Here is a 47,372-nt window from a genome sequence, read left to right on the forward strand (position 1 = left end):
GCGGATCAGGGATGGATGCGCGCCGAACACACCCCGCGAAGGGGTGGAGAACCAGCGATGTGCGGCTGGTGAGCGCTTGCGGGCCGTTCCCGGCTTGTGACAGTGATTCGGGGCCCCTCGCCGATCGGATTGGAGAGATTTCTGGATTCCCCGGATCGGGTCCCTCGTAGCGTGTGGAGCATGCCCACGTCGCACTCGTCCACCGACCGGATCCGCGCGATCGACGCCTGGTGGCGCGCCGCGAACTACCTGACCGTCGGGCAGATCTACCTGCTCGACGACCCGCTGCTCGAACGGCCGCTGGAACCCTCCGACATCAAGCCGCGGCTCCTCGGGCACTGGGGCACCTCCCCGGCACTCAACCTCGTGTACGCGCACCTCAACGCCGTCATCACCGAGACCGAACGCGACGTGCTCTACATCTGCGGCCCCGGCCACGGCGGGCCCGCGATGAACGCGAACGCCTGGCTGGACGGCACGTGGAACGAGCTCTACCCCGACATCACCCCCGACCCGGCCGGGCTGCAGCGGTTCTTCCGCCAGTTCTCGTTCCCCGGCGGCATCCCCTCGCACGCGGCGCCGGAGACCCCCGGGTCGATCAACGAGGGCGGTGAGCTCGGCTACTCCCTCGCGCACGCGTACGGCGCCGCGCTCGACAACCCCGACCTGGTCGTCGCCTGCGTCGTGGGCGACGGCGAGGCCGAGACCGGCCCGCTCTCGGCCTCCTGGCAGGCGCACACCTTCCTCGACCCGGTGTCGGACGGCGCGGTCCTGCCGATCCTGAACCTCAACGGGTACAAGATCGCCAACCCGACCGTGCTCGCCCGGATCCCCGACGAGGACCTGCAGTCGTACTTCCGCGGCCTCGGCTACGAGCCGATCGTGGTCGACTCCGGCCGGGTGGACCACGACCCGTTCGCCGTGCACGCCCTGTTCGACGGGGCGCTCCGCCGCGCACTCGCGACGATCGACGACATCCAGGCGGCCGCCCGCGCGCAGGCTGCCCGCGCAGCCGCCGGCGAGATGGCCGGTGCCGCCGACCTCCGCCCGCGCTGGCCCATGATCGTGCTCCGGACCCCGAAGGGCTGGACCGGCCCGAAGGTCGTCGACGGCCAGCAGGTCGAGGGCACCTTCCGCGCGCACCAGGTCCCGCTGCCGAACGTCCGCGACGACGAGGGGCACCGCCGGCAGCTCGAGGAGTGGCTGCGCTCCTACCGTCCGGAGGAGCTGTTCGACGCGGACGCGCGGCCCATCGGGATCCTCGAGACGATCCGGCCCACCGGCGAGACGCGGATGAGCGCGACCCCGCACGCGAACGGCGGTCGGATCCGTACCGCGCTCGACCGCCCGGGCCTGGCGGAGTTCGCCGTCCCGGTCGGCGAGGACGCGTCGGCCACCGGCACCCTCGGGCCGTGGCTCGCCGCCCTCATGCAGCGGAACCCGAACTCCTTCCGGTTGTTCGGACCCGACGAGACGATCTCGAACAAGCTCGACGCGGTCTTCGACGTCACGAGCCGCGTCTGGCGAGCCCGACGGGAAGCCGGCGACGAGCACATGGCCACCCGCGGTCGTGTCATCGAGGTGCTGTCCGAACACCTGCTCGAGGGGATGCTCGAGGGCTACGTGTTGAGCGGCCGTCACGGGGTGTTCAACACGTACGAGGCGTTCGCCCACATCGTGGACTCGATGGTCGGCCAGTACGCCAAGTGGCTCGAGTCCTCGACCGACATCGACTGGCGTGCTCCGGTGTCGAACCTGACGATCCTGCTGTCGTCGCACGTGTGGCGGCAGGACCACAACGGGTTCTCGCACCAGGACCCCGGCTTCCTCGACGTCGTGGCGTCGAAGCAGCAGGACCTGGTCCGCATCAAGCTGCCCGCCGACGCGAACACCCTGCTCGCCGTCGCCACGCACGCGTTCGAGACGACGGACCGCATCGAGGTGATCGTCGCCGGCAAGCACCCGGAGCCGGTGTTCCTGTCCCTCGAGGACGCCGTCGAACACGCCGCGGCCGGCTTCGGTGTCTGGGACTGGGCCGGCACGGAGCAGACCGTGGGCCGTGCCGACGTCGTGCTCGTCAGCGCCGGCGACGTCCCCACCGTCGAGACGATCGCGGCGGCCGACATCATCCGGAAGCACGCTCCCGACGTCGGCGTCCGCGTCGTCAACGTCGTCGACCTGCTCTCGATCGGCGACCCGCGCAAGCACGAGCACCCGGCGTCGGACGAACGCTACGACGAGGTCTTCCTGCCCGGCACACCGGCGGTCTTCGCCTTCCACGGGTACCCCTCGCTCGTGCACAACCTGACGTACCGCCGGCACGGTCACGACGACCTGCACGTGCACGGCTTCCTCGAGCAGGGCACCACCACCTCGCCGTTCGACATGCTCATGCGTAACGAGATGGACCGCTACGCCCTCGCGCACGACGCCCTCACCCGCGTGGCCGACGGCTCCGACCGGTTCGCCGACCTGCTCACGGCCCTCACGGACGCCCGCACCGCGGCGCGGGAGTTCGCCTACACGAACGGCGAGGACCACGAGGCCGTCTCCGGGTGGGAGTTCACCGGCTGGCCGCAGGACGAGCCGTCCGACGGCGGGACCGGTGGCGACCCGGGGCAGGGCGAGACCGAGGGAGCGGCTCCTGGACGCTGAGAGGACTGCCGGTCCGGAAGGCGTGCCCGTCAGCGGGCGCCCTGCCGGGCCGGTCTAGGGTTGGCCGGTGCAGTCGTTCTCCGTCCGGTCGCTCGTGGAGCACCCCGCGCTCCGGTTCCTGGTCGTCGGCGGCCTCGGCTTCGTCATCACGATGGGCATCAACTACGGGCTCAAGTTCTTCGTCATCCCGCAGCACCCGGTGACGGCGTTGGCGATCGGCATCATCGTCGCGACCGTCGTCTCGTACTTCCTCAACAAGAAGTGGTCGTTCGGGGACCGCGGTGAACTGCGCACCGGGCACGAGGTCCTGCTGTTCGTCGTCGTCAGCGTGATCGGCGTCGGACTCAACTCCGCGCCGCTCTGGATCTCCCGCTACGTCTTCGGCCTGGCGGTGCCGAACGTGTCCCTCGCGGGGCAGGAACTCGCCGACTTCATCAGCGGACCGGTCATCGGCACGCTCATCGCGATGGGCTTCCGCTACTGGGCGATGAACCGCTTCGTGTTCCCGGTCCGGCCTGCCACGCTGGACGCGTGACCGACCTCGTCGTGCCCGCCCCGGGCCTCCCGACCGTCCCGACCGGCACCGGCGGCCGGTTCCCGGTCCGCCGGGTGTACTGCGTCGGGCGCAACTACGCGGCCCATGCGCGTGAGATGGGCCACGACCCGGACCGTGAGCCGCCGTTCTTCTTCGGGAAGCCGGCCGACGCACTCGTCACCGACGGCGCGGACACCCCGTACCCGCCCGTCACGGCGCGCCTCGAGCACGAGGTCGAGCTCGTCGTCGCACTCGGCGGCGGCGGGCGCGACGTCCCGGTGGCCGACGCACTCGGACTCGTCTGGGGGTACGCGGTCGGCATCGACCTCACCCGCCGGGACCTGCAGGCCGAGGCGAAGCGACTCGGGCGTCCGTGGGACCTGGCGAAGGGGTTCGACCACTCCGCGCCCGTGGGCACGATCACGCCGGCCGCCGGGGTCGAGCCGACGTCGGGCGCGATCGTGCTGGACGTCGACGGGGAACTGCGGCAGTCGGGCGACCTGGCGGACCAGATCTGGAGCGTCGCCGAGACCATCGCGGCCCTGTCCCGGTCCGTCGGACTCGCGCCCGGCGACCTGCTGTTCACCGGGACGCCGGACGGGGTCGGACCCGTGGCTCGAGGCTCGGTGCTCCGGGGCGCGATCGACGGCGTCGGGGTCGTCGAGACACGGATCGTCTGACGGGTGCCGGCGCGTCGGTCGTGCGCTGTGAGCGTTCCGAGGCAGTGGGCGTAGACCCGTCCTCGAACGCTGCGCGGGGAACGGTGCAGCGGTCCGCAGACAGGACGTGCAGCAGCTGCAACGGGGCAGTCGAGCGTGTCCGGATCATGGAGGTGGTCCTGTGGAGGAACACGACCTGCTCGCCACGTCGTGGACGTGGGCCGGGCCTGAACCGGTCCGGGAGCGCATCCGGGCCGTCGCCGACGCCGGCTTCGCGGGGATCGCGCTCGCCCTGGACGACCTGCACGAGGTCCGCGCCACCACCGGCCTCGCCGACCTGCGCCGGATGCTGGACGACGCCGGCGTGGTCTGGGTCCAGCTCGGCACCCTCGGCGACTGGTGGTCGACCACGAGCCGGAGCGACCAGGACGCCGACCGTGGGGTCGTGCTCGAGGCGGCGGCGACCCTGCGCGCCTGGCAGGTGGTCGTCCGCGCCGACGACTCGGCGCACGGGGTCCCCCTGGCGGTGATGGCCGAGGCGTGGGAGCGGCTCGCGGTGCAGGCCGAAGGGGTCGGGGCGAGGCTCGTGCTCGAGCCCGAACCGTGGTCGAACCTGGCGACGGTCGAGCGGGCGTCGCGGTTCGTCGCCGCCGGTCACCCGAACGGCGGCCTGCTCCTCGACGCGATGCACGCCCTGCGGGGCGGCTCGACGCTGGCGTCCATCGCGCAGGGTGTCGCACCGGCGGCCCTCGCCGCCGTCGAGCTCACCGACGGGCTGCTGCACACGCCGAACGGGATGACGCTCGCCGACGAGTCCCGCGACGGCCGGTACCTGCCCGGCACCGGGGCGTGGGACCTGCCCGGGTTCGTCCGCACCGCCCGCGGCCTGGGCTTCGACGAGCCGTGGGGCGTCGAGGTGCGCACCCCGGCACTCCGGGCGATGCCGCTGCGCGACGCGCTCCGGATCGCCGCCGCCGCGACCCGCGCGGTGCTCGACGCGGCTGACGCGCACGGCGGACCGCCCGCTCCGGTGATGCCGACGTCCGCTGCACCGACGTCGGCCGTCGACTTCGAGGCGTCGCGGCCGCCGGTGGCGCCGGTGACCCCGCTGGCCGCGCTGGCCGCGGACGGGATCGTGCCCCGCCGAACCGGTCCAGCGTCCTCCGCGTACCGTGACGGACATGACTGATCAGGCACACCCCGGGAACGACGAAGCGCTGCGTGCGTCGCAGGAGGCCATCGACGAAGCGAAGGCCGCCGCGACGGAGGCCGGCGAGGCGGACGAGCGTGCCGCCGCCGAGCAGGACCTGCCGCTGGAGTCCGGCAGCGCCGCCGCCGACGGGCCGGCTCCCGCGGCCTGACGCGCTCGGGCTGGCGTGCGCGAGCTGGTGCGCTCGGGCTGAGGGTCGCCGCGACCCGCACCCTGAGCCGCTGGGTCAGTCGTCGAGCCGCTGGGTCAGTCGTCGACCTGGTCGCCGAGGAAGTCGGCGTAGGTGGCCTCCGGGTCGGTGACGCCTCCGGCGTCCACCATCTGTCGGTCGTCCTGTCGTGCACCGACGGCTCCGCCCCCGCCACCGTCCTGCTCGCCTCGCCGGTCCCCCAGCGCATCCCCGCGCTGGTCCTGCGTGAACGGCGGCAGGTACTTGCTCGCGTCCATGTCGCGTCCTTCCGTCCCGAGGACCGTAACAGCCGTGCTCGGGACTCCGGGCGGCCCCGTCGAGATCGTCCCCCGCGTGCGCGGACAACGGGGGACGGAAGTTCGCCCGGGGCGGACCCCATGCTCGTGCATGCGGATTCCGGAGCAGGTCAGTCCGGCACGACCTCCTCCGGGACCTCGCGCACGACGTCCTCCGGCGACTTGTCACTGCGCCATCCCCGCCACGACGGCTGCCGGAGGCGTCCGTCGCCGGTCCACTCCGCGAACTCGACCTCGGCGACGCGTTCGGGTGCGACCCAGTGGGCGTCCCGGGCGTCCGGACGGGGGACCTCGACGAACGGGGACGTGTCCCGTTCCGTGCGGCGGAGAAGCACGCCGATGTCGTCGAGGTCCTGGTCGCGGAAGCCGGTGCCGACCTTGCCGACGTAGACGAGTCCGTCGTCGCCGGGGATCCCGAGCAGCAGCGAACCGACGCCCCCTTCGCGACGCCCCGCCCCGGGCTTCCAGCCGCCGACCACCACCTCCTGCGTGGCGTGGTGCTTCAGCTTCAGCCACGACTCGGAGCGCCTCCCCTCGACGTAGCGCGAAGAGCGCTTCTTCGCCACGACACCCTCGAGCCCGCGCTCCCGAGACTGGGTCATCGCCGCTGCCAGGTCGCCGTCGGACTCCGGCGGGACCTCGATCACGCCACCCGGGTCGACGACCGTGGTGAGGGCCTCGCGCCGGGCGGTGTAGCCGAGGCGGGTGAGTTCGTGCCCGTCCGCCTCGAGCACGTCGAAGAGGAACAGCCACACCGGGGTGGACGCCCGTGCGGCGCTGACCTCCCTCGGCTTCGTCAGTCCCATCCGGTTCTGCAGCAGCTGGAACGACGGTCGCCCGTGGCGGTCCAGCGCCACGATCTCGCCGTCGAACACGCCGTCCACCCCGGCCCGCTCGCCGAGCTCCTGCAGCTCGGGGTACTGGTCGGTCAGGTCGTTGCCGTTCCGGCTGAGCAGGCGCACCGCACCGTCCCGGACGGTCGCGAGCGCCCGGACGCCGTCCCACTTCATCTCGAACGCCCACTGCCGCGGGTCGAGTGCGGGCTCGCCCTTCTGCAGCGACGCCTGCATGGTGCGTCGCTCGGCCGGTTCGGTGGAGGCGGAGGCCGCCCGGTCGATCCGCTCGCGTCCGGCGGCGGACGGCCGGGAGGCCCGCTCCGCTCCCGCCCCGTCGGTCGCCTCCCCCTGCGACGGCTGGTCCTTCGTCCGGTGGATGAGCCAGTTCTTCTCGTCACCGCTCCGGCCCCGCCCCCGCCCGCGCGTGTGCAGGAGCGCGAGCCGCCGGACGCCGTTCGTCCGACCGTGCAGCGTGACGATGACCTCCTCGCCCTCGCGCCACTTCTCGAGCTCGTAGGTGCCGTCGTCCCAGATCGTGACCGTGCCGCCGCCGTACTCACCGGCGGGGATGACCCCCTCGAAGCCGCCGTACTCGAGCGGGTGGTCCTCGGTCTGCACGGCCAGGTGGTTCGCCCCGGGGTCGGTCGGCTCCCCCTTCGGCAGCGCCCAGCTCACGAGCACGCCGTCGTGCTCCAGGCGGAAGTCGTAGTGGTTCCGGGTGGCGTGGTGCTCCTGGATCACGAACGTCGGGGTGCCGTCGGTCCGCACGGTCGGCGACGCCTGCGGCACCGGCTCCGGGGTCCGGGCCGCGTCACGCTTGGCACGGTACGTCGACAGGCGGTCCTGCAGCTCCTGACGCTCCTGTCGCTCGCGCTCGTTCACCTGCTCGGTGCGGGCTCCGTCCCAGTGGCCGGCGTCGGCACGCCCGACCCCCAGGGAGGCCGCGGCGACCGGGTGCAGCAGGTCGCCGAGGTCGGGCACCCGTTCGAGCACCTCGTCCAGGGTCAGGTGCGCCAGGCCCGGTTCCGTCAGCTCCGCCCAGGTCCGAGGTGCCGCCACGGTCGGGTGCGACCGGCCACGCAGCGAGTACGGCGCGATCGTCGTCTTGTTGCCGTTGTTCTGCGACCAGTCCACGAACACCTTGCCGGCCCGCTCGGCCCGGCTCATCGACGACAGCACCAGGTCCGGCATGTCCTGCTCCAGCGCCTTCGCCAGCTCGTGCGCGACGTCGGAGACCTGCTGCGCGGTCGCCGATCCGTCGAGCGCGGCGTACAGGTGGATGCCCTTCGAGCCGGAGGTCACCGGGTACGGTTCGAGCCCCATCCCCTGCAGGACCGTCCGGGCAACGAGCGCCACCTCGACGCACTCCGGCAGTCCGACGCCCTCACCCGGGTCCAGGTCGAGGACGATCCGGTCCGGGTTCTGGTGCCCGCCGCGCGGTCCGAAGCGCCACTGCGGGACGTGCAGCTCGAGCGCCGCCTGCTGAGCCGTCCACACCAGCGTCGGCATCTCGTCGACCACGGGGTACTCGACGTCGTGGTGCTCGTGGGCGATCGTGTGGTGCCGGATCCAGTCGGGGGCGGAGTCGGGCAGGTTCTTCTCGAAGAAGACCTTGCCGTCGACGCCGTTCGCCCACCGCTTCCGGGTCATCGGCCGCCCGGTGACGTGCGGGATCATCCACGGGGCGATGCGCTCGTAGTACTCGATCACCCGCCCCTTGGTCGTGCCGGTCTCCGGGTAGAGCACCTTGTCGAGGTTCGTCAGCGCCAGACGTCGGTCGCCCACCCGCACCGTCGTCTTCTTCGCCACGGGGCTCACAGGGCGACCCCGGTGGCACCGCCCACCGTCAGCGTGGTGCCGGACGTGTAGGACGACTCGGGGCCGGCGAGGTAGACGTAGGCGCTGGCGAGTTCGACCGGCTGCGCGGGTCTGCCGAGCGGCGTGTCCTGCCCGTAGGCGGCGATCTCGTCGCCGGGGTAGCTGATCGGCTGCAAGGGCGTCCACACCGGGCCGGGCACGACGGTGTTCGCCCGGATGCCCTTCGCCGCGAGCTGCCGGGCGAGCCCGTTCGTGTACGTGATGATGGCGGCCTTCGTGGCGGCGTAGTCGATCATCCGGTCCTGGGGCAGGTACGCGGACACCGAACTCGTCGTCACGATCGCACTGCCCGGCGCCATGTGCGGCACCACGGCGCGGGTCAGCCAGAACAGCGAGTACAGGTTGACCTTCATCGTCCGGTCGAAGTCCTCGGTGCGCTGCTCGGTGATGTCCTCGTGCACCTGCTGGTACCCCGCGACGAGCACCAGCGCGTCGATCCCGCCGAGCAGGTCGACAGCGGTCCGCACCAGCTCACCGCAGAACGCCTCGTCGGTGAGGTCGCCGGGGAGCATCACCGCGGTCCGGCCGAGGTCGGCGATGACGTCGCGCACCTCGGTGAGGTCCTCGATCTCCTCCGGCAGGGCGTTCAGCGCGACGTCCGCGCCCTCCTTCGCCATCGCGATGGCCGCAGCGCGACCGATGCCGGAGTCCGCCCCGGTCACGAGCACGCGGTAGCCGCGCATCCGCCCGGTGCCCTGGTAGCTCGTCTCACCGTGGTCGGCGGGCGGGTCGAGGTCGGCGGCGCGGCCGGACCCCTGCTGCGTCTGCGCGGGAAACGGCGGACGGGCGTACTGCTCCCGGGGGTCCTGCTTGTCGAGCTGGCTCATGGGCCCATCGTGCTCGCGGAACCGGGCCGACGACACAGGAGCGGTGACCTCCGTGGAGGACGTGGGTCGTGCCTCCCGGCTGTGGAGGGCGAGCGGCCGCCCGGCCGCACCTGCCGATCCGCTCGGAACTGAGCGCCGATCCGCATGCCGCCGGGCATCATGAGCGCATGAGGTCGATCTGGAAGGGCTCCATCGCGTTCGGGCTCGTCAACGTGCCGATCAAGGTGTACGCGGCGACCGAGACGCACGACGTCTCCCTGCACCAGATCCACGACGAGGACAAGGCACGCATCCGGTACAAGCGCGTCTGCGAGCTCGGGCACGAGGTCGAGTACGGCGACATCCAGAAGGCGTACGACGACGGCGAGAAGACCGTGGTCCTCACCTCCGACGACTTCAAGCAGCTGCCGCAGGAGCAGTCGCACGAGATCGAGGTGCTCGAGTTCGTGCCCGTCGAGCAGGTCGACCCGATGATGTTCGAGAAGACGTACTACCTCGAACCGGATTCCCGCTCGCCGAAGGCGTACGTGTTGCTCCGGAAGACGCTCGAGCAGACCGACCGCCTGGCGATCGTGCAGTTCACCCTCCGCCAGAAGACACGGCTCGGGGTGCTCCGGGTGCACGACGACGTGCTGCTGCTGCAGGGCCTGCTGTGGGGCGACGAGGTGCGGGCGGCGGACTTCAAGTCGTTGGACACCTCGGTGAAGGTCAGTGCGAACGAGCTGAAGATGTCGTCGTCGCTCGTCGAGAGCATGTCGACCGACTTCGACCCGGACCGCTACACGGACGAGTACCAGGAGGAGCTGCAGCAGCTCATCGACGCGAAGCTGGAGTCCGGCGACGACGTCGACACCGCGGAGACGTTCGGCAAGGACGCGGCCGACGACGACGACACCGGTGGGGACGTCATCGACCTCATGGCCGCGCTGCGCGCGTCCGTGGACAAGAACCGGTCGGGAGGGTCGGGGGCGCGGTCCGGAGGCGGGGCGCGTTCGGGGAGCGGGTCGCGGTCCGGCAGTGGGGGGTCGGACGACGAGGACCGACCGGCGAAGTCGTCGTCATCGTCGTCGTCGTCGTCGTCGGAGAAGGCACCGCCGAAGAAGGCACCCGCCAAGAAGACGTCGGCGCGGAAGCCCGCCGCTGAGAAGGCCTCCGCCAAGAAGGCGCCGGCGAAGAAGCAGGCCAGCTGACCGCGGAGCCGCAACCCCACCGCGGAGCCGCAACCCACGTCGTCGGTGCGGTCGCCGGTCACCGGGTCGCCCGACGGCCACGGCTCCTGTGTGGACGCGCCTGCTCAGTGTGTGTCCCGCGCGCTCCGTCGGAGTGCGAGGGGCAACGAGACCCACAGTGCGGCCGTGCCGACGAAGACCGCGGCACCGCCGATGACCCCGCCGCGGCCCCCGAGCACCACGTCGAACACGAACAGGACCGTGCCCGCGAAGAGCAGCGCGCTCGCCACGAGGGCGCCGAGCAGGATGACGTTGCCCGCTCGGACGAGGTCGTGCTTCTGCCGCTGTCGGAACACGAGCCGGTGCGTGGCGACCGCGGACAGTGCGACCACGGTGACGAGGACGGCCAGGACCACCAGGACGAGGTAGATCGTCTCCTGCTGATCGGACAGCGACGTGAACCGCTGCTGGAACGGCAGGGTCAGGAGGAACCCGGCGAGGATCTGGGTGCCCGTCTGCACGATGCGCAGCTCCTGCTGGATGTCGCTCCAGTTGCGGTCCCAGCGCTCCGCCGGGGTCTCGTTCCGCCCGCGCTCCGTGCCGCGGTCCTCGCTGTCGGTCGTGCTCATGGCTCGAATGTACGCAGCCACAGCGAGCCGGTCTCGCCCGCCGCGCGCGCTGCCGCGTCGTGGTCGTTCAGCGGCTGATCCTCGTCATGGTCACCGGGCGACCGAAGTAGTTGACTTCCCCAGCGGAGAGCGTCATCGCGCCGCCCCTCCACTCGAAACGCGACCGGTGATCACCAGCACGGTTGTCGCTGATCGACTTCCACGTCCCGGAGCGAGACCCAGTCCCGCTGTACCCGTACGGGACGTTCGAACTCGAGCGCATGCAGAGCGACGTCGTCGAACACCCCGGGCCGATCGGGTTCAACGCGCGCCCGAGCGCTGATCGCTGGGAGACCGCCGCGATGACCTGCCCGGTGTCAGGGTCGGTGAGCAGCGTCGCCCTTCCTTGCTGACGCACGGCGGCGATGTCGCCTTCTGACTGTGTGGCGCCCACCTGCGCGAGGCGCGCGACGACTGCTGTGTTGGTGGTCACCTCCTGCTCGGCAGCCACCGGCGGCGCCAGGAGCGTGGACACGAGGAGGATCGGGACGGCGAGGGAGGTGAGCGCGAGCATGGGTGCAACGTATCGCACACCAACGTCACGTACCAGATCGTCGGACGCACGCGACATGCGCGTGAAACACGACCGGCGCGACACTGGTCGGATGACTCCACAAGAGCCAGGGAGCCTCTCCCCATCGGCACGGCCTGCCCGCCGCTCGCGCGTCGGTCAGGAACCGGCGACGGGGGCGCAGTCGTCACCCGAGACCGCCGGCCCGCCCGTCACCGTGTCCATCACCCGCCTCGTCGAACCCGACCGCATCCCGGAGGTCACCCGCTGGGTGCAGTCCGGGGTGAACCTCGCCAACCGCTACCCGGGGTTCCTCGGCTCCGGGTGGGTGCGTTCGACGGCGCGGTCCCGCGAGTGGCACATGCTCTACCGGTTCGCCGACCACGACTCCCTGTCGACGTGGGAGAACTCGGACGACCGCCTGCGGTGGCTCGACCTCGGCCGGGACCTGGTCGTCGAGTCACGGGTCGAGAAGCGCACCGGCATCGAGGGCTGGTTCGACGTGCCACAGGACGCCCCCGCCTCGACCGCTCCCCCGCGTTGGAAGCAGGCGGTGAGCATCTGGCTCGGGTTCTTCCCGGTGAACCTGGTATTCACGGTGCTGGTCGGGTGGCTGCTGCCGTCGTTCGCGGGCCTGTCGGCGCTGCCCCGCGTCCTCATCACGACGCTCGTGCTCACGCCGATCATGACGTTCTGGGTGCTGCCGTTCGTGACGAAGCTCATCCGCCCCTGGCTGCTGGCACCGCCCCGCACCTGACGCCCTCGCAGCTAGCCGAGCACCGAGAGCTGGTCGAGCCGTTCGAGGATGACGCCCTCGCGGAGCGCCCACGGGCAGATCTCCAGCGCGGGCAGGTCGAAGATGTCCAGGCAGGCCTCGGCGACGAGCGCGCCCGGCACCACCTGGTGCGCCCGACTCGCCGAGACCCCGGGCAGTGCCGCGAGTTCCGCGACCGACATCGTCAGCAGCGAGGGCAGCCGCTCCCGCAGCACCGCGCCGTCGAGGGAGCGCGGGACGAGTGACCCGGCGGCCGACGGGGCAGCACCGCAGATCCGGGCGATCGACCGGAAGGTCTTCGACGTCGCAACCGCCCGGTCCGGGGCTCCGGCACGGAGCAGCCGACCCGCGTCGCGGGCGATCTCGACGCGGATCTCGTGCCGGATCCGCCGGACGTCGTCCTCCGAGGGGGTCCCCGAGGCGGGGAACGACCGGGCCAGACGGGCGGCACCGATCGGCATCGACCACGCGACGTCGGGCGCTTCGTCCGCACCGCCGGCGATCTCGAGCGAGCCACCGCCGATGTCGAAGACCGCCAGGCGCCCGGCGGACCAGCCGAACCAGCGACGGACGGCCAGGAACGTCAGGCGGGCTTCGTCGGACCCGGAGAGCACGGCCAGCTCGACGCCGGTCTGCTCCTCCACGTGGGCGAGGACGGCATCCGAGTTCACGGCGTCGCGGACGGCCGAGGTCGCGAACCCGAGCATCTCCTCGCACCCGCGGTCCTCGGCGACCCGGACGGACTGCGACACGAAGTCGGTCAGTGCGTCGATGCCGACCTGCGTGACGGCCCCGCGGTCGTCGAGGTGCTCGGCGAGCCGCAACGGCTGTTTGAAGGACGACGCCGGCAGCGGGGCCGCACCGCCGTGGGCATCGACGACGAGCAGGTGACCGGTGTTCGAACCGATGTCGAGGACTCCGACGCGCATGCGCCCACGCTAGCGGGGCTGCGACCCGGCCGGCTCCACCCGGGTTCGCCGGTTCCGCCGGGTCCGCCGGTTCCGCCGGGTCTGCCGGGAGGCCCGGCTCATGCCCGCAGGAACGCCTCGAGCTGGTCCGTGGTCGGGTAGGACGCCTGCGCGCCGGCACCGGTCGCGGCGTACGCACCGACGCCGACCGCGGACCGTGCCGCCGTGACGAGGTCGTCCCCCTCCGCGAGCCGGACGGCGACGGCCCCGGTGAACGCGTCCCCGCAGCCGGTGGTGTCGACCGGGTCGACGGTGACGGCCGGCACCGCGACCGGTGCAGCGTCGCCGTCGTGCACGACCGCACCGTCGGCACCCCGGGTGACGATCGCACGGGCGACCCCGTGGTCGCCGAGGTCGGCCGCCTCGTGCTCGTTGACGAGCAGCACGTCGGTCAGGGCGAGGAGCTCCCGCGGGACGTCGCCGGACGGTGACGCGTTCAGGAGGACCAGGACGCCGGCCTCGTGCGCCACCCGGGCAGCGGCGAGCAGCACGTCGGTCGGGACCTCGAGGCAGAGCACGACCACCGTGGCGCCGGCGACGACGTCCGTCGGCAGGTCTGCGGGGGCCAGCGTGGCGTTGGCGCCGCCGGACACCACGATGGTGTTCTCGCCGTGCGCGTCGACCGTGATGACGGCGGTCCCCGTGGCGACGCCTGGTCGGACGACGACGTGCGTGGTGTCGGTGCCGGAGGCCGCGACCGAGTCCCGGAGCAGGGCGCCGGCCGCATCGTCGCCGACCGCGCCGATCATCCGCACGGTGCCGCCGAGTCGCGCGGCGGCGACCGCCTGGTTGGCGGACTTGCCACCGGGCAGGGTCACCAGGTCGGACCCGTGCAGGGTCTCCCCGGGCCGGGGGAAGCGCTCGGTCCGGATGACCAGGTCCGCGTTCAGCGAGCCGACGACGGCGACGGTGCCCACGGGGTGCACCTACTCGTCCTGTCGCGTGGTCGGCACCGAGCCGGTGGCGGCACCGACCGGTCGATTGTCGGGCTCCGACCCGGACCGAGCATTGCCCTCGCGGCGGGCCCGCTCGAGTTCGTCGGCCTCCGCTCCGCCGACGGCCTCACCACGCGCCACCATGCCGGCGACGTCGGCGAGCTGCATCTGCGGGATGAAGAACGCGAGCACGAGCGCGACGGCGATGAACGGCAGCAGGTACCAGAACACGGGCGACAGCGAGTCGGCGTACGCGTTGACGATCCCGTCCTGCACGGCCGGGGGGAGTGTCGCCAGCTGCGTCGGGTCGATGCTCGCGCTCGCACTCGCCGCGTCCGTCGCACTGCCGCCCGCATCACGGAACACGTCGGTCAGGGAGTCGGTCAGGCGCGAGGCGAACAGCGCACCGAAGACCGCGACACCCAGGGAGGCACCGACCTCACGGAAGTAGTTGTTCGTCGACGTCGCGGTGCCGACCTGCTCCGGCGGAACGGCGTTCTGCGCCACGAGGACCACGACCTGCATGATGAGGCCGAGCCCGGCGCCGAACACGAACAGGTACACGCAGATCAACCAGATCGGGGTGCTGGCCGCGAGGGTCGTCATGCCGAGCATCGCGACCCCGACCACGATCGTGCCGATGATCGGGAACGCGCGGTACCGACCGGTCTTCGTGATGAGCGTGCCGGAGAGGATCGACGTGCCGATGAGGCCGACCATCATCGGCAGCATCAGCAGGCCCGACACCGCGGCGGACGTGCCCGAGGCCATCTGCAGGAACGTCGGGACGAAGCCGATCGCGGCGAACATGCCGAGTCCGAGCACGAAACCGATCGCCGTCGCGATGACGAAGGTGCGGTTGCGGAAGAAGGACAGCGGGATGATCGGGTCGGTCGCGCGCGACTCGACGAACACGAACAACGCCGCGGCGACGAGGAACCCGGCACCCCACGCCCAGGTCTCGGGGGCGTCCCAGCCGTGGTTGCGGTTGCCGCCGAACTCGGTGAAGAAGACCAGGCACGCGGTGGTCGCCGACAGCAGGGCGACCCCGAGGACGTCGATCCGCTTCGTCGCCTTCTTGCTCGGAAGCGTCAGCGCGAACCACGCGACCGCGAACGCGGCGATGCCGACCGGGATGTTGATCCAGAACGCCCAGTTCCAGGTCATGTGATCGACGAAGAACCCGCCGAGGAGCGGCCCTCCGACGGCGGAGAGGCCGAAGATCGCCCCGAGCGGACCGAGGTACTTGCCGCGCTCGGACGCCGGGACGATGTCCGCGATGATCGCCTGCGACAGGATCATGAGGCCACCGCCGCCGAGACCCTGCAGTGCGCGGAAGACCACGAACTGCCAGAAGTCGGTCGACAGCGCGCACCCGAGCGACGCCAGCGTGAACAGTGCGATCGCGACGAGGAACAGGTTGCGCCGGCCGAGCACGTCACCGAACTTGCCGTAGATCGGCATCACGACGGTGGAGGCGAGCAGGTACCCGGTCGTGATCCAGGCCTGGTGGGCGACGCCTCCGAGCTCGCCGACGATGGTCGGCATGGCGGTCGAGACGATGGTCTGGTCGAGGCTCGACAGCAGCATGCCGGCGATGAGGGCCGAGAAGATGATCCAGATGCGCCGCTGCGTGAGGAGCAGCGGCCCGTCGGTCTGCTGGCGCCCCCGGCGCGTGGTGCTCGGAGCGGTGGCGCTCATGCGGTGCCTTCCTGGTCGGGCGTGGTGATGGCCGCCGTCATCAGGCGGGTGTTCGTGTCGAGGAGCTCGTCGAAGCGGGGCCCGGTGGACTCGTCGAAGTCGTCGTCGAAGTACGCGGCGGCGCTCACCCGGACGATGCCGATGGCGGCTTCGCTCACGAGCCGGGCACGCGGGTCGTCGGGGACGGTCCAGCCGAAGCGGTCGCGCACCGCTTCGGCGACCTTCGCGACCTGGGCGTCGGTGGCGGACAGGAAGCGCGCCGTGAGCACGGGTTCCCGCTCGAACACCCGGCGCACCAGGGCCTCGTCGGCGCGGTCGATGCCCGCGACGTGGAGGTGCTCGATGATCATCGCGACCACCGAGTGCAACGGCCCGAGGGTCGCCGGGACGAGCTCACCCCGGGCGAACGCGGCGAGCATCTCGGTGTCGGCGTTGAGCTCGATGCCGAGGACGACGTCTTCCTTCGACGCGAAGTGGTTGAAGAAGGTCCGCCGCGACACCCCGACGCGCTCGCAGAGCTGCTCGATCGTGAAGCCCTGCAGTCCGCCGTCGACGACGGCACGACGGGCCTCTTCGACCATGCGGCGGCGGAGGGCCCGCGTCCGTTCAGCAGTGCTCACCGGCCAAGAATTGCACTGTCAGGCGATCAGTGCAATTCGAGCCGAGCGGATTCCCAGGGTCAGCGGTCAGAGCGCCTTCGCGAAGCAGTACGACCACGGCATCGTCTCGGCGTACGGCTCGTACACGTCGATGCGGTCCCACCCGGTCTTCTCGTACAGGGCCACGGCCTCGGGCTGCTTGTCGCCGGTCTGCAGGATGAGGCGCTCGGCGCCCTGCTCCCGTCCGACGCGGGCGCACTCGTCGAGCAGCGCGGTCGCGGCGCCCTTGCCACGAGCGGCGGCGAGGACGATGAGGCGCTTCAGCTCGATCTCCTCGCCGAGTCGGCGGACGGCGATGTGCCCGAGCACGGTGCCGTCCTCGTCGACCGCCAGCAGGGAGGTGATGACGGTCGTCGGGTCGACGGTGAGCACGCGGTTGCGCTCCGCGGTGACCTCCGGGGCCTCACCGGAGTTCGCGTCGCCGTACCGCTCGTGCATCTCCTCGTCCATGGTGGCGCGGAGTGCGACTCCGCGCGGGTCGTCCCAGGGCACGCGTTCGATGGTGATCACGATCGTCCATCCTGACACGGCGTCCGGTGCACCGGTGCACGCACCGGCACGCCCGTCACTCGCCGCGACCGGAGGATCCGAGCGAGCCGATCGGGCTGGCGTCCAGGTCCGCGAGCAGCGCGGCCGCGTCGTCGTACACGGCGGCGGCGCCGGCACCGCGGAGCTCGTCCCCGCCGATGCCACCGGTCATGACGCCGATGCACGTGACCCCGACGCGCCCGGAGGAGTCGACGTCCCACATGGCGTCGCCGACCATCACGGCGGACGCGGCGTCGACACCGACCTTCTCGAGGGCCACCTCGATGATGTCCGGCGCCGGCTTGGCCTGCTCGACGTCCTCGCCACTCGTGACCGCGGTCACCCACTGGTCGGCGTCGAGCAGCTCGAGCAGACGGTCGAGCTCGTTCTGCGGGGCACTCGTCGCGAGGACGACGGCGTGCCCGCGCGCGGCCACGGCCTCGAGCAGCTCACGGGCACCGGGCAGCAGGCGCAGCTGCGGCATGTGCTCGGAGTAGAAGGCGGTGTGGAACTGCTTCGCGGTGTCCCGGACCTCGTCCGTCGCCTCCGGCAGGAGTTCCTCGAGCAACTTCGACGAGTCCATCCCGATCGCCCGGTGCACCCGCCAGGCGTCCACCGACTCGCCCGCGGCGCGGAAGGCGCGCCACCAGGCGTCGATGTGGGCGTAGTTCGAGTCGGCCAGGGTGCCGTCGATGTCGAACAGGACGGCGGTGGAGGGGGTGTCGGGCATCGCTCCACCCTGCTCCGCGGGCGGCGACCGCCGCCCCAGGTCCGCGGGCACCGGATGTTCCACGGCGGAACCGACCCGGAACGGACGGGAGGCCCGGTACCAGCTGGTACCGGGCCTCCCGTCCTGGACGGAGTCCGTCAGGCGTTGCGGACGTCGTCCGCGGACGACTGCGCGTTGTCCTTCACGTCGGACGCGGCGCCCTGCGCCTCGTCCTTGACGGTCTGGGCCGCGTCCTGCGCGGTGCCCTTGAGGTCCTGCGCGTGCTCCTTGGCGGCGTCGACGAGCGGGGCGCTGGCGTCCTTGGCCTGCTCCTTCGCCTTGTCGACGAGCGGCGCGGCCTTGTCCTTCAGCTCGCCGGCGAGCTCCTCCTCCTTGGTGGAGGACGGCAGGAGCGAGGAGGCGAGCCAACCGACACCGAAGGCGATGAGGCCGACGGCGAGCGGGTTGCCCTTCGCCTTCTCGACACCGCGCGACGCGGTGTCCTTCACGGAACCCGCGGCGTTCGAACCGGAGCCCGAGACGCTGGAGCGAGCCGAGTCGGCCGCGCCCATGACGGAGTCGCGAGCGCTGCCGGCAGCACCCATGACCGATTCACGGACGTCCTGGAACTTGCCCTTGACCTTCTCGGACTGGCGGTGGGCGATCTGCGACGGGCTCACCTTGTCGGCGAGTGCGTCGACGTCCGAGCCGAGTGCGCCACGGGTGCGCTCGATGTCGGCGCGGATCTCGTCTGGGGTGCTCATCAGTTCCTCCCGGTGTTGGGCTTGAGTGTCTCGGGGACTTCCTTGACGGTCTCGACCGTCTGGGGGGCGCCGTCGATCTGCTTGATCTCCTTGCGACCGCGCGACGCGAGGATCGCTGCGACGACGGCGTAGATCACGGCGATGATCACTGCGGACCACGCGTTGCCGATGAGGTAACCGAGACCCCACCACGCGGCGATCGTCAGGAACAGCAGGGCGAAGAGCCCCGCGACGCCTGCGCCGCCGAACATGCCTGCGCCCTTGCCGGCCTTCTTCGCGGAGTCGGTCAGCTCTGCCTTGGCGAGCGCGACCTCCTGCCGGAAGAGGGTCGAGAGGTCGCGGGACACCTCGGAGAGCAGCTCGCCGAGCGGCGTCGTCGCGGCGCGCTCCTCGGGGGTGGGCTGCCCGGGCACCGTCCGACCGGACGCGCCGGGGAACGGATCGGTCATACGAGCGGCCCCGTCCCGGTGGTGCCGGTGCCGGTCGTGCCCGTGGTGCCGAAGCCGGTCGCACCGGTGGTGCCGAGTCCGGTGGTGTCGTACCCGGTGGTGCTCGTCGGGGCGTCGTAGCCGGTGGTGCCGGAGGTCGCAGTCGTGCTGCGGGCTTCGGCTTCCTTCTCGTGCTTGATCTCCGTCGTGAGCGCCTTGGTGAGGCGTCCGGCGAGGATGCCCGCGCCGGCGGCGATCGCGATGAAGGTGCCCGGGCGACGTGCGGCGAAGGACTTCACGTCCTCGATGAGGGTGCCCGGTTCGCGGCCCTCGAGGTAGCCGGCGAAGGAGCTGGCACGGCCGGAGAGGTCGCGGACGACCTTCGCGGCGAGGCCCTGCTCGTCGTCGTTGTCAGCCATCTTGCCGAGCTGGTCACCGATGGTGCGCAGGCCACCGGCAGCGCGCTGCTGCTGGTCCGAGGCCTGGTCCTTCAGGGTGCCGGACGCCTGGCCGAAGAGCTGGCGGGCGTGGTCGGACACCTCGGAGGCGACGTTCGCGGCCTGCTCCTTGGCGGTGCCGGCGACGTTCGCGGCCTTCTCCTTGGCGTCACCGGCGACGTCGGAGGCGGCACCCTTGGCGGCCTGGGCCTTGGCCTTGCCACCGCTCGAGTCCGAGCCGGAGTCGTCGTGACCCGCAGTGGACGGCGTGGCGGTCAGGCTGCTCGTGGCGGAGGTCCCTGCGGGGAGCTGCTGGTCGGCGGGGATCGCGTCGAGTGGCTCGAGGTCGTCGAAGCCGGTCGGGCGCTCGACGGGCGTTCCGCTCGCGTAGGACGGGACCGTGACGCCGGGCTGGATCTCGTGACCCTCGGCGGCAGCCGTGGCGTCGTGGATGGGCGTCCCGGAGTCGTTCCCGGGTGGGTTCGTGGTCATGGTCGGCCTTCCGGTCTTCTCGTCACCGAGGGCGGTGCACCCTCGGCGTGTGGAACCGAACCTGCGCGCCGGACACTGGGATGGCATCCAGGAACGCCGATCCGCGCGGATCTCGGCGCCGACCCTCCCCAGAACGCCAGGAGCTGCCCGGATCGGCGCGTCTTCCCAGTGACCCTCCGGTTGGCTCGGGCCATGCCATCCGTGTCGGTCGTCATCCCGGTCCGGAACGACGCCCGACACCTGCGCCGCTGCCTGCACGCCCTGGCGGCGCAGACCCACCCCGCCGACGAGCTCGTCGTGGTGGACAACGGCAGTTCGGACGACAGCGCCGAGGTGGCACGGGCCGCGGGCGCCGTCGTGCGCAATGAGCCGGCTCGCGGGATCGCCAGGGCGGCCTCGCTGGGCTACGACACAGCCCGGGGTGACGTCATCGTCCGACTCGACGCCGACTCCGTCCCCCCGCCCGAGTGGATCGCCACCGCGGTCGACCTGCTCGTCGACCCGGGCGTCGTCGCGGTCACCGGCCCCGGCCGTCCGCTCGACGCCGGTCCGGTCGTCCGGGCACTCTGGCCGGTCCTCTACATGCAGCCGTACTTCGTCCTCATGCACGGGGCCCTCAGCCGTCCGCCCCTCTTCGGGTCCGCCGCTGCGCTCCGCCGCTCGACCTGGCTCGCCGTCCGCGACCGTGTGCACCGGGACGACCCCGAGGTGCACGACGACATCGACCTCAGCATGCAGTTCGACCCGGCCTGGCGGGTGCTGGCCGACCGCTCGCTCACGGTGCGGGTGTCCGCGCGACCGTTCTCGAGCCTCCCGTCCGCCGTGCTGCGGACGCGTCGCGCCTTCCACACGTTCCGCGTGAACGGTCGCCGTGCCACGCCGACGCGTCGGTGGGCGCGGCGGGCACGGGTGGCTCTGCAGGCCCGTGACCACGCGTGGTGGGGCGGCCGCTGACCCGGCCCGGGGGAACCGGGACGGGCCGGCCGCCGCACGACGGGGAGGTCCGCCCGGTTCGACTTCCCGGGGGTCCTCGACAAGAACGGGGCGGTCGAGGTGGTGCGATCGCCGCCCGGGGTCGGAGTGCCGACTCCATGAGGTGATCGCTCCGAGCGTCGTGCACCTCAGGGCAGGACGACCACCTTCCCGGCGATGCGACCCGTGCTCGCCTCCGCGTGCAGGGCCGGCAGCGCGTCCAGTGGGATACGGCGGGTGACCTCGACGTGGAGCGAGCCGTCGTCCACCATCGCCACCAGCCGTGCCAGGCGGTCGCGGTTCGGCAGCACGAACACCACGGCGGAGCGGACGCCGCGCTCGGCGTCGTCGGGAGCTGCCATCCAGGCCGTGGTGCTGACGACGACACCACCGTCACGGACGAGAGTGACGAGACGGGTGAACTCCTCGGGCTCGATCGGCGCGAGGTTGAGCAGGACGTCGACCGGTTCGGTGACGGCGTCGGCGAGGTCCGTCGTCGTGTGGTCGACGACCTCGTCCGCGCCCGCTGAGAGCACGGCGTCGGCGCTGCGGGGGCTCGCGGTCGCGATGACGTGCACACCCCACTGCTTGGCGAGCTGGACCGCGTACTTCCCGACGACGCCACCGGCTCCGACGACGAGCAGGCGCTGCCCGGCTTCGAGTCCACCGTCGTCGACGAGTGCCTGCCACGCGGTGAGTGCGACGGACGGAAGGGCCGCGGCGTCCTCGAGCGGGATGCTCGTCGGTGCGTGCACCAGGGCCTCGGCGGGCGCGATGACGTACTCCGCAGCGCCGCCGTCGCGCTCCATCGGCAGGAACCCGATGACGGCGTCACCGACGGCGAGCCCGTCGACGCCGGCGCCCAGGGCGTCGACCGTGCCGGAGACGTCGTAGCCGGGGACGTGCGGCAGGACGACCGGGATGGGGAGGAACCCCGCTCGCATGCCGTTGTCAGCGGCGTTGAACGCGGAGGCGGCGACGCGCACGCGAACCTCGCCCGCAGCCGGGACGGGCTGCTCGATGTCCACGGTGCGGAGCACCTCGGGGCCGCCGACTTCGGAGAACTGGATGGCCTTCATGGTCGTTTCCTCTCGTTGTTGCTTCGAGTTCGAAGCACTTGCCAGGAACGTACCACTGCTTCGAACTCGAAGCAACAGGTAGGATCGAGATCGTGCCGGAGACCCCACGCCCACTGACCGCCGCGGAACTGTCCGCCTACCTGTCCTTCACCGAGGTGAGCGCCCTGCTCCGCCCCGCGGTCGAGAAGCAGCTCAAGGACGTCGGGGCGCTCAGCTACGTGCAGTTCCAGCTGCTCGCGCGACTCGGCGACACCCCGAGCGGCAGCCGGAGCATGACCGAACTGGCCGACGGCGTCGTCTACAGCCGGAGCGGTCTCACGTACCAGGCGCAGTTGCTCGACCAGCGCGGGCTCGTGTCGCGGTCGGCGTCCCCCGAGGACGAACGCCGGGTCGTCGTGACCATCACCGACGCCGGGCGCGAGGTGCTCGCAGCGGTGTTCCCCGGGCACATCGCCCTCGTGCGGGAACTCCTGTTCGCGTCGCTGTCGGACGACGAGACCGAGGCACTCGCCGGCATCCTCGGCATGGTTGCCGGCCGCCTGCGCGAGGCACCGCCGCGCTCTGCAGCCCCACGTCGTCGCAAGGCGACCTGAGCCCCCGCCCGTCATCCAGCCGCCCGACCAAGCCGTCGAGCGGCACCCGCGGCCGGACCTGAACACGCCCCAGCCGGACGGCGTAGCGTCGCTCCAGTCGCCCAGCCGGAAGGCACACGAGGGACCCTGACCTCGTGGAGCGACGACTCGCGCCTGCCACTCCCGGAGGCACGCGCTGGCCGTGGACGCCCGCCCCTGACCCGAACTGCGGCGGGCGTCCGCGATCCCATCCAGATCGGCGCCCCGGAGGCCGGTGACGGTCCGGCCCCGCGCCTCCCGTCCGGAGCGTCCGCACCGACGAGCGGCGTCAGCCCGCGGCGGGATCCGCGAGCAGCGACGCGAACGCGAGCTCGGCCGCACCGCGGAACAGCACGCTGCCGACGAGTTCAGCCGGCACGATCCGCAGGTCCTCGCCCATCGCCGTCATCGTCTGCGCGCGGACCGCGTCCTCCAGCCGACTGCCGACGTGCCGGAGCAGCGTGCCGAGGAACCCGCCGAGCACGACGACGTCGGGGTTGACGGTGTGCACCACGTTGCGGATGGCGACGGCGAGCGCCGTGACCTGCCGCTCGACGACCGCGGCGAGCTCCGGCCCGGGCCCGTCGGCGAGGACCTCCCCGAGCCGGTCGGCCTCGGCGATCCCGAGTCCCGCGGCGTCGAGCAGTGCCGCCTGCGAAGCCTCGGTCTCGAGGCAGCCGACCGCGCCGCAGTGGCACCGGATGCCGTTGGCGGCGACGAAGGTGTGCCCGAGTTCGCCGGCGTACCCGTCGGTGCCGGTCAGGGGACGGCCTCCGGTGATGATCCCGCCGCCGATGCCGCTCGCGCCGCCGTTGACGTAGACGACGTCGGTGGCGCCACGGCCGGCCCCGTACAGGAACTCCGCGGTGACACCGAGGTTCGCGTCGTTCGCAGCCCGGACCGGCAGCCCGGTGCGCTCAGCCAGCGGCGCGGCGAAGGCCTCGTCCCGCCAGGCCAGGTGCGGTGCGTACCGGACCACGCCGTCGTCGACGCGCACGATGCCGGGGACGGAGACGGCGACGCCGACGACCCGACGGCTTGCGATCCGCTGGCGCTCGACCGCGGCGGCGGTGAGATCAGTGGCGATGGTCAGAGCCTCATCCGGCGTGGAGACGGTCGAGGTCCGGACGGTACGACGTTCGTGCTCGGTGCCGTCCAGACCGATGACGGCCAGCGTGACAGCGTCGATCTCGGGGACGATCGTGAGGGCGACGACCTCGGCGGACGCGGACACGGTCGCACTCGGACGGCCGACGCCGGTCGCGGGTGGCGCGTCCCCCTCGACGACGAGGCCGAGGTCGACGAGCTCTCCGACGAGGGCAGCGACGGTCGACCGGTTCAGCCCGGTCTCACGCGTCAGTGCCGAGCGCGGCATCGGCCCGCCCACGTGCACGAGCCGCAGGACCCGGGCGAGGTTGCGCCGCCGGACGACGTCCGTGGTGCGCACCGGACGGGAGGCCGTGCTCGCCTCCGCCATGTCCGCTCCGATCCGTCGTGGTCCCCGTCAGCGTAGTGCGCGGCACGGCGCCCGCCCGCGGCGCTCCGCCAGGCCGAGCCTCGGCCCGGCGGACATCCTGCAGCCTCCGGAGCCGCGAGACGTCCGCCGAGCCGAGGCTCGCCGCGGGTCAGCCGGCGACGCTGACCGTGCCGTCCGCCGCGTACCTGACTTCGTACGTCACAGCACGGCCGTCGGGCGCCGTCACCACGACGGGCCGGGCGCCGGCACCCGCGGAGCCCGGGAACGCCCGGAACTCGAGCGCCTCGTGGTAGTCGTGGTCCGGCCGGTCGGTCCGCGTGGACAGCGGGAGCACGGCGCCCTCGCGGACCCAGAGCGGCAGCGTGTCGAAGCCGTGCTGCTCACGCCGCCAGACCCCGCCGGGAACGACCTCGCCCGTGAACCAGTTCGTCCACGAGCCGGCGGCCAGCCAGTACTCGACGTCGCCGGTCTCGCTGAACACCGGCGCGACGAGCAGGTCCGCGCCGAGCATGTACTGCCGGTCGCAGTACGCCGCGGTCGGGTCGTCCGGGAACGCCAGCGGCATCGGGCGCATGACGGGGATCCCCCGCGCCGACGCCTCGAGCCCGGCCGCGTACAGGTACGGCATCAGCCGGAGCTTCAGCTCGGTGAAGATCCGCGTGACGTCGACGGCCTCCTCGTCGAACGCCCACGGCACCCGGTAGGAGCTGCTGCCGTGGAACCGGCTGTGCGACGACAGCAGCCCGAACTGCACCCAGCGCTTGAAGACGGCCGGGTCGGGCATCCCCTCGAACCCGCCGATGTCGTGCGACCAGAAGCCGAAGCCGGACAGCGCGAGCGAGAGCCCGCCGCGCAGGGTCTCGGCCATCGACGGGAACGACGAGGTGTTGTCGCCACCCCAGTGCACCGGCATCTGCTGCCCCCCGGCCGTGGCGGAGCGGGCGAACAGCACGGCGTCGCCCTTCCCGCGGGTCTCCTCGAGCACCTCGAACACCGCCTGGTTGTACAGCTGCGTGTAGAGGTTGTGCAAGCGCTCGGGGTCGCTGCCGTCGGCGTAGACGACGTCCAGGGGGATGCGCTCGCCGAAGTCGGTCTTGAAGCAGTCGACACCCTGCTCGACGAGCGCCCGGAGCTTCGCCTGGTACCAGGCGGTGGCCTCGGGGTTGGTGAAGTCGACGAGGCCCATGCCGGCCTGCCACAGGTCCCACTGCCAGACCGTGCCGTCGGGGTTCATCACGAGGTAGCCGGCATCGGCCGCCTCGTCGAACAACTTCGACGCCTGCCCGATGTACGGGTTGATCCAGACGCAGACGCGCAGGTCCTTGTCGTGCAGCCGCTCGAGCATGCCGGTGGGGTCGGGGAACACCCGGGGGTCCCACTCGAAGTCGCACCAGGTGAACTCGCGCATCCAGAAGCAGTCGAAGTGGAACACCGAGACGGGCAGCTGACGGGCGGCCATCTCGTCGACGAACGAGGTCACGGTCGCCTCGTCGTAGTCGGTCGTGAACGAGGTCGACAGCCACAGCCCGTACGACCAGGCCGGCACGTGTGCCGGGCGACCGGTCAGCGCGGTGTACCGCTCGAGCACGCCCGCGGGGGTGCCGCCGCCGATGACGTGGAAGACGAGTGACTCCCCCGGCACCGAGAACTGCACGCGCTCGACGGTCTCGGACCCGACCTCGAAGGACACGTGCCCCGGGTGGTCGACGAGAACGCCGTAGCCGCGGTTCGTCAGGTAGAACGGCACGTTCTTGTACGCCTGTTCGCTGGACGTGCCGCCGTCCGCGTTCCAGATGTCGACGGTCTGCCCGTTCTTCACGAGCGGCCCGAAGCGCTCCCCGAGTCCGTAGACGAGCTCCCCGACGCCGAGGTCGAGCTGCGCGTGCACGAACGTGTCCGACGCGGGGGCGTCCGCGCCCTGGACCCGGGCGTTGCCGACGACTCCGCGCGACACCTCGGCGCCGGGCTCGAGCGTGACGTACCCGAGCGACTTGTGCCCGGAGCCGGTCAGGACCCGCCCCTCGGACAGGAACCGGAGGTCCCACGGCGCCCCGGGCGTGACGACGGCCGACAGGTCGCCCGAAGTGAGGGTCCCGACACCGTCCTCGACCGTGACGGAGCCGTGCCCCGCCTCCTGGCCGACCAGGTCGAACGACAGCTCGGGTCGGCGACCGCGGTGGTGCTCGACGCGGACGGTGACCACGCCCTCCATGGGGCTGGACAGCGAGACGGTGAGGGTCGGACGGTTGAGGGTGTCGCCCCGCGACGCGATGACCTTGGTCGGTGCCGTGACGACCAGGCGGTCACCCTCGGGCGACTGCCGTGCGTCGATGTCGTACGCCTCGGCGGCGTACACGGGGTGGACTCCGGGCCTGAGCTGCCAGAACCCGTCGGTGAACTTCATTACTTGACCGCTCCTGCCGTGATGCCGCGCGCGAGCGTGCGCTGGAAGATGAGGAAGAACACGAGCGTCGGGATGAGCCCGAGCAGGGCCGAAGCGCTCGTGGTCGTGACGTCCATGAGCCGGTCGCCCTGCAGCAGGGAGATCGCGACGGGGACCGTCTGGTTGTCGTTGCTGACCAGGAAGGTCAGCGGGATGAGGAACTCGTTCCACGTCCAGATGAAGAAGAAGATGAGCAGGACCGACAGGGTCGGGCGGCTGATCGGGACGATGACCCGCCAGAGCACCCGCCAGCGGCCCGCGCCGTCGAGCGCCGCTGCCTCGAGGATCTCCTTCGGGAAGGTGCCGTACACGCTGGAGAGCAGGTAGGTGCCGAACGCGGACTGGATCACCGTGAAGACGATGATGACGCTCCACACGTTGTCGTACAGTCCGATGCCCTTGAACATCATGTAGAGCGGGTAGAGCAGCACCTCCTGCGGCAGCATGTTCGCGAGCATGAACAGCACCACGATCCAGGTGCGGTAGCGGACCCGGCCGATGCCGATCGCGAACGCGTTGAGGATCGAGATGAGCACCGCGAGCAGTGCCACCATGCCGCTGATGAACACGCTGTTCCAGAGCTTCAGCGGGAAGTCGACCCGGTTCCAGAACGTCGTGATGCCGTCGAAGGACAGCTGGGACGGCCAGGCGAGCGGCCCGCCGGCGGCGTAGTCCGCGGGCGTCTTGAACGAGTTGAGCAGGATGAGCAGGAACGGCGCGGCGATGAGCACCGCGATGACGATCCCACCGGCGAGGACGACCCAGTCGGAGGGCCGCTTGATCCCACCCTCACCGGGCCGCTTGCGCGGCTTCGCCGTCGTCGGCCGGGAGGCCCGTCCCGCGTCCGCGGTGACGGTCGCCCTGGTGTCGGGTGCGGACACGGTCATCGTGCCTCCTCCTTGCGTTCGGCCCGGTTCTGGGCGGCGATGAACCCGATGGCGACGATGACGATGACGACCGTCAGGGCCGTGGCGATGGTCGCGCCGTAGCCGACCTGCTGCGCCTGGAAGAACTGGCTGTACGAGTAGTAGCTCGGCACGATCGTGGCGTTGCCGGGGCCGCCGCCGGTCAGGGCGTAGACGGGACCGAACACCTTGAGTGCCGCGATCGTGCAGGTGAGGACGACGACGAAGATCTCGGGCCGGATGATGTGGACGGTGATGGAGCGGAAGCGCTGGAACCAGTTCGCGCCGTCGAGCTCGGCGGCCTCGTAGAGCTCCGGGTCGACGCGCTGCAGTGCCGCCATGAACACGACGACCGGGTAGCCGATCTGCACCCAGACGAGGACGACCGCGACGGAGAGCAGTGCGGTGTCCGGGCTGCCGAGCCAGTTGTGCTGCAGTCCGGAGAGCCCGACCGCGCCGAGGACCGCGTTGAGGGCGCCGTTCTCCGGGCGGAGGATCCACCCGATGACGATCGCCGCGATGACGGCCGGCAGGATCTGCGGCAGGTAGTAGGTGGCGCGGAGGAAGCTCGCGAGCTTGCCGCCGAACTTCTTGCCGATGACGTCGAACAGTGCGGCGGCGAGGACGAGCCCGAGGCTGGTCGGCACGATCACCATCGCGAGGATCATCACGATGCTGTTCCGGAAGGAGATCCAGAACTGCCCGTCGGCCATCAGACGGCGCCAGTTGTCGAGGCCGGTGAACTGCGGCGGCAGGATCCCGCGGTAGTTCGTGAACGACAGGTACACGTTCCAGCCGAGCGGCACGAGGATGATCGCGGCCAGCAGGACGAAGCCGGGCAGCAGGTAGAACCAGTAGCTGCCGCGGCCGGAGGCGGGCATGATCGCGCCGTCGTCGCGGCGGCGGGGGCGGGGGACGCGGCCACGGAGCGGCGCGATCGGAGGACTGGACGCCATCGTCGGGCTTCCCTTCCGGGGAGGTGAGGGTCTGCGGGGTGAGGGGGCCGGGAGGCGCGGTGCGGGTCGGACCTGCACCGTGCCTCCCGGGATGACCGCGTCAGCGGCGGCCGGTTCAGCCGGTGACGGCCTTGACGCCGTCGGCGTACTGCTGGCCGAGTTCCTCGTTGACCTGTTTCGGCGAGCTGCTGCCGTTCAGGACGCTCTGCAGACCGGCGTTCAGCTGGTCGTAGAAGGTCGAGGTGGGCCAGTCGGGGTAGAACGCCAGGCCGTCACGCTCGGTGAGCGTGTTGAAGTTGGCGATGAGTTCCTTGCTCTTCTCGTCCGTGATGTCGGACTCGGTCGCCGCGACCGGGACGCCACCGTTGTTGCCGATGATCGCCTGCATCTCGGGGCGGAGCGTGATGTCGATGAACTCCTCGGCGAGCGTCTTGTTCTTCGCCTTGGTCGGGACGACCCAGAGGTTGCCCGACGAGCCGGGCGACATCTCGGCGCCGGGGTAGAGGAACGTGCCCCAGTCCTGCTGCATCTCGGTGCCGAAGCGGCCGTACCACCACGAGCCGGAGAAGAACATCGGGTACTTGCCGCTGATGAAGGCGGTGCCCGCGTCCTCGGCCTTCATGCCGGTGGCGTCCTTCGAGATGTAGCCCTTGTCGGTCCAGTCCTGGATCGTCTTCGTGGCGTAGCTGATCTGCTCGTCCGAGAAGTCGACCGGGTTCTTGTACAGCTGGTAGTCGTCGACCCAGCTCCGGTCTGCCTTGGTCAGCGCGAGCTGGTACCAGAGCTGGCCGAGCGGGTACTCCGCTGCCGACTCGGCGAGCGGCGTGACGCCCTTCGACTCGAAGGTCGCCATGGCCTTCTCGAGGTCGGCCTCGGTCTTCGGGACCTCGACGCCGTACTTCTCGAAGAGCTCCTTGTTGTAGTAGAACTCGACGTACTCGCCGTAGTCGGGCACGCCGTACCAGGAGCCGGAGCCCATCACGCCCTTCTCGTCGTACCGGGCCGTGGTCTGCAGCGACTTGGCGAGCTTGTCGTCCCAGCCGTACTTCTCCACCGCGTCGTCGAGCGGGCTGAGCAGGCCCTGGCTGGCGAGCAGGCCAGCCGTGGCGTTGCCCTTGTTGTACTCGATGAGGTCCGGGGCCTGGTCCGAGTTCAGTGACTGGCTGGCCGTCTTCCGGATCTGCTCGAAGCTCTTCTCCTGGAACTCGACCTTTGCGCCGGTCTCCTTCTCGAAGACCTTGATCGACTCCTTCCAGGCCTTGCCCATGGCGGAGTCCTCGGACTCGAAGTGCCAGAGCTTCAGGGTCTTGCCGTCTTCGTTGCTGCGGTCGTCGGCGCTCCCGCCGGCCGAGCAGCCGGTGAGGACGACGGCGGTCGCGGCGAGCCCGGCGAGTGCGCCGAGCAGGCGTGACTTCTTCATGTCGCTACTTCCTTGTAGGTGGTTTCGGAGCTGGGTTGGTCGTGATGATCGAAGCGCTTCGACGATGGACCGCCGAAGGCGATGTCCGATCAGGGCCGGTCAGTGCACCGGCCGGATGGACCCGCGGTCGATGAACCGCGGTCGGAGGAGGGTGACACCCGGTTCACGGGCACCGTCGACCTGACGGACGGCGCCCTCCACGGCGCCGCGGCACATCTCCTCGAGCGGGAGGGGGATGGTGGACAGGGGGACCTCGAGCGCGTCGGTGTCGTAGCTCGCGCACGCGGCGAGCACGCTGACGTCCTCCGGGACGCGGACGCCCCGGGACACGAGGTGGGCGAGGACGGCCTCGACGACGGGCTCGTTGCAGTGGAACACGAGTGCCGTCATGTCGGGCAGTCCGGCGAGCAACTCGTCGGCGGCCGCGCGCTGGTCGGCACGGTCGAGGGACGGGTACAGCGCGAGCGTGGCGATGCCGGCGGCCCGGCACTCGTCCTCGAACGCGTCGGCGAAGCGGCGGATGAAGCCCGTGTGCCGCTCCACGTACGTGGCGGGGTGGCCGATGACCCCGATGCTGCGGTGCCCGGCGGCGGCGAGTTGCCGGACGGATGCACGACCGGCCTCGGCGAAGTCGAGGTCGATGCACGTCAGGCCCGTGGTGTCACCCGGGACGCCGACGAAGGCTGCGGCGGCACCCGAACGGCGCACGACCTCGGCCCGTTCGTCGTCCGTGGACACCCCGAGCACGACGACCCCGTCGACCAGCGAGCTGTCGACCACGCGGCGGATCCCGGTGACCTCGTCGTCGCGGGCGAGCAGGAGCACGTCGTCGTCGTGGGCCCGCGCTGCCTCGACCACCGCGGTGACGAAGCGCATGTGCGTCGGCAGGTGCGCGTCCTCCCGGATCGGGGCGGACAGGGCGAGGATGTTCGTGCGGGCGCCGGCGAGCATCCGGGCGCCGGCGTTCGGGCGGTAGTCGAGCTGGGCGACGGCCTGGTCGATGCGCGCCCGGGTGGTGGCGGAGATGCTGCGCTTGCCGGAGAGGGCGTACGAGACGGTCGAGATCGACACGCCTGCGGCCTTCGCCACCTCGTGGATCGTCACCATGTGCGCACCTCCTCGTGCCGGTCGTCGTCGCTCGCGGGCCGCCGGCGAAGGGCCGGTGAAGCGCTTCGACGAGCTCGCGACGGCGACGCTAACAGCGTCGAAGCGCTTCGCGCAACCGTTTTGTTGGCGGAGCCGACAAATGGAGCGCGCCACGGCGATCCGCGCCTCGAGAGAGGCGGGCGCCCGGCGGTGCACACGGGAGCGGACATCACGAATCGTCATCGCTCGATCGACTTCGTGGGTTCGGCGCAGGTCTCCCTGCCAGGATCATCCGCATGGGGGCACGCAGCACGTACGTCATGACCGCATTCGTGATCAGCACCATCGGGGCGGTGGCGCTCAGCGGGTGCACGGCCGGTGAACCAGTGCCGACGAGGACCGTGACCGTCAGCGCGACACCCCGGGCGCTGGCACCGGGCGACACCGACGTCAGCGCCGCTGCCGTGTGCGGGCAGGTGAGCGCCGTCGAGACCATCACGTTCAACGCCGCCGATGCACACCAGCGCGGTGCGCTCGGCGACGAGGCGTACCGGTCTCGTCTCGACGCTGCGCGCTTCGTCTACGAACGGCTCCCGTCCGTCGGGGACGTCGGCGCGTCGGTCGCCGAGCTGCAGACGTGGTGGCTGACGGACCACCCGGCCGACGGTTCGGCGCTCGCGCTCGATCCGGACGACGCGGAGTTGCAGGACGCCATCCAGTCCGTCGGAGCGGCCTGCAGCGCAGTGGGCTCGCCGGTCAGCATCTCGGCTGCGTCCGGCGGCTGACGAGCAGACCGTCCCGGCGGCCCGTCCGACTGCCGCCCGCCGACTCCGTGGGAGCCGGGTCGCGCACCCGCTCGCACCAGGTGTGCCGATCGGCCGTATTCTTGCCCCTTGCTCGTCGCCGTGCGGAACGACGCAGTCTCGGGCATGCCGACATCGCGGTCGGGCCCGTTGCCACGGAAGGAACTGCAATGAGCATGGAGAGCGCGGCCTGGAGCTCGCTGTACAAGATCTCGACCGCCAGGGACGGCAAGCACGGCTTCTCCCGCGAGTCGGTCCGGCGGATCATGACGTTCGCCGTGCCGTACCGGGCGAAGCTGGTGGTCTTCATCGGCCTCTCCGTCGTGGGGGCGTTCCTCGCGGTCGCGACGCCGGTGCTCGCCGGCCGGGTCGTCGACGTCATCGTCGACCGAGGCGCGGTCGCCACGATCGTCTGGCTCGCCGTCGTCATCGCCCTCGTCGCCGTGGCCGACGCCGCCGTGTCGCTCCTGACACGCTGGTTCTCGGCGCGGATCGGCGAAGGCGTGATCCTGGACCTCCGCACCGCCGTCTTCGACCACGTGCAGCAGATGCCGATCGCCTTCTTCACGCGCACGCGGACGGGCGCCCTGGTCAGCCGCCTCAACAACGACGTGATCGGCGCGCAGCAGGCCTTCAGCGGCACGCTCTCCGGCGTGGTCACGAACCTCGTGGCACTGGTCCTCACCCTGACCGTCATGCTCAGCACGTCCTGGCTCGTGACGGTGCTCGCGGTGATCATGCTCCCGATCTTCCTCGTGCCAGCCCGCCGCATGGGCAGCCGCCTGGCTGCGCTGCGCCGCGAGGCCGCCGACCACAACGCCGCCATGAGCACGCAGATGACCGAGCGCTTCTCCGCGCCGGGCGCCACCCTCGTGAAGCTGTTCGGCCGGCCCGACGAGGAGGCCGAGGAGTTCCGCGTCCGCGCGGCCCGGGTCCGTGACATCGGGGTCCGCACCGCGTTGCTGCAGTTCGTCTTCGTCACCGCGCTGACCCTCGTGTCCGCCCTCGCCCTCGCGCTCGTGTACGGGCTCGGCGGGTTCCTCGCACTCGCCGGGCAGCTGGACACCGGCGCGGTGGTCACCCTGGCGCTCCTCCTCACCCGCCTCTACGTGCCGCTGACCGGCCTCGCGAACGCACGGGTCGAGATCATGAGCGCGGTGGTGAGCTTCGAGCGCGTCTTCGAGGTCCTCGACCTGAAGCCGCTCATCCAGGAGAAGCCCGACGCCGTCACGATCCCCGACGGTCCGGTGGCGGTCGAGTTCGACGACGTCCGCTTCGCCTACCCCTCCGCGGACAAGGTGTCCCTCGCCTCCCTCGAGGAGGTCTCCACACTGGACACCCGCGGCGGCGAGGAGGTGCTGCACGGCGTGTCCTTCCGGATCGAGCCGGGGCAGACCGTCGCCCTCGTAGGGACGTCCGGTGCCGGCAAGTCCACGATCGCGCAGCTCCTCGCGCGCCTGTACGACGTCGACAGCGGTGCCGTGCGCCTGGCGGGGACGGACGTGCGCGACGTCACGTTCGCCTCGATGCGGCACACCATGGGCATGGTCACGCAGGACGGCCACCTGTTCCACGAGACCATCGGCGCCAACCTGCGCCTCGCGCAGCCGGAGGCGTCCGACGACGAGGTGTGGGACGCTGTCCGCCGTGCCCGGTTCGAGCCGCTCATCCGGTCCCTGCCGGACCAGCTCGACACCATGGTCGGTGAGCGTGGCTACCGGCTGTCCGGGGGTGAGCGCCAGCGGATGACCATCGCGCGGCTCCTGCTCGCGCAGCCGCGCGTCGTCATCCTCGACGAGGCGACGGCGGCGCTGGACTCGACGTCGGAAGCCGCCGTGCAGGCGGCACTGAGCGAGGCGCTCGAAGGCCGGACGGCGATGGTGATCGCGCACCGCCTCTCCACCATCCGCAGCGCGGACCTGATCCTCGTGGTCGAGGACGGCTCGATCGTCGAGCGCGGGACGCACGAGGAACTGCTGGCCGCCGGTGGGCGGTACGAGGAACTGCACCGGACCCAGTTCGCGGTGCAGAAGGAGGTCGCGGCGGACGAGCAAGCACTGAGCGGGACCTAGGCCCCGCTCAGCGGGCACGGGGGCACGGTGCCCTCGTACCGCTCCAGCTCGTCCGGCCTACGTGAGCGGGACCGGTGCCGGCCGGGAGGCCCGACTCACGACGTCGACGACGGCGTGCGTCCGCCCCGCGGTCGCGATGGACTCCATGACGTCGAGCACGTGGAACGCCAGTTCGCCGGAGGCCCGGTGCTGCTCCCCCGAGGCGATCGCCCGCGCCATGTCCGCGAGGCCCACCCCGCGCCCGGCGTCCCGGTGCCCGGCGAGTTCCGGCAGCTCCCGGAACGTGCGGTCCTCCGCGGTGGCGATCCGGGTGGGGTCGGAGAACCGGTTCGGGTCGGCGACCGACAGCGACCCGGCGGTGCCGTGCACCTCGAACAGCGGCGCCTCGGTCGCCCAGACCTCGAACGACACCGTCATCGTGGAGACGACCCCGCCCTCGTGTTCCAGGACCGCGACGACGTGGGTGTCGACGTCGACCGGCAGGACCTGACCGGCGTTCGGTCCGGTGGCGACCGTGCGCTGTCGCGTCGACCGGGTCGTGGTGCCGCTGACGCGCACCACGGAGCCGAAGAACGTGACGAGGCTGGTCAGGTAGTACGGGCCCATGTCGAGCAGCGGGCCGCCGCCGGGCTGGTAGTAGAAGCCGGGTGCCGGGTGCCAGAGCTCGTGGCCGGGTGCGCTCCACGACACCGCCGCGGCGACCGGCGTGCCGATTCGCCCCTCGTCGAGCGCCGCACGGGCGGTCTGGATCCCGGTGCCGAGGACGGTGTCCGGCGCGCTGCCGACCCGCAGGCCCGCGGCCTCTGCAGCGGCCAGGACGGGAGCGGCCTCGGCGGTGCTCAGCGCGAGGGGCTTCTCCCCGTAGACGTGCTTTCCCGCGGCGAGCGCCCGGAGGGCCACCTCGGCGTGCGCAGCCGGGATCGTCAGGTTGAGCACGACGTCGACGTCGTCGGACGCGAGCAGCTCGTCGACCCCGAGCGCCTGCACGCCCTGCTCGGCGGCGACGGCGGCAGCGCGGGCGGTGTCGAGGTCGGCGACCGCGGTGAGCCGGAGGTCCGGCAGCGACGGGAACTGCTCGAGGTACTGCCGGCTGATGTTGCCGACGCCGACCATGCCGACGCGGAGGGGTGCGGCGCTCATCGGGCTGCCCACAGCAGACCGCGCTCGATGACGGTCCGGACCGGCTGCGACTCCACGATCTCGATCCGGTGCCCGGGCGCCGAGACGAAGATCCGCCCCTTCCCCCACTGCCGTGTCCAGATCGCCGGCGAGGTCACCGGGCGGTTCCAGGCGTCCCAGCTCCGGGCCTCCTGGGTGGTGGTGGCGAGGACGTCGTCGTACTCGTCGCTGAGCACCCAGTACTGCTCGCTGACGAGGTCGAAGTCGTCGATGCCCTGCGTGATCGGGTGCTCGCGGCCGAGGTCCGTCATGTGCACCGTGTACGGGATGTAGTTGTCCGACTGCTCCCCCACGCGCTCGTCCGGGTGCTTGCCCGCGTGGTGGGCGAACTGGCCGCCGATCATGTGCAGGTAGTCGGCGTTGGCGCGGTACGAGTCCGCGATGCCGCCGTGCCACCCGGCCATGCCGGTGCCGGCGAGGACCGCCCGCTGCAGACCGGCGAACTCCTCGTCGGCGATCGTCGACATCGTGTTCACCTGCACGACCAGGTCGGTGGCGGCCATGACCGCCTGGTCGGCGTAGACGGCGGTGCCCTCCTCGACGCGCACGTCGAAGCCGTGGTCGCGGAGGAACGGGATGAAGAGCTCGGTGGTCTCGACGGGCATGTGCCCGTCCCAGCCGCCGCGGACGACGAGTGCCTGGCGTTGCATGGATGCAGCTCCTGAGGGGAAGGGGTCGGTCATCGGGTGGGGGCAGGTCATCGGGCGGTGACGGGGGTCCAGGCGCTGCCGTCGGCGGCGCTCCGCTGCACGGCGTCGAGGACGTCCTGCACGTGCAGCCCGACGGCGAAGGACGGCTCCGGCTGCTGCCCGGTCGTGATCGCGGTCACGAAGTCGACGACCTCGTGCACGAAGGTGTGCTCGTAGCCGATCGTGTGTCCGGTCGGCCACCAGTTCGCCATGTACGGGTGCTCCGGCTCGGTGACGAGCACGCGCCGGAAGCCCTGCTCCCCAGCGGGGGCGGTGGCGTCGTACACGCGCAGTTCGTTCATCGCCTCGAGGTCGAAGGCGACCGCGCCCGTGGACCCGCTGATCTCGATCGTCAGGCCGTTCTTCCGCCCGGTCGCGTAGCGGGTGGCCTCGAACGTGGCGACGGTCCCACCCGGCCGGGCCGCGCCTCCCGTCAGACGGCCGAGGAACCAGGCGGCGTCGTCGACGGTGACCTGCCCGCGCTCGTCCGATGCCGTGCCGGACAGGCCGACACCGTCGGCCAACAGCGGCCGCTCGGGCACGAAGGTCTCGAGCGTGCCGCTCACGGTGCCGAGCGTGGCACCGGTGACGTGCTCGACGAGGTCGACGGCGTGCGCGCCGATGTCGCCGAGCGAGCCGGACCCGGCGAGCGCAGCGTCCAGCCGCCACGTCATGGGCCCGTCCGCATCGGTGAGCCAGTCCTGCAGGTACAGCGCACGTGCGTGGCGGACCTCGCCGATCCGACCGGCCTGCACGAGCTGGCGGGCGAACGCGAGGGCGGGGACGCGCCGGTAGCTGAAGCCGACCATCGACCGGATCCCGCGTGTGGCGGCCGACTCCGCGGCGGCGACCATCGCCTCCGCCTCGGCGACGGTGTTGGCGAGCGGCTTCTCGCACAGGACGTGCTTGCCGGCCTCGAGCGCCGCGATCGCGACCTCGACGTGCGAGGAGCCGGGCGAACAGACGTCGACGACGTCGATGTCGGGGTCCTCGACGACACGGCGCCAGTCGGTCTCGGCGCGCTGCCAGCCGAAGCGGGCGCGGGCTGCCTCGGTGCGCTCCGGGTCGCGCCCGACGACGACCGTCATCTCGGGCTCACGGTCGAGCGGGAAGAACCGTGGCGCCACCCGCCAGGCCTGCGAGTGCGCGGCCCCCATGAAGCCGTGGCCCACCATCGCGACCCGCAACCGGTCCTCCGTCATCACATGCTCCCTCGCATCGTGCGTCCGCCGTCGACGCTAGGGACCGGCGGGCGGCCGGGACAAGCCGGACGGGAGGATCGGAAAACTTTCGTGGGTGCCTCCGGCCGGCAGGTGGTCCCGTCGGTGACGACCGGATGAGTGGATGTCATCCCCGAGGAGCACGACGGTCCTCCTCCGAACCGATCCGGGCCACCGTCCCGATCCGATGGGATCGGAGCAACGACGAAAGGCACCCCGTGTCCCACACCCCCACCACGACGCTCGCCCTCGGCACGCTCGCACTCTGCGCGCTGTCCCTGACCGGCTGCGCCACCCTGAGCGACTCCATGCACAACCAGGTCAGCGGCCATGCGGACAGCCGCGCTGACCTCGCCTCCCCGCCCGCGTGGATGCCCGCGGACGCGACGGACATCACGTCCGTCACGGGGACGGCGGCGAAGGACGACGCGGACGCGCCGGAGACGGTCGTGTTCACCAGCGCCGACGGCGTGAGCGCGCAGGGCTGCGACACGGTCCCGAGGACCTCGGCACCGGTGATGACCGTCCCCGAGGCTCCCGACGCGTACGCGGCGAAGACCGTCGTCCGGTGCGGCGCCTGGTCCCTGGCGTCCGAGGAGGACCGATGGGTCGCCTGGACGCCGAACACGGGCGACGGCGCGTCCTGACCGTGCCACGTCATCGCGGCAGACCCGCTCCTCGTCGGCTCCGCACGAGGGTCCGCGCCCTGTCCGAGAGCCGTTCGACGGTGTCCGTCGCCGCCCTGTCCGCCGGCCTCGGAGCCCTCATGGTGACCGGTTCGGAAGCGGCGCAACGCATCGTCGAACTGGGAGCGCGCACCGGCGAGAGCGCGACGGTCGCGATGATCCTGCCCGTCGTGGCGTGGGTGTTCATCGCGATCGCCCTGTACGTCAGCGCCGTCGTCGCGTCGAACACCTGCGCGACGGTGATCGCCGGTCAGACCCGCTCCCTGGCGCTGCAGCGTGTCCTCGGCGCCACCGGCGCCCAGCTCCGTCGCCAGATCACGAGCGTCGGTCTGGTCTCCGGGGCCGTCGGCTCCCTCATCGGGGTGGTGGCGGGGACGGTCGTCGCGAACGTCGCACTCGCGATCGCGGCTGCAACGTCGGTCCTCCCGCCGCTGGGCTGGTTCCTCCCGCCCGCCTCGGGTCCGATCGCCGTGCTCGTCGCGGTCATCACGACCATCGCCTTCCGCATCGGCTCCCGGGACGTCCTGTCGATCCCGCCACTCCGTGCGCTCGACGCGGCTGTCGAACCGGTGCCCGGTGCGACCCGCACCACGACCCGGAACGCCGTCGCGGCCGTGTTCTTCCTCGCCGGGGCTGCCGGCATCGGCGTGGCGTTCGTCCTCGGCGCCACGACCGTGAACGCCCTGCTGCTCGCCGTGGCGAGCGGCGCACTGTCGTTCACCGGGGTCGTCATCGCGTCCCCCGTACTCCTGCCGGCCGTCCTCCGCCTCGTCGCGTCGGCGAGCACGCAGAGCATCATCGCGTCGATGGCCGCACGGAACTCCCTCCGTGCACCGAAGCGCACCGCTCGGGCGACCGTCGGCCTCGTCATCGCGGTGACCCTCATGTCGACCTTCTCGGTCGGCTTCGCCACCTACGCGACCATGCTCCAGCGGCAGGCCGCCGGCGACCCGGTGTACTACCGCGGCATCCAGGCGCAGTTCGACCAGCTCGCGGTCATGTTCGCGGGACTCGTCGGTGCGGCAGGGGTCATCGCGGCCGCCGGGGTCGTGGCGGTGACCGCGCTGACGATCGCCCAGCGCAGCAGGGAACTCGGGCTCCTCCGGGTCGTCGGCGCCACCGCGCAGCAGATCCGGTCGCTCGTCCTCGTCGAGACCGCCATGACGATCGCGATCGCCGTCGTGCTCGGGGTCGTCCTGGGCACGGCGTACGGGTGGGCCGGCGCCTACACACTCCTCGGCGCGACGAACGGGGCGGTGCTCGTCGGGCCGACGGTGCCCGCGTGGCTGATCGTCGTCGTGCTCACCGGTGCCGTCTGCACCGGTCTGGCCGCCGCCCTCGGGCCCGCGGCCCAAGCGGTGCGGGGGACGCCCGTCACGGCGCTCCGCAAGTAGCGGGAGCGCCGTCCGCCACGACGCTCAGGTCGCGGGTGCGTCAGTCGCGGGTGGCGACGATCGTGTAGGTCGTCGGGATGCGGTCGCGGTCCTGCTCGGGCCACGCCCACGACCCGTCGCCGGTCTCCTCCATGCGGGAGCTGAAGCGCCACGGGAGCGTCCGGCCCTCGTCGAGTCGTCGGAGCCGGAGTCCGGCGCCGAGCAGGGCGTTCACGATCTCGGACAGCGGGTGCGGCCACTCGTACGTGCGGGGCTGCGACACGGTCCCGTCGCCGGCGTAGGTGGTCGCGTCCTCCCACTGCTGGGCGGTCCCGTCCGGGAAGTACCGGTGGCGCGTGACGAGCTCGTCGGCGTCCTCGTCCAGGGCGTACAGCGCCGGGTGACCGTCGCGGATGAAGAAGACCCCGCCGGGTCGCAGGAGTGCGGCCACCTGCGCGGCCCACCGGTCCAGGTCCGGCAACCAGCAGATCGTGCCGATGCTCGTGTAGACGACGTCGAAGTCGCCCGTCACGGCGGCCCGGGCGTCGAGGACGTCGGACTCGACCCACGAGACGTCGACGTCGGACCGCTCGGCCAGTGCCGCCGCCGACACGAGCGCCGGGCGCGAGAAGTCGACGCCGGTCACCCGCGCTCCTTCCCGCGCGAGCGAGACGGTGTCGGTGCCGATGTGGCACTGCAGGTGGCAGACGTCCAGGCCGTCGAGGGACCGACCGGGGAGCCAGGGCGTGAGCGCCGGCAGGTCCTCGCGGACGACGTCCGACCGGTGGGCCGGGTCGGTGAAGGCGTCGAGCGCGTAGGCGCCCTCGTGGATCGGCACCCGGTCGTCCCAGTTCGCGCGGTTCGTGTCGCGGGCGTGCTCCCAGTCGACGTCGACGTGGTCCGTGCTCATGCGCCCGACCCTACCGAGCAGGGCGGCCGCTCCCGACGGAACTCCGGACCAGGTCGGACGCCATCCGTGACGGAACGCCCTCCGAACACCTCGGAGAGAGAGCCGGATGACGGATCCGGACGACTGGAGGACACCGATGCACGACCCGACCCCGACCGACGACCGCTGCCCGAGCGTGTTCGACCGGTGGCACTGCGGGCTCCGGCAGGGCCACGGCGGGCTCCACACGTCGACGGACGCGCACGGTCGGACGACCTGGAACGACACGGCGCACGGCCGCCGGCTCCCCGACCTGTGAGCACCGGGCGACGCACCGACAGCGCGGCATCGACCGGTCAGACGACCTGCGCCGCCCGCGCGACCCGCGCGCGGGCCATCACCTCGCGGATCACGTCCGTCTTCGCGTCCGCGTAGTCGTTCATGTCGTCCCACCGCTCGCTGAAGAGCGCCCGCTTCGTCCGCTCGTACAGTGCCCGGTCGTCGGCGTCGGCGCGCAGACGGTCGCGGAGCAGCAGGTAGTCGTGGACCGCGGGTGCACCACGCTCGTAGACGTGCACGTGGACGTCGCGTTCCGGGGTCCGCACCAGACGGTGGCCCGGTTCACGCACCCGGAGCTCGTAGCCGGCGGCCAGGAGCGGCACGAGGTACGCGGCCTCGTCGGTGACGTCGGGCACGACGACGACCAGGTCGACGATCGGCTTGGCGGCGAGCCCGGGCACCGAGGTCGACCCGATGTGCTCGATCTGCACGGCGGACGACCCGAGTGCGGCGCTGATCCGTCGTCGGTGTGCCCGGAACGTCTCCGCCCACCTGGGATCAGGGTCGTGCAGTCCGACCCGCAGCGCCTCCGGCCCGCCGACGATCTCGACCGTCGTGACGTCCGGCCGGACGGGAGGCTCGACCCGCGTCCCGGGACCGGGTGCGGCCGTGGAGTCGCGGACCACGAGCGACGTCGCGAGTTCGACCCGGACCGGCCCGTCGTCCGCCGCTGGTCCGGTCCCGCCACCGGCGTGCTGACGGAGCGCCATCCGCGTCGCCCGCTGGGCCATCTCCTGCAGGGGCTGCCGGATCGTCGTCAACGCCGGACGGGCCCACCGGGCCGGTGCCACGTCGTCGAACCCGACGACCGACAGGTCCTCGGGCACCCGGAGACCGGACGCCCGTGCGGCGTCGAGCACCCCGAGGGCCTGCAGGTCGTTGCCCGTGACGATCGCGGTCGGACGGGGCTCGGTCGCGAGGAGCACACGGGCCGCGCGCTCGCCGTCCGCGCGGCTGAAGTCGGCGACGACGACGTGCCCGGCCGTCCGATCCGTCACCGCGGCCGTCCCGCCGGAGCCGGTCCGGGCCTCCAGGCCGGCCGCGGCGAGCGCCGCGCGGTGTCCGGCGAGCCGGTCCGCGGCGCAGCGCATCTCGAGGGGCCCGGCGATCGCGGCGATCCTGCGGTGCCCGAGGTCGAGCAGGTGCTGCGTCGCGGCGGCTCCCCCGGCGGTGTTCGTCGCACCGACCACCGGGACGTCCGCCGGGGGATCGCCGACCGGGTCGACGACGGTGAAGGGGATGCCGCGTGCGCGGAGCTGGTCGCGCCGGCCCGCGGTGAGGGCGGAGAACTGCAGGACCACCGCGACCGGGCGTCGGTGCAGCACACCGGCGATCCAGTCAGCACCGACCGCGTGGTCGGGGCCGAGTGCGGAGAGGGACAGCGCGTACCCGTGCTCCCGCACGACCTGCTCGACACCGCGGACGATCTCGATCGACCACTCGCTGGCCAGGTCCTCGACGACGAGCTCGACGAGGGAGCCCGGCTCGGGCGGACGGCCGCGCTGGGCGTAGCCGGAGGCGGCGAGCAGGTGTTCGACGCGCTCGCGGGTGGGGTCGGACACACCGGGGCGGCCGTTCAGGACCTTCGACACGGTGGCGAGGGAGACCGATGCCTGCCGGGCGATCGCGTCGAGGGTCGGCCGGGAGCCGGACCGGTCCGCAGCGCCGATGCTCATCCGCCGAGTATCGCAGCGTGGACGCTCGTCCGCCGGGTACCGCAGCGCCGAGCCGTCGCTGCCCCGCCTACTGGGGCAGGCACGGAGACCGGTCCACTCACCAGACTGGTGGTGAACAGCCCCGTCCACCCCGGGGGCCGAACGACGAACCGAGGCTGCGATGACCACCGATGCCCGCTCCGCCGACACCGACACCGACACCGACACCGACACCGACACCGACACCGGGACGGGTACCGGTACCGGGACCGGTACCGAGACCGTCGGGGCCGACACGGTGCCCGAGACCGAGCTCGACCGGGCTGAGACCGAGCTCGACAGCCCGGCGGAGCTCGACAGCGAGACCGGCGCCGACACGGCCGGCGACGAACTCCTCGAGCACGCGCGCCTGCGCAAGCACATCGCCGAGGCCGCCATCGACCTCATCCGCACCGGCGACACCCTGACGCCCACCGGTGACGCGGTGGCAGCGGCGGCGGACGTCGACCCGGACCTGCTGCAGCAGCATTTCCCGACCTGGGAGAGCCTGGTCGCCGTCGCGGTGATGCACTGGCACGAGACCCGCTTGGCACCCCTGCTCGAGGACGCGGTCGACGTCGGCGCGGTCGCGTTCCTCGGCGGGCTCATCGAGGCGAACCTCGCCGACCCCCGGATGATGCGGCTACTGGTCAGCACGTTGACGGCGGGCACGGACGTGTCGAACCCGGTGGGGCCGTTCTACCGGAACCAGTACGAGGGCTTCCACCGCACGGTCCGTCGCCTGCTCGAGCACGACGTGGCGACGGGGCGTGAACCGGCGGCGCTCGACCCGAAGCGGGCGGCGGTCCAGCTCCTCGCCCTGTACGAGGGGCTGCAGCTGCAGGCCCTGCTGCGGGACGGCATCGACGTCCTGGCCGCCTTCCGCGAGTCGACGTCGTTGCTCCGGCGCGGCTGGACGGCCGGGCCGGCCGTCCGACAGGAGGCCGCCGACGGCGTCTACGACCTCTGACCGGTGACGGACGGGAGGCGCGGTGCGGGCTCGCACCGCGCCTCCCGTCCGTCCGGGGGTTGCGCTCGGGCCGGTGCAGCGCATATGTTCTCGCTGACAACAAATCCGCTCGACGACGATCGGCAGACCCCATGGCAGTGCAGCCCACCCGCGACGACAAGTTCTCCTTCGGTCTCTGGACCGTCGGCTACAACGGCACCGACCCCTTCGGCGGCCCGACCCGCCCCCAGCTCGACGTGGTCGAGGCGGTCGAGAAGCTCGACGAGCTCGGCGCCTACGGCCTCACCTTCCACGACGACGACCTCTTCGCGTTCGGTTCGACCGACGCCGAGCGCCAGACGCAGATCGACCGCCTCAAGGGCGCCCTCGAGTCGACCGGCCTCATCGTCCCGATGGTGACGACGAACCTCTTCTCCGCCCCGGTCTTCAAGGACGGCGGCTTCACCTCGAACGACCGCGAGGTCCGCCGCTTCGCCCTCCGCAAGGTGCTCCGCAACATCGACCTCGCCGCCGAGCTCGGCGCCGAGACGTTCGTCATGTGGGGTGGCCGCGAGGGCGCCGAGTACGACGCCGCCAAGGACGTCCAGGCGGCGCTCGAGCGCTACCGCGAAGCCGTCAACCTCCTCGCCCAGTACGTCACCGACAAGGGCTACGGCCTGAAGTTCGCGATCGAGCCGAAGCCGAACGAGCCCCGCGGTGACATCCTGCTCCCGACGCTCGGTCACGCCATCGCGTTCATCGACACCCTCGAGCGCCCCGAGCTGTTCGGTGTGAACCCCGAGGTCGGCCACGAGCAGATGGCGGGCCTCAACTTCACCGCCGGCATCGCCCAGGCGCTGTACTCGGGCAAGCTCTTCCACATCGACCTCAACGGTCAGCGCGGCATCAAGTACGACCAGGACCTCGTCTTCGGTCACGGCGACCTGCAGAACGCGTTCTCGCTCGTCGACCTGCTCGAGCACGGCGCCCCGCAGGGTGGCCGCGCGTACGACGGCCCGCGTCACTTCGACTACAAGCCGTCCCGCACCGAGGACATCACCGGCGTGTGGGAGTCGGCCGCCGCGAACATGCGCATGTACCTGCTCCTCAAGGAGCGCGCGCAGGCGTTCCGTGCCGACCCCGAGGTGCAGGCCGCACTCGAGGCCTCGAAGGTCGCCGAGCTCTCGCAGCCGACGCTGAACGCGGGCGAGTCGTACGACGACTTCCTCGCCGACGCTTCCGCGTACGAGGACTTCGACGCCGACGCGTACCTCGGCGGCAAGGGCTTCGGCTTCGTCAAGCTCCAGCAGCTGGCCGTCGAGCACCTGATGGGTGCTCGTGGCTGAGTTCGCCTCCAGCGCGACCGACCCCGGTGACGACGTGCTCGTCGCCGGGGTCGACTCGTCCACGCAGTCCTGCAAGGTCGTCATCCGTCGTGCCACGACGGGCGAGGTCGTCCGTTCCGGCCGGGCCTCGCACCCCGACGGCACCGAGGTCGACCCCGCAGCGTGGTGGACGGCCCTCGGCACCGCGGTCGCCGACGCCGGCGGCCTCGACGACGTGGCCGCGATCGGCATCGGCGGGCAGCAGCACGGCATGGTCGTGCTCGACGCCGACGGTCGCGTGATCCGCCCGGCCCTGCTGTGGAACGACGTCCGCAGTGCGGCCGCCGCCGCCGCCATGGTCGAGGAACTCGGCCGGGAGGCGTGGGTCGCCCGGACGGGTCTGGTGCCGGTGGCCTCGTTCACCGCCACGAAGCTGCGCTGGCTCCGTGACGCGGAACCCGACAACGCGGCCCGGGTCGCGGCCGTCGCGCTGCCCCACGACTGGCTGTCCTGGCGCCTCCGCGGCTACGGACCGGCGGACGAGAGCCCGCTCGGCCCCGACCTGGACGCCCTGGCCACCGACGGCTCGGACGCCAGCGGCACCGCCTACTGGGACCCCGCACGCCGCGAGTACGACCCGGAGCTGTTCGAGCTCGCCCTGGGCCGTCCGCTGCGCGGTGCGGAGACCGGTGACGACGGCGACGCGGTCGTCGTGCCGCGGGTCGTCGCCCCGTCCGAGGCGATGGGCACGCTCGAGCAGGCGATCGAGCTCCCGGGTGGCGCCACCGCTCCGGCGGGACTCGTCGTCGCACCCGGCGCCGGGGACAACGCCGGAGCCGCGCTCGGCCTGGGGCTGGCCGCGGGTGACGTCGCGGTGTCCCTCGGCACGAGCGGCACCGTGTTCGGTGTGACCGACACCGCGATCGAGGACCCGTCCGGCACGGTCGCCGGGTTCGCGGACGCGACGGGTTCGCGGCTGCCGATCGTCACGACGCTCAACGCGGCACGGGTGCTCGAGGTGATCGGCGGCCTGCTCGGCGTCGACCACGCCGAACTCGGGCGGCTCGCGCTCCAGGCACCCGCCGGTGCCGACGGGCTCGTCCTCGTGCCGTACTTCGTCGGCGAGCGGACCCCGAACCGTCCCGACGCCACCGCGTCGCTGCTCGGGATGACCCCGGGGACGACGGACCGGGCGCACCTGGCGCGTGCCGCGGTCGAGGGCATGCTCTGCACCCTCGCCGACGGCCTGGCCGCGGTCGAGCGCACGGGCGTCACGGTCGAGCGGTTGCTGCTCATCGGTGGCGCCGCACAGAACGAGGCCGTCCGGGCCGTCGCCGCGCAGGTCTTCGGCCGCGAGGTCCTCGTGCCGGAACCGGGCGAGTACGTCGCCGCCGGCGCTGCCCGACAGGCCGCGTGGGTCCTCACCGGGGACCTGCCCGGCTGGACGGTGCCGACGACGTCGATACCGGCGGCCCCGCACCCCGAGGTGCTCGAGCGCTACCGGGCCGCCGTCGGCTGACCGCGAGTCGCCACGTCGGCGGCGATCCGCAACGCCACGGCGTCGCGGATCGTCGCCGGCGTCGCGTCCGCGACCGTGTGCCCCACGTCAGTCCGGCCGCGCCGCCGGCTTCGACCGGACGTGCGCCCGCTCACCCTGCGGCCCGTACAGGCACAGGATCTCGGTGACCTGGTCGCTCACGTTGCCGACCCAGTGCGGCGTGTGGGTGTCGAACTCGACGACCTCTCCCGGGCCGAGGTCGAACACCTCGTTCCCGAGGACCAGTCGGAGCCGACCGGACAGCACGTAGAGCCACTCGTACCCCTCGTGCGTCTTGAGGGTGGTGTCCGTTCCGTGGTCGTGCGGCGCGATGAGCTGCTTGAAGGACCGCACACCCCCGGTCCGCCTGGTCAGCGGGATGACCACGCGGCCGCCGCGCCGCTCGGGCTTGAGGTGCACGCGTGGATCTCCCGTCGCCGGAGCCCCGACGAGGTCGTCGAGCGGCACCTGGTGGGCCCGGGCCAGCGGCAGCAGCAGCTCGAGCGTCGGCTTCCGTTGCCCGGACTCCAACCGCGAGAGCGTGCTCACCGAGATCCCGGTGCGTTCCGCGAGCGCGGCGAGCGTGGTGCCCCGGCGCGCCCGGAGCGCCCGGAGGCGTGGGCCGACCGCGTCGACGACGTCAGCCGTCGTCGGCTCGGCGGGGTGGGCCTCCCGTCCGTGTGTCATGCGCTCATGTTGCCAGAGCAGCAACGCGTCTTGCCAACTTCAAACGGCGGAGCACAGCATCGTGCCATGTCCCCATCACGAGACGTCATCGTCGTCGGCGGCGGTGCCGCCGGCCTGTCCGCAGCCCTCATCCTCGGTCGTTCGCGCCGGTCCGTCCTCGTCGTCGACGCGGGCGAACCGCGGAACGCGCCGGCCGAGGGCGTCCACAACTACCTGGGCCAGGAGGGCGTGAGCCCCTTCGACCTCGTCCGCACCGGCCGTGCGGAGGTGGCCCGGTACGGCGTCACCGTCACCGACGGGAGGGTGGTGTCCGCGTCCGCCGCACCCGTCACCGACGGCGATCCGCTCGGCTTCCACCTCACGCTCGACTCGGGCGAGGTCGTCTCGGCGCGCCGTGTCGTCATCGCCGGCGGTGGCGTCGACGTCCTGCCGGACGTCCCCGGCCTCGCCGAGCACTGGGGTCGCGGGGTCGTGCACTGCCCGTTCTGCCACGGGTGGGAGGTCCGCGACCGGCGGATCGGCGTCCTCGTGGCCACACCCGCGGGCGCCCACCAGGTGCAGATGTTCCGGGCGCTCAGCGACGACGTCACGGCGTTCGTGGCGGATCCGGCACTCCTCGACGACACTGTCCTCGCCGGTTTCACGGCCCGCGGCGTCAAGGTGGTCCGCTCCACGATCGCACGCGTGCTGTCCGAGGGTGACACCCTGACCGGGGTGGAGCTGCCCGACGGGACGGTCGTCGGGCTCGACGCCCTGGCCGCCGCCAGCCGCCTCGAGGCCCGGGTCGACTGGGCCGTCGGCCTCGGCCTGACGCCTGTCGACCAGGAGGCGAACGGGACCCGCTTCGGCCGGGTGCTCGCGGTCGACGGCCTCGGGAAGACCGACGTGGCCGGGGTGTACGCCGCGGGCAACGTGGCGAACGCGATGCTGACGGTCATCGGCTCGGCGGCGGCGGGGACGCAGACCGGGGCGGCCGTGCACGGGGACCTGCTGCAGGCGGACGTGGCGGCGGCGCTGCCGCGCTGAACGGACGGTGGAGGCGGGCGGCGCGGGGCGGGGCGGGGGCGAAGTGCCGCAGCCCGTGCGTGAAGTCCACCTGCGCGCGGCAGTCCAGGTCGTCGGCGATGGGCGCTGGGGGCGCCGTGACGTGG

General features: G+C 71.9%; 45 protein-coding genes. 18 read left to right on the top strand and 27 right to left on the bottom strand.

The window, feature by feature from the left end:
• The first annotated feature begins 180 nt into the window (after window positions 1–180).
• From DEI83_RS13970 to DEI83_RS16045, 5 genes are all read left to right on the top strand, one after another.
• Entirely contained in the window at window positions 181–2,655 is a 2,475-nt protein-coding gene (locus tag DEI83_RS13970; protein WP_111082552.1) for a phosphoketolase, read from the top strand.
• A gap of 67 nt (window positions 2,656–2,722) precedes the next feature.
• Window positions 2,723–3,190 carry a GtrA family protein gene (locus DEI83_RS13975; RefSeq protein ID WP_111082553.1) on the top strand — a complete coding sequence of 156 codons (468 nt, stop codon included), beginning with the start codon at window positions 2,723–2,725 and terminating at the stop codon, window positions 3,188–3,190.
• Window positions 3,187–3,870, top strand: a complete 684-nt coding sequence (locus DEI83_RS13980) for a fumarylacetoacetate hydrolase family protein (protein ID WP_111082554.1) — start codon at window positions 3,187–3,189, stop codon at window positions 3,868–3,870. The genes DEI83_RS13975 and DEI83_RS13980 overlap by 4 nt, the downstream gene beginning before the upstream one ends.
• A 160-nt stretch (window positions 3,871–4,030) precedes the next feature.
• Window positions 4,031–5,038 carry a sugar phosphate isomerase/epimerase gene (locus DEI83_RS13985; protein WP_181431236.1) on the top strand — a complete coding sequence of 336 codons (1,008 nt, stop codon included), beginning with the start codon at window positions 4,031–4,033 and terminating at the stop codon, window positions 5,036–5,038.
• The gene (locus DEI83_RS16045) at window positions 5,031–5,210 is read left to right on the top strand and encodes a hypothetical protein (RefSeq protein ID WP_181431238.1); all 180 of its coding nucleotides are present in this window, start codon (window positions 5,031–5,033) and stop codon (window positions 5,208–5,210) included. Before DEI83_RS13985 ends, DEI83_RS16045 begins: the two co-directional genes overlap by 8 nt.
• Window positions 5,211–5,305: 95 nt before the next feature.
• On the opposite strand, the gene DEI83_RS13995 is transcribed toward DEI83_RS16045, so the two are convergent.
• The 3 genes from DEI83_RS13995 to DEI83_RS14005 all read right to left on the bottom strand — a co-directional run bounded on the left by DEI83_RS13995 (window position 5,306) and on the right by DEI83_RS14005 (window position 9,086).
• A complete protein-coding gene (locus tag DEI83_RS13995) occupies window positions 5,306–5,506 on the bottom strand; it encodes a hypothetical protein (protein ID WP_111082557.1) in 201 nt (66 codons plus the stop codon).
• Between the two features lie 149 nt (window positions 5,507–5,655).
• A complete protein-coding gene (locus tag DEI83_RS14000; protein WP_111082558.1) occupies window positions 5,656–8,199 on the bottom strand; it encodes an ATP-dependent DNA ligase in 2,544 nt (847 codons plus the stop codon).
• Complete coding sequence (locus DEI83_RS14005) at window positions 8,196–9,086, bottom strand: SDR family oxidoreductase (RefSeq protein WP_111082559.1); 891 nt, start codon at window positions 9,084–9,086, stop codon at window positions 8,196–8,198. Before DEI83_RS14005 ends, DEI83_RS14000 begins: the two co-directional genes overlap by 4 nt.
• Before the next feature lie 167 nt (window positions 9,087–9,253).
• On the opposite strand from DEI83_RS14005, the gene DEI83_RS14010 reads away from it, so the two are divergent.
• Window positions 9,254–10,276: a Ku protein gene (locus DEI83_RS14010; RefSeq protein WP_111082560.1), complete on the top strand. Its 1,023-nt coding sequence runs from the start codon at window positions 9,254–9,256 to the stop codon at window positions 10,274–10,276.
• Window positions 10,277–10,380: 104 nt separating this feature from the next.
• Here the strand turns inward: DEI83_RS14010 and DEI83_RS14015 are convergent, their stop codons facing one another.
• Together DEI83_RS14015 and DEI83_RS14020 are read right to left on the bottom strand one after the other, a co-directional pair.
• On the bottom strand, window positions 10,381–10,884 hold the full coding sequence (locus DEI83_RS14015; RefSeq protein ID WP_111082561.1) for a DUF6328 family protein: 504 nt from the start codon (window positions 10,882–10,884) through the stop codon (window positions 10,381–10,383).
• Window positions 10,885–10,951: 67 nt separating this feature from the next.
• Window positions 10,952–11,437 carry a hypothetical protein gene (locus tag DEI83_RS14020; protein WP_111082562.1) on the bottom strand — a complete coding sequence of 162 codons (486 nt, stop codon included), beginning with the start codon at window positions 11,435–11,437 and terminating at the stop codon, window positions 10,952–10,954.
• Between the two features lie 214 nt (window positions 11,438–11,651).
• On the opposite strand from DEI83_RS14020, the gene DEI83_RS14025 reads away from it, so the two are divergent.
• Window positions 11,652–12,191 carry an antibiotic biosynthesis monooxygenase gene (locus tag DEI83_RS14025; protein WP_258371230.1) on the top strand — a complete coding sequence of 180 codons (540 nt, stop codon included), beginning with the start codon at window positions 11,652–11,654 and terminating at the stop codon, window positions 12,189–12,191.
• Between the two features lie 11 nt (window positions 12,192–12,202).
• Here the strand turns inward: DEI83_RS14025 and DEI83_RS14030 are convergent, their stop codons facing one another.
• From DEI83_RS14030 to DEI83_RS14070, 9 genes are all read right to left on the bottom strand, one after another.
• A complete protein-coding gene (locus DEI83_RS14030; protein WP_111082564.1) occupies window positions 12,203–13,138 on the bottom strand; it encodes a Ppx/GppA phosphatase family protein in 936 nt (311 codons plus the stop codon).
• Between the two features lie 98 nt (window positions 13,139–13,236).
• Window positions 13,237–14,103 (bottom strand): ribokinase, encoded by an 867-nt coding sequence (locus tag DEI83_RS14035; protein ID WP_220036808.1) that lies wholly within the window; start codon window positions 14,101–14,103, stop codon window positions 13,237–13,239.
• The gene (locus tag DEI83_RS14040; RefSeq protein ID WP_111082565.1) at window positions 14,104–15,813 is read right to left on the bottom strand and encodes an MDR family MFS transporter; all 1,710 of its coding nucleotides are present in this window, start codon (window positions 15,811–15,813) and stop codon (window positions 14,104–14,106) included.
• Window positions 15,810–16,433, bottom strand: a complete 624-nt coding sequence (locus tag DEI83_RS14045) for a TetR/AcrR family transcriptional regulator (RefSeq protein WP_181431239.1) — start codon at window positions 16,431–16,433, stop codon at window positions 15,810–15,812. Before DEI83_RS14045 ends, DEI83_RS14040 begins: the two co-directional genes overlap by 4 nt.
• Before the next feature lie 66 nt (window positions 16,434–16,499).
• On the bottom strand, window positions 16,500–16,982 hold the full coding sequence (locus DEI83_RS14050) for a GNAT family N-acetyltransferase (protein ID WP_258371231.1): 483 nt from the start codon (window positions 16,980–16,982) through the stop codon (window positions 16,500–16,502).
• 55 nt (window positions 16,983–17,037) lie between these two features.
• Window positions 17,038–17,730: an HAD family hydrolase gene (locus DEI83_RS14055; RefSeq protein WP_111082567.1), complete on the bottom strand. Its 693-nt coding sequence runs from the start codon at window positions 17,728–17,730 to the stop codon at window positions 17,038–17,040.
• A 137-nt stretch (window positions 17,731–17,867) separates the two neighbouring features.
• Complete coding sequence (locus tag DEI83_RS14060; RefSeq protein ID WP_258371232.1) at window positions 17,868–18,473, bottom strand: DUF3618 domain-containing protein; 606 nt, start codon at window positions 18,471–18,473, stop codon at window positions 17,868–17,870.
• On the bottom strand, window positions 18,473–18,922 hold the full coding sequence (locus tag DEI83_RS14065; RefSeq protein ID WP_181431241.1) for a phage holin family protein: 450 nt from the start codon (window positions 18,920–18,922) through the stop codon (window positions 18,473–18,475). Before DEI83_RS14065 ends, DEI83_RS14060 begins: the two co-directional genes overlap by 1 nt.
• Window positions 18,919–19,830 (bottom strand): hypothetical protein, encoded by a 912-nt coding sequence (locus tag DEI83_RS14070; RefSeq protein WP_111082568.1) that lies wholly within the window; start codon window positions 19,828–19,830, stop codon window positions 18,919–18,921. Before DEI83_RS14070 ends, DEI83_RS14065 begins: the two co-directional genes overlap by 4 nt.
• Before the next feature lie 192 nt (window positions 19,831–20,022).
• Between DEI83_RS14070 and DEI83_RS14075 the strand changes: the two genes are divergently transcribed.
• On the top strand, window positions 20,023–20,784 hold the full coding sequence (locus DEI83_RS14075) for a glycosyltransferase family 2 protein (RefSeq protein ID WP_111082569.1): 762 nt from the start codon (window positions 20,023–20,025) through the stop codon (window positions 20,782–20,784).
• 167 nt (window positions 20,785–20,951) lie between these two features.
• On the opposite strand, the gene DEI83_RS14080 is transcribed toward DEI83_RS14075, so the two are convergent.
• The gene (locus DEI83_RS14080) at window positions 20,952–21,881 is read right to left on the bottom strand and encodes an NADP-dependent oxidoreductase (protein WP_111082570.1); all 930 of its coding nucleotides are present in this window, start codon (window positions 21,879–21,881) and stop codon (window positions 20,952–20,954) included.
• 92 nt (window positions 21,882–21,973) lie between these two features.
• Between DEI83_RS14080 and DEI83_RS14085 the strand changes: the two genes are divergently transcribed.
• Complete coding sequence (locus DEI83_RS14085) at window positions 21,974–22,474, top strand: MarR family winged helix-turn-helix transcriptional regulator (RefSeq protein ID WP_111082571.1); 501 nt, start codon at window positions 21,974–21,976, stop codon at window positions 22,472–22,474.
• A 307-nt stretch (window positions 22,475–22,781) separates the two neighbouring features.
• Here DEI83_RS14085 and DEI83_RS14090 read toward each other — a convergent pair whose 3' ends face one another.
• The 6 genes from DEI83_RS14090 to DEI83_RS14115 form a co-directional block, all read right to left on the bottom strand.
• Window positions 22,782–23,969 (bottom strand): ROK family transcriptional regulator, encoded by a 1,188-nt coding sequence (locus DEI83_RS14090; RefSeq protein ID WP_111082572.1) that lies wholly within the window; start codon window positions 23,967–23,969, stop codon window positions 22,782–22,784.
• A gap of 148 nt (window positions 23,970–24,117) precedes the next feature.
• Window positions 24,118–26,373, bottom strand: a complete 2,256-nt coding sequence (yicI, locus tag DEI83_RS14095) for an alpha-xylosidase (RefSeq protein ID WP_111082573.1) — start codon at window positions 26,371–26,373, stop codon at window positions 24,118–24,120.
• Complete coding sequence (locus tag DEI83_RS14100) at window positions 26,373–27,299, bottom strand: carbohydrate ABC transporter permease (RefSeq protein ID WP_111082574.1); 927 nt, start codon at window positions 27,297–27,299, stop codon at window positions 26,373–26,375. The genes yicI and DEI83_RS14100 overlap by 1 nt, the downstream gene beginning before the upstream one ends.
• On the bottom strand, window positions 27,296–28,198 hold the full coding sequence (locus tag DEI83_RS14105) for a carbohydrate ABC transporter permease (RefSeq protein ID WP_181434279.1): 903 nt from the start codon (window positions 28,196–28,198) through the stop codon (window positions 27,296–27,298). Before DEI83_RS14105 ends, DEI83_RS14100 begins: the two co-directional genes overlap by 4 nt.
• A gap of 190 nt (window positions 28,199–28,388) precedes the next feature.
• A complete protein-coding gene (locus DEI83_RS14110) occupies window positions 28,389–29,693 on the bottom strand; it encodes an extracellular solute-binding protein (RefSeq protein ID WP_111082576.1) in 1,305 nt (434 codons plus the stop codon).
• Between the two features lie 99 nt (window positions 29,694–29,792).
• Entirely contained in the window at window positions 29,793–30,800 is a 1,008-nt protein-coding gene (locus DEI83_RS14115; protein WP_111082577.1) for a LacI family DNA-binding transcriptional regulator, read from the bottom strand.
• 275 nt (window positions 30,801–31,075) lie between these two features.
• Here DEI83_RS14115 and DEI83_RS14120 point away from each other — a divergent pair, with 275 nt between their 5' ends.
• The gene (locus tag DEI83_RS14120; RefSeq protein WP_111082578.1) at window positions 31,076–31,564 is read left to right on the top strand and encodes a hypothetical protein; all 489 of its coding nucleotides are present in this window, start codon (window positions 31,076–31,078) and stop codon (window positions 31,562–31,564) included.
• A 188-nt stretch (window positions 31,565–31,752) separates the two neighbouring features.
• Window positions 31,753–33,654, top strand: coding sequence for an ABC transporter ATP-binding protein (locus tag DEI83_RS14125; protein ID WP_111082579.1), 1,902 nt, complete (start codon window positions 31,753–31,755; stop codon window positions 33,652–33,654).
• A 57-nt stretch (window positions 33,655–33,711) separates the two neighbouring features.
• On the opposite strand, the gene DEI83_RS14130 is transcribed toward DEI83_RS14125, so the two are convergent.
• From DEI83_RS14130 to DEI83_RS14140, 3 genes are read right to left on the bottom strand one after another with little or no spacing between them, the layout of a single operon-like run.
• Window positions 33,712–34,794, bottom strand: a complete 1,083-nt coding sequence (locus DEI83_RS14130; protein ID WP_111082595.1) for a Gfo/Idh/MocA family protein — start codon at window positions 34,792–34,794, stop codon at window positions 33,712–33,714.
• The gene (locus DEI83_RS14135; protein ID WP_111082580.1) at window positions 34,791–35,483 is read right to left on the bottom strand and encodes a ThuA domain-containing protein; all 693 of its coding nucleotides are present in this window, start codon (window positions 35,481–35,483) and stop codon (window positions 34,791–34,793) included. The genes DEI83_RS14130 and DEI83_RS14135 overlap by 4 nt, the downstream gene beginning before the upstream one ends.
• A 47-nt stretch (window positions 35,484–35,530) precedes the next feature.
• Entirely contained in the window at window positions 35,531–36,724 is a 1,194-nt protein-coding gene (locus tag DEI83_RS14140) for a Gfo/Idh/MocA family protein (RefSeq protein ID WP_111082581.1), read from the bottom strand.
• A gap of 236 nt (window positions 36,725–36,960) precedes the next feature.
• On the opposite strand from DEI83_RS14140, the gene DEI83_RS14145 reads away from it, so the two are divergent.
• Together DEI83_RS14145 and DEI83_RS14150 are read left to right on the top strand one after the other, a co-directional pair.
• On the top strand, window positions 36,961–37,389 hold the full coding sequence (locus DEI83_RS14145; RefSeq protein WP_111082582.1) for a hypothetical protein: 429 nt from the start codon (window positions 36,961–36,963) through the stop codon (window positions 37,387–37,389).
• Between the two features lie 80 nt (window positions 37,390–37,469).
• Window positions 37,470–38,822: an ABC transporter permease gene (locus DEI83_RS14150; protein WP_181431242.1), complete on the top strand. Its 1,353-nt coding sequence runs from the start codon at window positions 37,470–37,472 to the stop codon at window positions 38,820–38,822.
• A gap of 40 nt (window positions 38,823–38,862) precedes the next feature.
• On the opposite strand, the gene DEI83_RS14155 is transcribed toward DEI83_RS14150, so the two are convergent.
• Window positions 38,863–39,711 (bottom strand): bifunctional 2-polyprenyl-6-hydroxyphenol methylase/3-demethylubiquinol 3-O-methyltransferase UbiG, encoded by an 849-nt coding sequence (locus DEI83_RS14155; RefSeq protein WP_111082584.1) that lies wholly within the window; start codon window positions 39,709–39,711, stop codon window positions 38,863–38,865.
• Between the two features lie 136 nt (window positions 39,712–39,847).
• Here DEI83_RS14155 and DEI83_RS16050 point away from each other — a divergent pair, with 136 nt between their 5' ends.
• A complete protein-coding gene (locus DEI83_RS16050; RefSeq protein WP_181431243.1) occupies window positions 39,848–40,009 on the top strand; it encodes a hypothetical protein in 162 nt (53 codons plus the stop codon).
• A 37-nt stretch (window positions 40,010–40,046) separates the two neighbouring features.
• Here DEI83_RS16050 and DEI83_RS16375 read toward each other — a convergent pair whose 3' ends face one another.
• Entirely contained in the window at window positions 40,047–41,705 is a 1,659-nt protein-coding gene (locus DEI83_RS16375) for a GrpB family protein (protein WP_111082586.1), read from the bottom strand.
• Between the two features lie 160 nt (window positions 41,706–41,865).
• Between DEI83_RS16375 and DEI83_RS14170 the strand changes: the two genes are divergently transcribed.
• From DEI83_RS14170 to xylB, 3 genes are all read left to right on the top strand, one after another.
• Window positions 41,866–42,693, top strand: coding sequence for a TetR family transcriptional regulator C-terminal domain-containing protein (locus tag DEI83_RS14170; protein WP_111082587.1), 828 nt, complete (start codon window positions 41,866–41,868; stop codon window positions 42,691–42,693).
• Window positions 42,694–42,824: 131 nt separating this feature from the next.
• Window positions 42,825–44,018 carry a xylose isomerase gene (gene xylA, locus DEI83_RS14175; protein WP_111082588.1) on the top strand — a complete coding sequence of 398 codons (1,194 nt, stop codon included), beginning with the start codon at window positions 42,825–42,827 and terminating at the stop codon, window positions 44,016–44,018.
• A complete protein-coding gene (gene xylB / locus DEI83_RS14180) occupies window positions 44,011–45,516 on the top strand; it encodes a xylulokinase (protein WP_258371233.1) in 1,506 nt (501 codons plus the stop codon). The genes xylA and xylB overlap by 8 nt, the downstream gene beginning before the upstream one ends.
• 87 nt (window positions 45,517–45,603) lie before the next feature.
• Here the strand turns inward: xylB and DEI83_RS14185 are convergent, their stop codons facing one another.
• On the bottom strand, window positions 45,604–46,221 hold the full coding sequence (locus tag DEI83_RS14185; protein WP_111082589.1) for a helix-turn-helix domain-containing protein: 618 nt from the start codon (window positions 46,219–46,221) through the stop codon (window positions 45,604–45,606).
• A gap of 66 nt (window positions 46,222–46,287) precedes the next feature.
• On the opposite strand from DEI83_RS14185, the gene DEI83_RS14190 reads away from it, so the two are divergent.
• Entirely contained in the window at window positions 46,288–47,247 is a 960-nt protein-coding gene (locus tag DEI83_RS14190; protein ID WP_111082590.1) for an NAD(P)/FAD-dependent oxidoreductase, read from the top strand.
• The last annotated feature ends 125 nt before the right edge of the window (window positions 47,248–47,372 follow it).

Source organism: Curtobacterium sp. MCBD17_021 (assembly GCF_003234525.1).
Lineage (GTDB): Bacteria > Actinomycetota > Actinomycetes > Actinomycetales > Microbacteriaceae > Curtobacterium.

Excerpts from the sequence above, each read along its gene's own strand:
- DEI83_RS14115 (WP_111082577.1), bottom strand. The coding sequence starts at position 30,800 with ATGGTGACGATCCACGAGGTGGCGAAGGCCGCAGGCGTGTCGATCTCG.
- DEI83_RS14170 (WP_111082587.1), top strand. The coding sequence starts at position 41,866 with ATGACCACCGATGCCCGCTCCGCCGACACCGACACCGACACCGACACC.
- DEI83_RS14055 (WP_111082567.1), bottom strand. The coding sequence starts at position 17,730 with ATGCCCGACACCCCCTCCACCGCCGTCCTGTTCGACATCGACGGCACC.
- DEI83_RS14060 (WP_258371232.1), bottom strand. The coding sequence starts at position 18,473 with ATGAGCACCCCAGACGAGATCCGCGCCGACATCGAGCGCACCCGTGGC.
- xylA (WP_111082588.1), top strand. The coding sequence starts at position 42,825 with ATGGCAGTGCAGCCCACCCGCGACGACAAGTTCTCCTTCGGTCTCTGG.
- DEI83_RS14110 (WP_111082576.1), bottom strand. The coding sequence starts at position 29,693 with ATGAAGAAGTCACGCCTGCTCGGCGCACTCGCCGGGCTCGCCGCGACC.
- DEI83_RS14080 (WP_111082570.1), bottom strand. The coding sequence starts at position 21,881 with ATGAAGGCCATCCAGTTCTCCGAAGTCGGCGGCCCCGAGGTGCTCCGC.
- DEI83_RS13970 (WP_111082552.1), top strand. The coding sequence starts at position 181 with ATGCCCACGTCGCACTCGTCCACCGACCGGATCCGCGCGATCGACGCC.
- DEI83_RS14065 (WP_181431241.1), bottom strand. The coding sequence starts at position 18,922 with ATGACCGATCCGTTCCCCGGCGCGTCCGGTCGGACGGTGCCCGGGCAG.
- DEI83_RS14010 (WP_111082560.1), top strand. The coding sequence starts at position 9,254 with ATGAGGTCGATCTGGAAGGGCTCCATCGCGTTCGGGCTCGTCAACGTG.
- DEI83_RS14155 (WP_111082584.1), bottom strand. The coding sequence starts at position 39,711 with ATGAGCACGGACCACGTCGACGTCGACTGGGAGCACGCCCGCGACACG.
- DEI83_RS14030 (WP_111082564.1), bottom strand. The coding sequence starts at position 13,138 with ATGCGCGTCGGAGTCCTCGACATCGGTTCGAACACCGGTCACCTGCTC.
- DEI83_RS14185 (WP_111082589.1), bottom strand. The coding sequence starts at position 46,221 with ATGACACACGGACGGGAGGCCCACCCCGCCGAGCCGACGACGGCTGAC.
- DEI83_RS14020 (WP_111082562.1), bottom strand. The coding sequence starts at position 11,437 with ATGCTCGCGCTCACCTCCCTCGCCGTCCCGATCCTCCTCGTGTCCACG.
- DEI83_RS16045 (WP_181431238.1), top strand. The coding sequence starts at position 5,031 with ATGACTGATCAGGCACACCCCGGGAACGACGAAGCGCTGCGTGCGTCG.
- DEI83_RS14140 (WP_111082581.1), bottom strand. The coding sequence starts at position 36,724 with ATGACGGAGGACCGGTTGCGGGTCGCGATGGTGGGCCACGGCTTCATG.
- DEI83_RS14075 (WP_111082569.1), top strand. The coding sequence starts at position 20,023 with ATGCCATCCGTGTCGGTCGTCATCCCGGTCCGGAACGACGCCCGACAC.
- DEI83_RS16375 (WP_111082586.1), bottom strand. The coding sequence starts at position 41,705 with ATGAGCATCGGCGCTGCGGACCGGTCCGGCTCCCGGCCGACCCTCGAC.
- DEI83_RS14130 (WP_111082595.1), bottom strand. The coding sequence starts at position 34,794 with ATGAGCGCCGCACCCCTCCGCGTCGGCATGGTCGGCGTCGGCAACATC.
- DEI83_RS14105 (WP_181434279.1), bottom strand. The coding sequence starts at position 28,198 with ATGCCCGCCTCCGGCCGCGGCAGCTACTGGTTCTACCTGCTGCCCGGC.
- DEI83_RS14120 (WP_111082578.1), top strand. The coding sequence starts at position 31,076 with ATGGGGGCACGCAGCACGTACGTCATGACCGCATTCGTGATCAGCACC.
- DEI83_RS14070 (WP_111082568.1), bottom strand. The coding sequence starts at position 19,830 with ATGACCACGAACCCACCCGGGAACGACTCCGGGACGCCCATCCACGAC.
- DEI83_RS13995 (WP_111082557.1), bottom strand. The coding sequence starts at position 5,506 with ATGGACGCGAGCAAGTACCTGCCGCCGTTCACGCAGGACCAGCGCGGG.
- DEI83_RS14135 (WP_111082580.1), bottom strand. The coding sequence starts at position 35,483 with ATGCAACGCCAGGCACTCGTCGTCCGCGGCGGCTGGGACGGGCACATG.
- DEI83_RS14040 (WP_111082565.1), bottom strand. The coding sequence starts at position 15,813 with ATGAGCGCCACCGCTCCGAGCACCACGCGCCGGGGGCGCCAGCAGACC.
- DEI83_RS14005 (WP_111082559.1), bottom strand. The coding sequence starts at position 9,086 with ATGAGCCAGCTCGACAAGCAGGACCCCCGGGAGCAGTACGCCCGTCCG.
- DEI83_RS14190 (WP_111082590.1), top strand. The coding sequence starts at position 46,288 with ATGTCCCCATCACGAGACGTCATCGTCGTCGGCGGCGGTGCCGCCGGC.
- DEI83_RS14100 (WP_111082574.1), bottom strand. The coding sequence starts at position 27,299 with ATGACCGTGTCCGCACCCGACACCAGGGCGACCGTCACCGCGGACGCG.
- DEI83_RS14125 (WP_111082579.1), top strand. The coding sequence starts at position 31,753 with ATGAGCATGGAGAGCGCGGCCTGGAGCTCGCTGTACAAGATCTCGACC.
- yicI (WP_111082573.1), bottom strand. The coding sequence starts at position 26,373 with ATGAAGTTCACCGACGGGTTCTGGCAGCTCAGGCCCGGAGTCCACCCC.
- DEI83_RS14090 (WP_111082572.1), bottom strand. The coding sequence starts at position 23,969 with ATGGCGGAGGCGAGCACGGCCTCCCGTCCGGTGCGCACCACGGACGTC.
- DEI83_RS16050 (WP_181431243.1), top strand. The coding sequence starts at position 39,848 with ATGCACGACCCGACCCCGACCGACGACCGCTGCCCGAGCGTGTTCGAC.
- DEI83_RS14015 (WP_111082561.1), bottom strand. The coding sequence starts at position 10,884 with ATGAGCACGACCGACAGCGAGGACCGCGGCACGGAGCGCGGGCGGAAC.